General features: G+C 60.6%; 57 protein-coding genes (1 of these 57 only partly in view). 19 read left to right on the top strand and 38 right to left on the bottom strand.

The genetic code is table 11. The features are described from left to right. Positions 1-163 precede the first annotated feature (163 nt). Entirely contained in the window at positions 164-880 is a 717-nt protein-coding gene (locus AC13RM_RS20045; RefSeq protein ID WP_374820555.1) for an EF-hand domain-containing protein, read from the top strand. A 71-nt stretch (positions 881-951) separates the two neighbouring features. Here AC13RM_RS20045 and AC13RM_RS20050 read toward each other — a convergent pair whose 3' ends face one another. Further along, on the bottom strand, positions 952-1,839 hold the full coding sequence (locus AC13RM_RS20050) for an LOG family protein (protein ID WP_374820557.1): 888 nt from the start codon (positions 1,837-1,839) through the stop codon (positions 952-954). A gap of 215 nt (positions 1,840-2,054) precedes the next feature. Here AC13RM_RS20050 and dapD point away from each other — a divergent pair, with 215 nt between their 5' ends. The 3 genes from dapD (at position 2,055) to AC13RM_RS20065 (ending at position 4,851) form a co-directional block, all read left to right on the top strand. Next, complete coding sequence (gene dapD, locus AC13RM_RS20055; RefSeq protein WP_069611177.1) at positions 2,055-2,912, top strand: 2,3,4,5-tetrahydropyridine-2,6-dicarboxylate N-succinyltransferase; 858 nt, start codon at positions 2,055-2,057, stop codon at positions 2,910-2,912. A 159-nt stretch (positions 2,913-3,071) separates the two neighbouring features. After that, positions 3,072-4,265, top strand: coding sequence for a succinyl-diaminopimelate desuccinylase (gene dapE, locus AC13RM_RS20060; RefSeq protein ID WP_374820559.1), 1,194 nt, complete (start codon positions 3,072-3,074; stop codon positions 4,263-4,265). Further along, complete coding sequence (locus tag AC13RM_RS20065) at positions 4,252-4,851, top strand: hypothetical protein (RefSeq protein WP_113231886.1); 600 nt, start codon at positions 4,252-4,254, stop codon at positions 4,849-4,851. The genes dapE and AC13RM_RS20065 overlap by 14 nt, the downstream gene beginning before the upstream one ends. Positions 4,852-4,863: 12 nt before the next feature. Here the strand turns inward: AC13RM_RS20065 and arsC are convergent, their stop codons facing one another. From arsC to def, 6 genes are all read right to left on the bottom strand, one after another. After that, complete coding sequence (gene arsC / locus AC13RM_RS20070; RefSeq protein ID WP_374820562.1) at positions 4,864-5,265, bottom strand: arsenate reductase (glutaredoxin); 402 nt, start codon at positions 5,263-5,265, stop codon at positions 4,864-4,866. Beyond that, on the bottom strand, positions 5,243-6,049 hold the full coding sequence (truA, locus tag AC13RM_RS20075) for a tRNA pseudouridine(38-40) synthase TruA (protein ID WP_374820565.1): 807 nt from the start codon (positions 6,047-6,049) through the stop codon (positions 5,243-5,245). The genes arsC and truA overlap by 23 nt, the downstream gene beginning before the upstream one ends. After that, on the bottom strand, positions 6,049-6,996 hold the full coding sequence (gene fmt, locus AC13RM_RS20080; protein ID WP_374820568.1) for a methionyl-tRNA formyltransferase: 948 nt from the start codon (positions 6,994-6,996) through the stop codon (positions 6,049-6,051). Before fmt ends, truA begins: the two co-directional genes overlap by 1 nt. A 72-nt stretch (positions 6,997-7,068) precedes the next feature. After that, positions 7,069-7,488: a type II toxin-antitoxin system VapC family toxin gene (locus tag AC13RM_RS20085; protein WP_113231883.1), complete on the bottom strand. Its 420-nt coding sequence runs from the start codon at positions 7,486-7,488 to the stop codon at positions 7,069-7,071. A 15-nt stretch (positions 7,489-7,503) separates the two neighbouring features. Continuing rightward, entirely contained in the window at positions 7,504-7,764 is a 261-nt protein-coding gene (locus AC13RM_RS20090; protein ID WP_113231882.1) for a FitA-like ribbon-helix-helix domain-containing protein, read from the bottom strand. A gap of 64 nt (positions 7,765-7,828) precedes the next feature. Further along, positions 7,829-8,344, bottom strand: a complete 516-nt coding sequence (def, locus tag AC13RM_RS20095; protein WP_145322287.1) for a peptide deformylase — start codon at positions 8,342-8,344, stop codon at positions 7,829-7,831. Positions 8,345-8,530: 186 nt separating this feature from the next. Here def and AC13RM_RS20100 point away from each other — a divergent pair, with 186 nt between their 5' ends. From AC13RM_RS20100 to AC13RM_RS20110, 3 genes are all read left to right on the top strand, one after another. Further along, positions 8,531-9,709, top strand: a complete 1,179-nt coding sequence (locus AC13RM_RS20100) for a DNA recombination protein RmuC (protein ID WP_374820573.1) — start codon at positions 8,531-8,533, stop codon at positions 9,707-9,709. 101 nt (positions 9,710-9,810) lie between these two features. Next, positions 9,811-10,710 carry a ribokinase gene (locus AC13RM_RS20105; protein WP_285175547.1) on the top strand — a complete coding sequence of 300 codons (900 nt, stop codon included), beginning with the start codon at positions 9,811-9,813 and terminating at the stop codon, positions 10,708-10,710. A 193-nt stretch (positions 10,711-10,903) separates the two neighbouring features. Next, positions 10,904-13,249, top strand: a complete 2,346-nt coding sequence (locus tag AC13RM_RS20110) for a methyl-accepting chemotaxis protein (RefSeq protein WP_374820576.1) — start codon at positions 10,904-10,906, stop codon at positions 13,247-13,249. Between the two features lie 71 nt (positions 13,250-13,320). Here AC13RM_RS20110 and AC13RM_RS20115 read toward each other — a convergent pair whose 3' ends face one another. Beyond that, positions 13,321-14,265 (bottom strand): nucleoside hydrolase, encoded by a 945-nt coding sequence (locus AC13RM_RS20115; RefSeq protein ID WP_374820579.1) that lies wholly within the window; start codon positions 14,263-14,265, stop codon positions 13,321-13,323. A gap of 231 nt (positions 14,266-14,496) precedes the next feature. On the opposite strand from AC13RM_RS20115, the gene AC13RM_RS20120 reads away from it, so the two are divergent. Next, entirely contained in the window at positions 14,497-14,928 is a 432-nt protein-coding gene (locus tag AC13RM_RS20120; protein WP_113231877.1) for an Hsp20 family protein, read from the top strand. A gap of 158 nt (positions 14,929-15,086) precedes the next feature. Further along, the gene (locus AC13RM_RS20125; protein WP_015338639.1) at positions 15,087-15,344 is read left to right on the top strand and encodes a BQ00720 family protein; all 258 of its coding nucleotides are present in this window, start codon (positions 15,087-15,089) and stop codon (positions 15,342-15,344) included. A gap of 162 nt (positions 15,345-15,506) precedes the next feature. Here AC13RM_RS20125 and trmB read toward each other — a convergent pair whose 3' ends face one another. From trmB to mutS, 20 genes are all read right to left on the bottom strand, one after another. After that, positions 15,507-16,208 (bottom strand): tRNA (guanine(46)-N(7))-methyltransferase TrmB, encoded by a 702-nt coding sequence (trmB, locus tag AC13RM_RS20130; protein ID WP_374820583.1) that lies wholly within the window; start codon positions 16,206-16,208, stop codon positions 15,507-15,509. After that, complete coding sequence (gene metK, locus AC13RM_RS20135) at positions 16,205-17,458, bottom strand: methionine adenosyltransferase (protein WP_113231875.1); 1,254 nt, start codon at positions 17,456-17,458, stop codon at positions 16,205-16,207. The genes trmB and metK overlap by 4 nt, the downstream gene beginning before the upstream one ends. 187 nt (positions 17,459-17,645) lie before the next feature. Then, positions 17,646-18,065: a helix-turn-helix domain-containing protein gene (locus AC13RM_RS20140; protein ID WP_041677790.1), complete on the bottom strand. Its 420-nt coding sequence runs from the start codon at positions 18,063-18,065 to the stop codon at positions 17,646-17,648. A gap of 151 nt (positions 18,066-18,216) precedes the next feature. Beyond that, on the bottom strand, positions 18,217-19,818 hold the full coding sequence (gene lnt / locus AC13RM_RS20145; RefSeq protein WP_113231874.1) for an apolipoprotein N-acyltransferase: 1,602 nt from the start codon (positions 19,816-19,818) through the stop codon (positions 18,217-18,219). A gap of 78 nt (positions 19,819-19,896) precedes the next feature. Then, positions 19,897-21,066: a hemolysin family protein gene (locus tag AC13RM_RS20150; RefSeq protein WP_113231873.1), complete on the bottom strand. Its 1,170-nt coding sequence runs from the start codon at positions 21,064-21,066 to the stop codon at positions 19,897-19,899. Positions 21,067-21,091: 25 nt separating this feature from the next. Further along, a complete protein-coding gene (gene ybeY, locus AC13RM_RS20155; RefSeq protein ID WP_113231872.1) occupies positions 21,092-21,598 on the bottom strand; it encodes an rRNA maturation RNase YbeY in 507 nt (168 codons plus the stop codon). 18 nt (positions 21,599-21,616) lie between these two features. Further along, positions 21,617-22,669, bottom strand: coding sequence for a PhoH family protein (locus AC13RM_RS20160; RefSeq protein ID WP_113231871.1), 1,053 nt, complete (start codon positions 22,667-22,669; stop codon positions 21,617-21,619). A 30-nt stretch (positions 22,670-22,699) separates the two neighbouring features. Continuing rightward, positions 22,700-24,112 carry a tRNA (N6-isopentenyl adenosine(37)-C2)-methylthiotransferase MiaB gene (gene miaB / locus AC13RM_RS20165; protein WP_488555448.1) on the bottom strand — a complete coding sequence of 471 codons (1,413 nt, stop codon included), beginning with the start codon at positions 24,110-24,112 and terminating at the stop codon, positions 22,700-22,702. A gap of 61 nt (positions 24,113-24,173) precedes the next feature. Beyond that, positions 24,174-24,971 (bottom strand): lyso-ornithine lipid O-acyltransferase, encoded by a 798-nt coding sequence (olsA, locus tag AC13RM_RS20170; protein ID WP_488555449.1) that lies wholly within the window; start codon positions 24,969-24,971, stop codon positions 24,174-24,176. A 30-nt stretch (positions 24,972-25,001) separates the two neighbouring features. Beyond that, positions 25,002-25,430, bottom strand: coding sequence for a Fur family transcriptional regulator (locus tag AC13RM_RS20175; RefSeq protein WP_488555450.1), 429 nt, complete (start codon positions 25,428-25,430; stop codon positions 25,002-25,004). 121 nt (positions 25,431-25,551) lie between these two features. Further along, a complete protein-coding gene (locus AC13RM_RS20180) occupies positions 25,552-26,046 on the bottom strand; it encodes a GNAT family N-acetyltransferase (protein ID WP_488555451.1) in 495 nt (164 codons plus the stop codon). A gap of 2 nt (positions 26,047-26,048) precedes the next feature. Continuing rightward, positions 26,049-26,705, bottom strand: coding sequence for a tRNA (adenosine(37)-N6)-threonylcarbamoyltransferase complex dimerization subunit type 1 TsaB (gene tsaB / locus AC13RM_RS20185; protein ID WP_374820602.1), 657 nt, complete (start codon positions 26,703-26,705; stop codon positions 26,049-26,051). 27 nt (positions 26,706-26,732) lie between these two features. Further along, a complete protein-coding gene (locus tag AC13RM_RS20190) occupies positions 26,733-27,299 on the bottom strand; it encodes a NifU family protein (RefSeq protein WP_113231865.1) in 567 nt (188 codons plus the stop codon). A gap of 116 nt (positions 27,300-27,415) precedes the next feature. Beyond that, complete coding sequence (locus AC13RM_RS20195) at positions 27,416-27,907, bottom strand: universal stress protein (protein WP_285175534.1); 492 nt, start codon at positions 27,905-27,907, stop codon at positions 27,416-27,418. Between the two features lie 75 nt (positions 27,908-27,982). Then, complete coding sequence (gene trpS, locus AC13RM_RS20200; protein ID WP_488555452.1) at positions 27,983-29,047, bottom strand: tryptophan--tRNA ligase; 1,065 nt, start codon at positions 29,045-29,047, stop codon at positions 27,983-27,985. 222 nt (positions 29,048-29,269) lie between these two features. Then, on the bottom strand, positions 29,270-29,662 hold the full coding sequence (locus AC13RM_RS20205; RefSeq protein ID WP_488555453.1) for a VOC family protein: 393 nt from the start codon (positions 29,660-29,662) through the stop codon (positions 29,270-29,272). 245 nt (positions 29,663-29,907) lie between these two features. Next, positions 29,908-31,509 carry a murein biosynthesis integral membrane protein MurJ gene (gene murJ, locus AC13RM_RS20210; protein WP_374820609.1) on the bottom strand — a complete coding sequence of 534 codons (1,602 nt, stop codon included), beginning with the start codon at positions 31,507-31,509 and terminating at the stop codon, positions 29,908-29,910. Beyond that, positions 31,506-34,421 (bottom strand): [protein-PII] uridylyltransferase, encoded by a 2,916-nt coding sequence (locus AC13RM_RS20215; protein WP_374820612.1) that lies wholly within the window; start codon positions 34,419-34,421, stop codon positions 31,506-31,508. Before AC13RM_RS20215 ends, murJ begins: the two co-directional genes overlap by 4 nt. A gap of 118 nt (positions 34,422-34,539) precedes the next feature. Continuing rightward, a complete protein-coding gene (locus tag AC13RM_RS20220) occupies positions 34,540-34,833 on the bottom strand; it encodes a hypothetical protein (protein ID WP_113231860.1) in 294 nt (97 codons plus the stop codon). A gap of 28 nt (positions 34,834-34,861) precedes the next feature. Further along, positions 34,862-37,519 (bottom strand): DNA mismatch repair protein MutS, encoded by a 2,658-nt coding sequence (gene mutS / locus AC13RM_RS20225; protein WP_374820891.1) that lies wholly within the window; start codon positions 37,517-37,519, stop codon positions 34,862-34,864. A 197-nt stretch (positions 37,520-37,716) separates the two neighbouring features. Between mutS and AC13RM_RS20230 the strand changes: the two genes are divergently transcribed. Next, positions 37,717-40,005: an NADP-dependent malic enzyme gene (locus tag AC13RM_RS20230; RefSeq protein ID WP_374820616.1), complete on the top strand. Its 2,289-nt coding sequence runs from the start codon at positions 37,717-37,719 to the stop codon at positions 40,003-40,005. 77 nt (positions 40,006-40,082) lie between these two features. Next, complete coding sequence (locus AC13RM_RS20235) at positions 40,083-41,492, top strand: adenylate/guanylate cyclase domain-containing protein (protein WP_113231857.1); 1,410 nt, start codon at positions 40,083-40,085, stop codon at positions 41,490-41,492. A 6-nt stretch (positions 41,493-41,498) separates the two neighbouring features. On the opposite strand, the gene olsB is transcribed toward AC13RM_RS20235, so the two are convergent. The 6 genes from olsB to AC13RM_RS20265 are packed head-to-tail and all read right to left on the bottom strand — an operon-like array spanning position 41,499 to position 47,470. Beyond that, positions 41,499-42,377, bottom strand: coding sequence for a l-ornithine N(alpha)-acyltransferase (olsB, locus tag AC13RM_RS20240; RefSeq protein ID WP_113231856.1), 879 nt, complete (start codon positions 42,375-42,377; stop codon positions 41,499-41,501). Beyond that, positions 42,310-42,588: a hypothetical protein gene (locus AC13RM_RS20245; protein WP_146214373.1), complete on the bottom strand. Its 279-nt coding sequence runs from the start codon at positions 42,586-42,588 to the stop codon at positions 42,310-42,312. Before AC13RM_RS20245 ends, olsB begins: the two co-directional genes overlap by 68 nt. Positions 42,589-42,608: 20 nt before the next feature. Beyond that, the gene (locus AC13RM_RS20250) at positions 42,609-44,897 is read right to left on the bottom strand and encodes a PAS domain-containing hybrid sensor histidine kinase/response regulator (RefSeq protein WP_113231855.1); all 2,289 of its coding nucleotides are present in this window, start codon (positions 44,895-44,897) and stop codon (positions 42,609-42,611) included. 55 nt (positions 44,898-44,952) lie between these two features. After that, complete coding sequence (lspA, locus tag AC13RM_RS20255) at positions 44,953-45,471, bottom strand: signal peptidase II (protein ID WP_113231854.1); 519 nt, start codon at positions 45,469-45,471, stop codon at positions 44,953-44,955. Beyond that, the gene (locus AC13RM_RS20260; protein ID WP_113231853.1) at positions 45,468-46,328 is read right to left on the bottom strand and encodes a TrmH family RNA methyltransferase; all 861 of its coding nucleotides are present in this window, start codon (positions 46,326-46,328) and stop codon (positions 45,468-45,470) included. Before AC13RM_RS20260 ends, lspA begins: the two co-directional genes overlap by 4 nt. Next, on the bottom strand, positions 46,325-47,470 hold the full coding sequence (locus AC13RM_RS20265; protein WP_488555486.1) for a class I SAM-dependent methyltransferase: 1,146 nt from the start codon (positions 47,468-47,470) through the stop codon (positions 46,325-46,327). The genes AC13RM_RS20260 and AC13RM_RS20265 overlap by 4 nt, the downstream gene beginning before the upstream one ends. A gap of 115 nt (positions 47,471-47,585) precedes the next feature. On the opposite strand from AC13RM_RS20265, the gene AC13RM_RS20270 reads away from it, so the two are divergent. Together AC13RM_RS20270 and AC13RM_RS20275 are read left to right on the top strand one after the other, a co-directional pair. Beyond that, on the top strand, positions 47,586-48,038 hold the full coding sequence (locus AC13RM_RS20270) for an SRPBCC family protein (protein ID WP_113231851.1): 453 nt from the start codon (positions 47,586-47,588) through the stop codon (positions 48,036-48,038). 36 nt (positions 48,039-48,074) lie between these two features. Next, the gene (locus tag AC13RM_RS20275; RefSeq protein WP_113231850.1) at positions 48,075-48,533 is read left to right on the top strand and encodes a GNAT family N-acetyltransferase; all 459 of its coding nucleotides are present in this window, start codon (positions 48,075-48,077) and stop codon (positions 48,531-48,533) included. Here AC13RM_RS20275 and AC13RM_RS20280 read toward each other — a convergent pair. From AC13RM_RS20280 to sppA, 3 genes are all read right to left on the bottom strand, one after another. After that, on the bottom strand, positions 48,525-48,857 hold the full coding sequence (locus tag AC13RM_RS20280) for a LapA family protein (protein WP_069611376.1): 333 nt from the start codon (positions 48,855-48,857) through the stop codon (positions 48,525-48,527). The two genes, AC13RM_RS20275 and AC13RM_RS20280, sit on opposite strands and share 9 nt — an antisense overlap. Positions 48,858-49,024: 167 nt before the next feature. Beyond that, on the bottom strand, positions 49,025-49,333 hold the full coding sequence (locus AC13RM_RS20285) for an integration host factor subunit beta (protein ID WP_015338608.1): 309 nt from the start codon (positions 49,331-49,333) through the stop codon (positions 49,025-49,027). Positions 49,334-49,359: 26 nt separating this feature from the next. After that, entirely contained in the window at positions 49,360-50,316 is a 957-nt protein-coding gene (sppA, locus tag AC13RM_RS20290; RefSeq protein ID WP_113231849.1) for a signal peptide peptidase SppA, read from the bottom strand. Between the two features lie 324 nt (positions 50,317-50,640). On the opposite strand from sppA, the gene lptC reads away from it, so the two are divergent. The 6 genes from lptC (at position 50,641) to ptsN (ending at position 55,935) form a co-directional block, all read left to right on the top strand. Next, on the top strand, positions 50,641-51,327 hold the full coding sequence (gene lptC / locus AC13RM_RS20295) for an LPS export ABC transporter periplasmic protein LptC (protein WP_113231848.1): 687 nt from the start codon (positions 50,641-50,643) through the stop codon (positions 51,325-51,327). Further along, positions 51,324-51,977, top strand: a complete 654-nt coding sequence (locus tag AC13RM_RS20300; RefSeq protein WP_113231847.1) for an LptA/OstA family protein — start codon at positions 51,324-51,326, stop codon at positions 51,975-51,977. The genes lptC and AC13RM_RS20300 overlap by 4 nt, the downstream gene beginning before the upstream one ends. 36 nt (positions 51,978-52,013) lie before the next feature. Beyond that, entirely contained in the window at positions 52,014-52,802 is a 789-nt protein-coding gene (gene lptB, locus AC13RM_RS20305; RefSeq protein ID WP_208409503.1) for an LPS export ABC transporter ATP-binding protein, read from the top strand. Positions 52,803-52,996: 194 nt separating this feature from the next. Then, entirely contained in the window at positions 52,997-54,556 is a 1,560-nt protein-coding gene (gene rpoN / locus AC13RM_RS20310; RefSeq protein ID WP_113231846.1) for an RNA polymerase factor sigma-54, read from the top strand. 250 nt (positions 54,557-54,806) lie between these two features. After that, positions 54,807-55,382, top strand: a complete 576-nt coding sequence (gene hpf, locus AC13RM_RS20315; protein WP_075855429.1) for a ribosome hibernation-promoting factor, HPF/YfiA family — start codon at positions 54,807-54,809, stop codon at positions 55,380-55,382. An 88-nt stretch (positions 55,383-55,470) separates the two neighbouring features. Next, positions 55,471-55,935, top strand: a complete 465-nt coding sequence (ptsN, locus tag AC13RM_RS20320) for a PTS IIA-like nitrogen regulatory protein PtsN (RefSeq protein WP_015338601.1) — start codon at positions 55,471-55,473, stop codon at positions 55,933-55,935. Positions 55,936-56,029: 94 nt separating this feature from the next. On the opposite strand, the gene grpE is transcribed toward ptsN, so the two are convergent. After that, positions 56,030-56,493, bottom strand: partial view of a nucleotide exchange factor GrpE gene (gene grpE, locus AC13RM_RS20325; protein WP_374820641.1) — the 3' portion only. Its footprint extends 178 nt past the window's final position; the window shows 464 of its 642 coding nt (coding positions 179-642); its start codon lies beyond the right edge, outside the window — the gene reads right to left on this strand; its stop codon occupies positions 56,030-56,032.

Below are 56,493 nucleotides of genomic sequence, written 5' to 3' on the forward strand. Positions count from 1 at the left end.
AAACGAGACAAAGTCATAAGACAAGCGGTTTTCCGTCCGGAATGCGGAAACGCACGCCCGAGGCGGGGTTACCAAAGTTTCATGCGCCTTACAGAGGTTTAATTGGTCGTTTTTGACCGCCAGCCGTATCGTTTGACCATTCCTCGACACGAAAGGAAAAGCGATGAACGGGAAAAAACTTCTTCTGGCCGGACTTTCCGCAACCCTGCTTCTCGGCGGTGCCGCACAGGTGGCGCTCGCCGCTTCGCATGATGGCGACCGTGGCGGCAGGCACCATCATCATGAAGGCCGGTGGCACAGACCACATTTTTCGCCTGAAGTCCTTTACGTGCGCATGCTGAAGGAATTCGGCAATCCCGGCGATACAAAGCTCACCAAGGATGAGGTCAAGGCTGGCGTCGACAAGATCTTCGACCAGATCGACGTCAACCATGACGGCGAAATCACCCCCGGCGAATATCGCGCCTATCGCCAGGAGCAGTTCAAGCAATGGCGGGCCGAGCATGCCAAGGCTGATGGCGATAAGGCTCAAGATGGCCAGGCTTCGGGCGGCGATCAGACACAAAACAATCAAGCGCAGGGTAATCAAGCGCAAGACAATCAGGCGCAGAGCAATCAGGCTCCGGCCGACCAGTCCAAGGGCGACCAGGCTCAAAACGACAATGACAACGACAAGGGCGGCGAAGGGCATCGCCATCACGGACCGCATGGCCGCTTCATGCATGAAGCGATGATCTTCCGCTTTGCCGATACCGATCAAAGCGGCCAGATCAGCAAGAAGGAAGCCGAAGACGCCATGAACAAGCTCTTCGACCGGTTGGACCGCAACCACGATGGCGTCGTTAACCTGGACGACATGCCGGGCCGCCCGCTGCTGTAAGCCGATCGCTCCGACACTGGTCCCATGATCGAAAGCCCGCCCTCACCCAAGCGACGGCGGGCTTTTCGTTATCAGTGCCCGTTGTCGTGGTGGCCGTTATCGTGCTCGTAGAAATCGGTGACGATCTCCCAGGCTTCGTCGGCGGTATCAACGAAGCTGATGAGGTTCACATCATCTGGTGCGATGGTGCCGAACTCGGCCAGCCCGTCGAAATTGATGATGCTGCGCCAGAACTTTTCGCCAAAGAGAATGAGCGGCAGGCGCTCCATGCGGCCGGTCTGGATGAGCGTCAGGCACTCGAACAATTCGTCGAGCGTGCCGAAGCCGCCTGGGAACACCGCGATCGCCTTGGCGCGCACCATGAAATGCATCTTGCGGATCGCGAAATAATGAAAGTTGAAGCTGAGCTCCGGCGTCACATAGGCGTTCGGCGCCTGCTCGTGCGGCAACACGATGTTCAGGCCGATCGAGGGCGCGCCTTCTTCCGCCGCACCGCGATTGCCAGCTTCCATCACACCCGGGCCGCCGCCGGTGACGACGACATATTCGTGGTAATCGAAACCGGCGGAATAACGGGAGCAGAGTCGAGCGAACTTGCGCGCCTCCTCGTAATAGACCGATGCGGCTTCGAGATTGGCGCGCTGCACGTCGTTGCGGGCAGCCCAGGCATTGGTGCCGGGGGCAGGAATACGTGCGCCGCCGAACATCACGACTGTCGACTTGATGCCGCGCTCGGTGAGCGACATTTCGGTCTTCAGCAATTCCAGCTGCAGGCGGATCGGCCGCAATTCCTCACGGCAGAGGAAATCCTCATCGGCATAGGCAAGCCGGTAGGACGGCGACATCGACTGCGGCGTGCGCGGCACCGACTCGGCCCGCTGCTTGTCTGCCGAGCTCGTCTTCAACGGGTCCCAAACCCCATCCTTGCGCCTCAGCCTGCCGTTCTTCCCCTTGCTCATCTATTCATGCCTTTCGAATCGATCATGACGGGCCTTTCCTGCCGAAAGACAGGAATGCCCAAGCTCTTGCATATGCCCCTACAACGCCTTGAATCCAAGCTCAATCGGCGCGGAAAAGACATTCCATTTTCGGCATGCATGCTATAGGACCAATCGACCGCTTCCGGACCTTTATCCGGAAATCACGATAGGCCCTGACGTTGCAAGGAATTCCCATGAGCGCTACCGATCTCGCCTCCCTCGAAAAGTCCATCGAGGCTGCCTTCGACAATCGCGACAATGTGAACACGTCGACGCGCGGCGAAGTCCGCGATGCCGTCGAAACGGCGCTCAATCTCCTCGACAGCGGCAAGGTTCGCGTAGCCGAACGTGGTGCCGACGGCAACTGGACCGTCAACCAGTGGCTCAAGAAAGCGGTCCTGCTCTCCTTCCGCCTGAACGATATGAAGATCGTCGAAGGCGGCTCCGGCGGCGCCACCTGGTGGGACAAGGTTCCCTCGAAGTTCGAAGGCTGGGGAGAAAACCGCTTCCGTGAAGCCGGCTTCCGCGCCGTGCCGAACGCAGTCGTGCGTCATTCCGCCTATATCGCCCCCAACGCCATCCTGATGCCGTCCTTCGTCAATCTCGGCGCCTATGTCGGCGAAGGCACCATGGTCGACACCTGGGCGACGGTCGGCTCCTGCGCTCAGATCGGCAAGCATGTGCATCTTTCCGGCGGCGTCGGCATCGGCGGCGTGCTGGAGCCGATGCAGGCCGGCCCGACGATCATCGAAGACAATTGCTTCATCGGCGCCCGTTCCGAAGTCGTCGAAGGCTGCATCATCCGCGAAGGGTCCGTGCTCGGCATGGGCGTGTTCATCGGCAAGTCAACCAAGATCGTCGATCGCGCCACCGGCGAGATCACCTATGGCGAAGTTCCGCCATACTCGGTCGTTGTCGCCGGCGCGTTGCCGAGCGGCAACACCATGGCAAACGGCCAGCCGGCCCCGAGCCTCTATTGCGCCGTCATCGTCAAGCGCGTCGACGAAAAGACCCGCTCGAAGACCGGCATCAACGAGCTGCTGCGCGACTAATCTCACAAAATTTCGGAAGCGCGGCTGCCACATCGCGCTTCCCTCATGCTTGCCGGGTGAGCATGCCTGTGCGATTGCTGGAATCGCGGCAAAGATTTTCGAGTCGTCACCGACCCTTTGCCATCGCTTTGCCATTTCCCGCCGGATAAGTTGCCTCCGATGACTGTTACGAATCCCATCACGAACCTGCAGACCCTGATCCGCTGCGCTTCCGTCACGCCTGCCGAGGGCGGCGCGATGACCGCGCTTGCCGATATGCTGGCACCGCTTGGCTTCAAGGTCGAGCGCATGACCGCGACCGAGCCGGGAACGCCCGATATCGAAAACCTCTATGCGCGGCTCGGCACTGACGGACCGCATCTGATGTTTGCCGGCCATACGGATGTCGTGCCGGTCGGCGACGCCGCTTCCTGGAGCCATCCGCCTTTTGCCGCCGAAATCGCCGATGGCGAGCTTTTCGGCCGTGGCGCCGTCGACATGAAAGGCGGCATTGCCTGCTTCGTGGCAGCGGTTGCGCGCCATATCGAGAAGCATGGCAAGCCGGCCGGTTCGATCTCCTTCCTGATTACCGGCGACGAAGAGGGACCGGCGATCAACGGCACGGTCAAGCTGCTGCAATGGGCGGCCGAGCGCGGCGAGACATGGGATGCGTCGCTCGTCGGCGAACCGACCAATCCCGACCGGCTCGGCGACATGATCAAGATCGGTCGCCGCGGCTCGATTTCCGGCACTATTACAGTCCATGGCGTTCAGGGGCATGCCGCCTATCCGCATCTCGCCGACAACCCGGTGCGCAGCATCATCAAGCTGACGGAAGCGCTGCTCGATCCCCCCTTTGACGCGGGTACGGACAATTTCCAGCCGTCGAACCTCGAAGTGACCACGATCGACGTCGGCAATACCGCCACCAACGTCATTCCCGCCAAGGCGACCGCTGCCTTCAACATCCGATTCAACGACACCTGGACCACCGATACGCTGAAGGCGGAAATCCTGGCACGCCTGGATGCAGCCGCCGCCGACCAGACGCTGCGGCCCGGGCGGCCGCCGGCGAAATACGACATCGTCTGGTCGGAGCGTCCGAGCCAGGTCTTCCTGACGCGCAACAATGCGCTGATCGCCTCGCTGTCCTCCGCCATCGAAAACATCACCGGTCAAAGGCCGGCGCTGTCGACCACCGGCGGCACGTCCGATGCACGCTTCATCAAGGACTACTGCCCCGTCGTGGAATTCGGGCTTGTCGGCCAGACCATGCATATGGTCGACGAGCGCGTGGCGCTCTCGGATCTCGAAACGCTGACCGAGATCTACCAGACCTTCATCCAGCGCTGGTTCGAGAATGCCGAGCTTTAAGGAAGTCCAGTATTACCTGTCCGGCCTATGGCTGCTGATCCGGATGGATGCGCGCGGATTCCAGTATCTGGACATTTCGGACCGCGGCATGCTGCGTTCCTTCTGGGCGATTTTTTGGTGCCTGCCGTCGATCGGCATTTCATGGCTGTGGTGGCAGAAGGCCTATCTGACCGCCATGCCGCCGGAGACATCGGCGGGTCTTGCCTTCTTTCTGCGCCTGGCCTTAGTCGAATTTGCGAACTGGCTGATCCCGCTCGTGCTTGCTGGCGTGTTGCTGCTGATTTTTCGCTTCGGCGACAAGTTCACGCCGATCGTCGTCGTCGTGAACTGGCTCGGCGTGCCGACATCCTATCTGAATGCGTTGCTCATCGCCTTGATCGCCTTCGTTCCCGGCTCCAGCGGGTTGGCGGCGTTGCTGTGGCTGGCGCTGATGATGGCGATCATCTTTTCGCTGGCACGCATGCTCAGAATGATCTGCGGCACGCATCCGCTCTTCATCGGCACGCTGACGCTGGTGCTGCTCATTCCGACCATGCTGCTGACGGACTTCCTGCAGCGCTTCCTCGGCGTCTATCCGCCGGGCTGAGGCAGTCGCGTTCTAACGGTTGACGACCTCGCCATCTTCCTTGGTAAACGGGCCGATATCTGGGTTCGGCAAGATATCGAGCACGCGTTCGGACGGGCGGCAGAGACGCACGCCTTTCTCCGTCACTACGATCGGACGGTTGATCAGGATCGGATACTCGATCATCCGCTCAAGCAGCTGATCCTCGATGAGATCGGGATTGCCAAGACCGAGCTCGTCATAGGGCGTTCCCTTTTGGCGGAGAAGATCGCGGGTCGTCAGATCCATGGCGGCAATGAGCTCCACCAGCTGTTCGCGGCTGGGCGGCGTCTTCAGATATTCGATAACGACGGGTTCTTCGCCGGACTGCCGGATCATCGCCAGCGTGTTACGCGACGTGCCGCAGGCCGGATTATGATAGATCGTCACCGTCATCGATAGTCTCTCCTTCGCTGCCGGCCGAACCGGCACCCTCACGATAATCCACCTGCATGAAATAGAGCCCATCCGGCGGAGCGACAGGACCGCAGGCCTTGCGGTCCCGAGCCTCCAGCGCCGCGCGCACATCGTCAGGCGTCCATTTGCCCTCGCCCGCGAGCTTCAGCGTGCCGGCGAAGGAGCGGATCTGATTGTGCAGGAAGCTTTGCGCGGCGGCGCGGATCTCGATCAGCTCGCCGCTGCGCGTCACATCCAGCCGGTCGAGCGTGCGCACCGGGCTGTTTGCCTGGCAATGCGCCGAACGGAAGGTGGTGAAATCATGCCGTCCCACAAGGGTCTGCGCCGCGGCATGCATGACCTCATGATCCATATCCTTCGGCACCCACCATGCACGGCCGGCTTCCAGTGCAAGCGGCGCGCGGCGGGCGATGATGCGATAGAGATAGTGGCGGCGGACGGCCGAGAAGCGTGCATCGAAGCTTTGGTCGACCTCGACGATATCGAGAATGGCGATGCGGTCACCGGCCATCCTCAGATGGGCATTGAGCGCATTGCGCAGGGTGTAGACCTTCCATTCCTTGGAGAGGTCGGCGTGCATAACCTGACCCATGGCATGCACACCGGAATCGGTGCGTCCCGCCCCGCGGATCGAAACAGTTTCGCCGGTCAAGGACAGGATGGCGCTTTCGATCGCGCCCTGCACTGAGGGGCCGTTTTCCTGGCGCTGCCAGCCGACGTAGGGAATGCCGTCATATTCGACGGTCATTTTGTAACGCGGCATCAGGCCTGCTCCGAGGCAAGCACGGTGCCTGGTGCGATCGGCGTGCCGCGCAGGAAATCAGCGGCGGCCAAGGGCTTGCCGCCGGCTTTCTGCAGCTTCGTCAGCCTGACGGCGCCGGAAGCGCAGGCAATGACGAGATCATCCGTCAGGACCTTTCCGGACGCACCATTGCCCTCTGCCAATTCAGAGCTGAGCACCTTGATGCGCTCTGGCCGACCGGCGATTTCGGCCTCAAACCAGGCGCCGGGAAAGGGCGACAGGCCACGGATATGATTATGGACATCGGCTGCAGGCCTGCCGAAGTCGATGCGCGTTTCACCCTTGTCGATCTTTGCGGCATAAAGGACGCCTTCGGACGGCTGGGCGGTCAGCGGTAGTTCATCATGCTCCAGCTTGTTCATCGCCTCGGCCATGGCCTTTGCGCCCACCAGCATCAGCCTGTCATGCAATTCACCCGCAATCATGGCGTCGCCGATCTCCACTTCGCGTGTCAAAGCGATCGGCCCGGTATCCAGCCCCTTGTCCATCTTCATCACCATCATGCCGGTTTTTTTGTCGCCGGCCATGATCGCTCGCTGGATCGGAGCAGCTCCGCGCCAGCGCGGCAACAGGGAGGCATGACCATTATAGCAGCCGAGACGTGTCCCGGTGAGGATCGCTTCCGGCAGCAGCAGGCCATAGGCGACGACGACAGCGACATCGGCGTTCAGATCGCGAAAGCGCTGGCGTTCGTCGGGATCCTTGAAATTGACCGGCGTGAAGACCGGCAGGCCCAGCAATTCGGCCGCCTGATGCACCGGCGACTTCTGCAGGTCGAGCCCTCGCCGCCCGCCGGGACGCGGCGGCTGCGTGTAAACGGCACGAATCTTGTGGCCCGCATCGATCAGGGACCGCAATGTCGGCACGGAGAATTCGGGCGTTCCCATAAAGATGATGTTGAGCGACATGCGATCCATCCGGCTAAGAATATCAGATTTCGAATGACCCAGCGGCCGCGGCGCATGCCATCGGATCAAACGCTAGCCGCCTTCAAACGGGTTTATGAGCCTGAGATCAAGCCCCTCGAAGTCTTTTGTATTGCGCGTCGCCAATGTCGCACCGCTCGCGAGGCAGATGGCGGCGATCATGGCGTCCTTCGTTTCCATCCTTCGCCCAATCTTGTGGCGATGAGCGGAGATTATTCCGTATTGATGGGCTGCGTTGCTCGAAAATCCCAGAACACGGCCCGAAAACTCTGCCTCTATCGCATCCAGCTCCGCGACAAGTGCCGCTTTGCGCTTCCCGTCAGCCAGGAGTTCCAGTCCAAATCTAATCTCGCCGATGGTGATGGTGGTCAGAAAAACGGCCTCGACGGCGAAGCTATCCAGCCAGGACAATATGCGCTCGCTATGCAGCCGCCCTTGCAACTCCGATACAACATTGGTGTCCAGAACGATCATGCGCAGGCCAGAGCACTATTCGAAATGAGGCGGATCGCGATCCGGCGCATTCCGAAAAGCATTGATTGCCTCGATTTCCTCTTCGCTGAGCTTTTCTGCGCCAAGAATTGCTCTCAATCGCTGCCCCGCCGAGTTGCTCCCACCTTGCTGGCGTCCAAGCGATTGACGCAGCAGTTCGATCGCCTCATCCGAGAGGCTGCGGCCATGCCTGCTGGCATTTGCCTGCAACTGCTCCTTCAAGCTGTCGTCGATGCCGCGCAGCAACAGATCACTCATTCGCGCCTCCATTTGATATCAATGATATCATAGGCGTTTCAGCTCGATCTTTCAATGTCTGGGATCAGAGAGCCTTCGATTTGGCGGCCTTCGTAAACTTCTTGATCACCATCTCCCGCTTCAGGCGCGAGATATAGTCGATGAAGAGCACGCCGTTCAGGTGGTCGATCTCGTGCTGTACGCAGGTCGCAAGCAGACCGTCGGCCTCGGTGAGTTGTTCCTTGCCGTCGCGGTCTAGATGCTTGACGGTGACGCGTGCGGGGCGCTCCACCTCGGCGTAGTAATCCGGAATGGAAAGGCAGCCTTCCTCATAGACCGAGCGTTCATCCGAAGACGCGACGATCTCCGGATTGATGAACACCAGCGGCTTCTTCTCTTCGCCTTCGCGCGCAACGTCGATGACCAGCATGCGGCGGGGAACGCCGATCTGGATCGCCGCAAGGCCGATGCCCGGCGCGTCATACATGGTTTCCAGCATGTCGTCGGCGAGGCGCTGAATTTCGGTATCGATCTGCTCGATGGGCTTGGAAGCCTGGCGAAGCAGCGGGTCGGGCAAAATGATGAGTGGCTTGATCGTCATGACGTTTCCCATAACGCATCTTGTTGTGCGATGGAATCGCCAAGATGGCGGTGAGGCGGTGTTTTTTCAACGGCAGCAATCCGAATGGCAGCGGCTGGTCTCGAAATTTTGTTCACGGTTTGATCTGGATATTCACAACAATTTTGCTATGCTTGCGTGAAGAACTTCATCAGCGCGCCAGGTTTCATGTCTTTCATCATCTTCGGTCAAGCCATTTCCACGGTCCAGGTTCTGACCGGCCTCGTTATCCTACTTGCGATCGCAGTGATCGTCCTTTTCGTCCGCAGCAAGGCACAGGCGGAGGACGATGAGCTTGATGCCGAGCATACGATGGCGGCGCTGCTGCGGTCGCAGGCAGAGATGCAGGGGCGGCTTGCCACCATCGCCGAAGTGTTCGGCTCCAGACAGGCCGAGCTCAATCAGGCCATCGGCCAGCGCCTGGACGGCATGTCACAGCGGGTGACGGCGACGATCGGCGAGCAGACGCGCTCGACCCATGAAAACCTGCGTCGCCTGCAGGAAAGGCTTGCCGTCATCGATGCCGCGCAGACCAATATCCAGACGTTGGCGAAGGATGTGGTCGGCCTGCAGGCCATTCTCTCCAACAAGCAGACACGCGGCGCTTTCGGCCAAGCGCGCATGGAAACCATCATTGCCGATGGACTGCCGATGGGCGCCTATGCGTTCCAGACGACGCTATCGAACGGCTCCCGGCCTGACTGTACCGTTCGCATGCCGAACGGTTCGCCACCGCTTGTGATCGACGCGAAATTTCCGCTGGAGGCTTGGAACGCCATTCGCAGCGCCGGCAACCCCGACCATGGCAAGATCGCCGCGCAGCAGTTCCGGAGGGATCTGGAACTGCATATCCGCGATATCTCGGAAAAATATTTGATCCCCGGCGAGACACAGGATACGGCCTTTCTCTTCGTGCCGTCCGAGTCGATCTTCGCGGAGATCCACGAGAATTTCGAGGCGATCGTACAGAAGGCCCAGCGCGCGCGCATCGTCATCGTCTCACCCTCGCTGCTGATGCTGTCGATCCAAGTCATCCAGGCTGTGCTGAAGGACCAACGCATGCGCGAGCAGGCCCATGTCATCCAAAGCGAAGTGGCTCATCTGATGGACGACCTCTCGCGCCTCGATGAACGCGTGCGCAAGCTGCAGGGCCATTTCGCGATGGCGCAGAAGGATGTCGACATGATCGTCACCTCGGCCGACAAGCTGGCGCGGCGCGGCGAGCGGATAGAGGCGCTGGAATTCGAGGCGGCGAAAGAGCCTGCCAAGGCGCGGCCGGAAGAGCGGCCCAAGCCTGTCGACAACCGCACGAGCCAACTCAAGCTCAGGGTAGTTGACGAAGACTGATCGCTTCGGCAGTGTCGCCCCCAATCGATGCATGATCCACAAAGACATAAGGCGCCTTCGGGCAGGATCATGCGAGATCAACACCCAGGGCAGGACACCGCATGATCACTATTTTCGGCTCCATCAACATGGACCTCATCGCCACCACGGATCGTTTGCCGAAGCCGGGCGAAACTGTCGCCGGTAACGGCTTTTCCACCGCGGCCGGAGGCAAGGGCGCCAATCAGGCGCTCGCCGCACGCCGCGCCGGTGCGACGGTGCGCCTCAGCGGGGCGGTCGGCGATGACGCCTTCGCAGAACCCGCACTTGCCTTGCTCGATGCGGCAGGGACCGATCTTTCTACCGTCCGGCGCGTGTCAGAACCGACCGGTACTGCTCTCATCCTGGTGGGCGGTGACGGCGAGAATATGATCGCTGTCGTTCCGGGCGCCAATGGCACCAATGCGGCCGAACACGTTGCCGCCGCCGTCGCCGCTCTGAACGCCGGCGATACGCTGATGCTTCAGCTCGAAATTCCGGTTGCCGCCGTCGAGATGGCGCTGAATACGGCGAAAGCAAAGGGCGTGCGCACCGTGCTCAATCTGGCCCCTCTGATCCCTGAGGCTGCCCGCCTCGGCCGGCTTGCCGATATCGTCATCGCCAACGAGACGGAATTCGAGAGGCTCGCTGGCCAGGACAACATGTCGGCATCCGAGCGTGAGGCTGCCCTCGTCCGCCTGCATGGTGAAACCGGCCAGACGCTGATCGTCACGCTTGGCGGCGACGGCGTAATCGCCATTCGCGACGGCGAGCTCGCGCGCGCCAAGGGCCTCGTCATCGAGCCGGTGGATACCGTCGGCGCCGGCGATACCTTCTGCGGCTATTTTGCCGCGAGCCTCGATCAGGGTCTGGATTTCCATGCCAGCCTGCGCCGCGCCGCCGTCGCCGGTTCGCTGGCTTGCCTGAAGCCGGGCGCGCAGCCGTCCATCCCGGTTGCCAGCGAAGTCGCCGAAAAGCTTTAGGGTTAAATTTCACAACCCTTGCGAAGCGCAATTAATTAAATTTTTGCGCTTCCATATCATTCTCCTCTGGCCTGGCGCGCATAGCCTTTGAGCCGCGGCAGGAATCTTAACGGCGGCTCCATGACAGGGCCATCCTGCGCCGACCTTGCATTCGGATAATGTGTATCCGACGCATCGCTTTTTCGAGGAAATGATGTTCATCTTTCGCATGAAGTCGCTTGCGGCCAAGCTCATCTTGGTCACCGGGCTGGCGATCGCACTCGTTCTGCTGGTTTCCAATTTTCTGCTGATTTCCCAGACTCGCGATCGCGTCGAGACGCTGACGATGGATCAGGCGAATACCGAGGCCAAATCCATTTCCAACGAGATCGCCGCCAATGTCGGCGAAATGGCGAGTGCCGCCCGCTCCATGGCCGCCATCATCGGCCGCGGCCACGAGGGCCATACCTTCGACCGCAAGGGCATGGTCAATATCCTCAAGGCGAATGTCGAGCAGAATGCCTTTGCTTTCGGCAGCTGGTTCTGTGAGCAGCTCGGCGCGCTGGATGGCAAGACGACGGAGCTTGCCAACAACAAGGATCAGGCCGTGAACGACAAGGGCGCCTTCACGCCCTATTGGTCGAAGACCAAGGATGGCGGCATCCAGTTCTCGACCTTCGACAATGATTACAGCGCCGCATGGTGGAAGCTTGCTGCCGACAGCGGCAAAGGCGCGATCACGCCACCCTACCTCGCGCAGGGCACCGATGTTCCGACGACCATGAGCTCGATTGCTTATCCGGTCATGTCGGGCGGAAAGCTGATCGGCGTTGCAGGCGTCGATATCTCCCTCAATTCGCTTTCGACGAAGCTGCAGAAGATGCAGCCTTTCGGCACCGGCCGCGTGCTGCTGGTTTCCCAGGACAACAAATGGCTGGTTGCACCGAGCGCCGACCTGCTGATGAAGGACTATAATGGTTCCGGCGCTGACGTCATCAAGGCAGCGTTGACCTCCTCTTCCGCAAGCATCCTCAAGAATCTTTCCGATGCAGGCAGCGAAGAATTCGACCGCGTCGTCTATCCTTTCGCCGTTCCGGGTCTCAATGCCACCTGGGTCGTTCTCATCGACGTACCGCACAGCGCAATCGCAGCACCCGTACGCGATCAGACCTACATGATGATCGTCGCTGGCATCCTGGTGCTTGCTGCCGTGATGCTCGCTCTTTACGCCGCTGTGCGCAGTTTCGTGCAGACGCCGCTTGCCGGCCTCGTCGCCAGCGTCAATCGCCTCAGCGCCGGCAATTATGCCGAGCCGGTCGCCGGTCAGGCTCGTGCGGACGAAGTGGGGTCAGTCGCCAAGGCACTGGAAGGGTTCCGCTTTGCGCTAGCCGACACCAAGCGCCTGGAAGGTGAAGCGAACGATCAGCGTCTGGCTGCCGAGGGCGAACGCCGCCGCTCGGAGAGCGAACGCAACGAGAGCGTTACCCTGCAGCGCCATATCGTCAGCATTCTCGGCCATAGCCTCGCTGAGCTCTCCAAGGGCAATCTCACTCAGCGGATCACCGACGACTTCCCCGGCGAATATGCCCAGCTCAAGCAGGACTTCAATGCCGCGCTGGCGAGCCTCGAGGAGACGGTTCATACCGTCAATGTCAGCGTCGGCAATATCGGCAGCGGCACCGGCGAAATCAGCAACAGCGCCTCGGACCTCGCCCGCCGCACCGAACAGCAGGCGGCGAGCCTTGAAGAGACTGCGGCGGCCCTCAACGAGCTGACCGCGCAGGTCAATTCCAGCGCTGAAAACGCTCGTACGGCGGCAACCAGCGTCAATGCCGCATCAGAGGATGCAGAGCATTCCGGCGAAATCGTGCAGAAGGCCATTTCCTCCATGCACGGCATCGAGCAATCGTCGCAGGAGGTGTCGCGCATCATCGGCGTCATCGACGAAATCGCGTTCCAGACCAACCTCCTCGCGCTGAACGCCGGTGTCGAAGCAGCCCGCGCAGGCGAAGCCGGCAAGGGCTTTGCCGTTGTCGCGCAGGAAGTGCGCGAGCTGGCCCAGCGCTCGGCCAATGCCGCCAAGGAGATCAAGACCCTGATCAACGCTTCGGCCGGACAGGTCAAGGAAGGCGTCGATCTGGTCGGCCGCACGGGTGATGCCCTGCACAAGATCGCCCAGCAGGTCATGGAGATCAACGGCTTGATTCGCCAGATCTCCGCTTCCGCAAGCGAGCAAGCTATCGGCCTCAAGGAAATCAACTCGGCCATGAACCAGATGGATCAGGTAACCCAGCAGAATGCCGCGATGGTCGAGGAAACCACAGCCTCGAGCGTCGCGCTCGCCGAGGAAGCCCAGTCGCTCAGGGCTCTCGTTGCGCGCTTCCGCACTGCCCGCGCCGTTTCGGACAATGCCAGCGCATTGCGGGCGACCGCCCAGCAGATGCGGGCTCCGGCAGCGCCGCGGCGGGCAGCTCCTACCGCTGCATCACCGGCACGCAAGGCAATTCCACAGACGCAGGGCGCCAACGCACTCGCCCGGGACGACTGGGAAGAGTTCTGAGCCGAGCCTGGATAGGTAAAAAGGTACAAAAGGCCGCCGTAGCGATCCGGCGGCCTTTTGCATGGATCTGATCAGATGCGGGCGAACCGTTCCGTCAGCAGCGCGAAGAAGCCATCGGCATCGACGTCGCGCATGACCTTGGCGTTGCGCTTACGATCGGTGACGTGCCACCAGTCGACGACGGTCATGCCGACGGTCAGTTCCGACGTCACTTCGATCTCGACATTGCATTCGCGGCCCTTGAAGAGCTCGGGCTTCAGAAGGTAGGCGATGACGGTCGGGTCATGGAGCGGACCGCCATCCGAACCGTATTTCTCAATATCGAAACGCTCGAAGAACTGCAGCATTTCGACCATGGCCTTGGCCGGCGGCGTGCCGACGGCGGCGATGCGCTCGACGCGATCCTTTCGCGTCAGCAGCTTATGCGTGACGTCGAGCGGCATCATGACGATGGGAACGCCGGAACGGAACACCACGTCTGCCGCTTCCGGATCGACATAGATGTTGAACTCGGCGGCCGGAGTGATGTTGCCGCCCTCGAAGAAGCCGCCGCCCATCATCACGAGCTCGCGCACGCGGCCGACGATGTCGGGTGCCTTCTGAAAAGCCATTGCGATATTGGTCAGTGGGCCGAGCGTGCAGAGGGTCACGGCGCCTTCCGGTTCCTTGCGCAACGTATCGATGATGAAATCGACGGCGTGGCCGGGCTGCAGTTCCATCGTCGGCTCGGAGAGTTCCGGGCCATCGAGGCCGGTCTTGCCGTGTACATGTTCGGCGGTGACCAGCTTGCGCTTGAGCGGCGCATCAGCGCCGGCAAACACCTTGACGTCGCGCCGATTGCAGAGCTCGCAGACGATGCGGGCATTGCGGCTCGTCAACCGCAGCGGCACGTTGCCAGCGACGGTCGTGACGCCGAGCACCTCGATCTCCTCGCGGCTGCCGAAGGCGAGAAAGATCGCCGCGGCGTCATCCTGGCCGGGGTCGGTATCGATGATGATTTTTCTAGGTTCGGTCATGTCTTCAACTTTCCTCCGGTGCAGATCGACAGGCTTTGTCGCGGGTCCGGTCCGGCTTTGTCAAGCGCTCGCTCGCCATGCCACAAAACCATTTTTCACGATGGATTTCGATCTCGCAAATGCGAAGACCTCATGGCTTGCACTCGCAGGCGCGTACTCCCATATTAGGGACAACCGGGTGCTGAAGATCAGGTCCGGAACGGTCGCTTGACACCCAAGGACTTTGAGACGATGAGCCGGACGACTCCCTTTGCCAGCCCACTGCTTCTGGGCTTTGACACTATGGAAAAGACGCTTGAGCGAATTTCCAAAGTCAGCGACGGCTACCCTCCCTACAATATCGAACGGATGCGTGCGGACCGCCTGTCGGGCGAGCCGGAACGTCTGCGCATCACGCTGGCGGTCGCCGGCTTTTCCGAAGACGAACTTGATGTCACGACGGAAGAAAACCAGCTGCTGATCCGCGGCCGCCAGATGGAACAGGGCGAGCGTGACTATCTCTACCGGGGGATCGCCGCCCGGCAGTTCCAGCGTGTTTTCGTGCTTGCCGATGGCATGCAGGTGCTCGGCGCCACGCTGAAGAACGGGTTGCTCTCCGTCGATCTCATTCGGCCGGAACCCGACCGCATGGTAAAGAAAATTAACATTTCGGTCTCACAGTAGAACAACGGCCTAGAGCCGGATGATTTCGGGCCGATTCGACCTGAAATCCGAATCGGCTCTAGAATCAAAGAACTAGAGCACGACGTCACCCGAAAGCCGCTCACACTTTTGGTCATCATGCTCTGGAGCCGTTGGTCCCTCATACTGGAGGTACGAGCATGTTGTTGAAAGAAGCCACCGCCCGCCTGACCCCATCCGAACTTGCCAATATCGGCACCGGTGAGGTCGCCTACATCAGAAAAATGGATTGGTCCGAAGTATCCCGCTGCTTCCCGGAAGCGCCCGATATCGATCCGGATGTCGATCTGTGGGCGCTTTTCGGCGCCGACGGCACCCCGATCCTCTTGACGGACAATCGCTCCAGCACCTTCTATCGTGCTGCCGAAGACGAATTGAAGACGGTCAGCCTGCACTGACCAGGAGCGTCGTCCGACGGTGAAAGTCACCGTCCGCAAGGACCGCATCGAACCGGCCCACCTGGCGACGCACGCGCATGATCCAGACCGCCCAAAGTGGCGGTCGTCAGACAGGATAATGCGAATATCTCAATCTGAAATTCTCGTCCGTAACCGGAGCGATCAGACCTTCTTGAAGGTCAGATAGGCCGACGAGCGCCCTTCGCGCCTGGCCTTGGCCTCGTAGCGCGTGCTCGGCCAGCCCTCATAGGGCGTCAGCCAGTCGGCGGCATTCTGCGCAGTCCACTCGAAGCCGCCATGCGCCTGGCAGTGCTGCAGCGTCCAATTGACGTAGGTATCGATGTCGGAGGCGAAGCAGAAGAGCGCACCGGGCTTCAGGACGCGATGAAAGCGGTCTAGGTTCACCTGCGAAACGAAGCGGCGCTTCCAATGCTTCTTCTTCGGCCACGGATCGGGATAGAGCAGGTCGATCTGATCCAGACAGGCATCCGGCAGCCAATCCAGCACCTGCGTCGCATCATCATTGTAGACGCGGATATTATGGGCGCCAGCGTCGTCGACGCTGGCGAGCAGCTTCTGCATCGAATTGACAAAGGGCTCGACACCGATGAAGCCGGTCTTCGGCTGCTCCAGCGCCCGGTGGATCAGATGCTCCCCACCGCCAAAGCCGATTTCCAGGCGCAGACGCTCGGTCGGCACCGGGAAGAGATCGTTCAGCGGCTGCGGCGCCGGGGCGGAAAGGTCGATGATGAACTGCGGCAGCAATGCTTCCAGCTTTTCAGCCTGCTGGCCGCGCAAGGCCTTACCCTTGCGCCGGCCGAAGAATGCTTCCGTCGCCCGCGACCGGCGCTCGGTATCGATCATGCGGCTTCCCGGAGCTTCACGGCTTCCTTGAGGGCCTTCACCAGGTCCGTACGCTCCCAGGAGAAGGAGCCGTCACGGCCGGCCTTGCGGCCGAAGTGACCGTAAGCCGAGGTCTTGGCGTAGATCGGCTTATTGAGGTCGAGGTGGCGGCGGATGCCGGTCGGCGAGAGGTCCATGTTCTTGCGGATCGCCGCTTCGACCTGGTCCTCGGTGACGCCCTTGCCGGTGCCGTGCAGGTCGACATAGATCGACAGCGGCTGGGCAACGCCGATGGCGTAGGAGAGCTGGATCGTGCAGCGATCGGAAAGACCGGCGGCAACGACGTTCTTCGCCAGATAACGGGCAGCATAGGCTGCGGAACGGTCGACCTTGGTCGTGTCCTTGCCGGAGAATGCACCGCCGCCATGCGGGGCTGCGCCGCCGTAAGTGTCGACGATGATCTTGCGGCCGGTGAGGCCGGCGTCGCCGTCGGGGCCGCCAATGACGAACTTGCCGGTGGGGTTGATGTACCATTTGCAATCGGAAGCGATCTTCAAGTCGCCGAGCGCCTCGACGATATAGGGCTCGACGACAGCACGAACCTTCTTCGAATCCCAGCTCTCGTCGAGATGCTGGGTGGAAAGCACGATCGAGGTCGCTTCGGACGGCTTGCCGTCGACGTAACGAACCGTCACCTGGCTCTTGGCGTCCGGACCGAGCTTGGCGACTTCGCCGTCGCCTTTCTTGCGGGCGGAAGCGAGCAGCTGCAGGATCTTGTGCGAATAGTAGATCGGCGCCGGCATGAGATCCGGCGTTTCCTTGCAGGCATAGCCGAACATGATGCCCTGGTCGCCGGCACCTTCGTCACCCTGCTGGTCGGCGGCATTGTCGACGCCCTGGGCGATGTCGGCAGACTGCGAGTGCAGGAGCACGTCGATACGGGCCTTCTTCCAGTGGAAGCCGTCCTGTTCGTAGCCGATGTCCTTGATGGCGCGGCGGGCGGCGGCCTTGAACTTCGAAGGATTGATGACGTCGTTGCCATCCTTGTCCTTCTTCATCAGGCTCGGCGGCAAACGCACTTCACCGGCAATGACGACGCGGTTGGTGGTGGCAAGGGTCTCGCATGCAATGCGCACGGTCCATGGGTTTACGCCGGTCTTTGCAGCCTCGCGGTAAACCAGATCGACAATTTCATCGGAAATGCGGTCACAAACTTTATCCGGGTGACCTTCGGCAACAGACTCACTCGTAAACAGATAATTCGCGCGCATGCGGGATTCCCCTCAAAGAACAAATCTCTGCTTTTGATATTCGCCTCCGCCTCGAAAAACAAGCCGCACAAGGACATAAATATATCTTTATATCCCCGCCCAAGTGATAAAATTTTGCCGCAAATAGCGAAAAGGCGGCCAAAATGACCGCCTCTCGACTTTCTCGGTTTAACCCCGCTTCGAAGGGTTACTCGGCATCCGCCTCGGCCGCGAGCGCCTTGACCAGCTCGACAACTTTGCGTCGGACTTTGCCATCGGAAATTTTCACGAAAGCGCGGTTGAGCTGCAATCCTTCGGAAGACGACAGAAAGTCGACGACGTAGTTGGAGCTGGATGCCTCGGCCATGCCGCCCGCGCCGGCCGCGTGTTCGCCCGGTGCATCCTCGAAAAAGAAGGAAACCGGGACATTGAGGATGCTGGAGATATTCTGGAGGCGGCTGGCGCCAACGCGGTTGGTGCCTTTTTCGTATTTCTGGATTTGCTGAAACGTGATTCCGAGGCTTTCGCCGAGCTTCTCCTGGCTCATGCCAAGCATCGTGCGGCGGAGGCGTATGCGGCTACCGACATGAATGTCGATGGGGTTCGGCTTCTTTTTATTCTCAATCATCATTTTACCCTAACATAGGTTGAATTCAGGACCTGCCACCCGGTACCCTTCACCACCCCTATAACGCCACGTTGCAGCCGACGCCCCCAAGGCCTCCAGTCTACGTTCGAAAGGCGGACATCTAGCACTATGCAATTTTAGGGTTTTTTGGTCAATTCACCCTGAAAATAAAACCCATGCGCGAAATGGCGGCAATCATGCCGACTGCTCCGATGATCAACCAAAAGTATGTTTTTCTGGCTTTATCGTCGATGCGCGATACGGTTGCGCCACCTAAAGTGGTATCTATAAAGCCTTGCTGATTATAATCGATACCGGAAAGCACCCGTCCGTGTGCATCAACAAATGCTGAAATGCCGGTATTGGCGCTTCGAATCAACGGCAGTCCCTGCTCCACCGCCCTAACCCTTGCCTGCTGGAAATGCTGGTATGGGCCAGGCGTATCGCCGAACCAGCCGTCGTTCGTGACGTTGAGGATGGCATCGGCCTGCCGGATCTCCGACGTCATCTCATTCGGGAAGATGATCTCGTAGCAGATCAGCGGATAGAATTTGATGCCGTCTGGCATGGTCAGCAATTGCCGCTTGGTCGCCGCGGAGAACCCGCCCGGCAGTTCCACGACATTCTCGATACCGAGATAGCTCAGAATATGCTCGAAGGGCACATATTCGCCGAAGGGGACGAGATGGGTCTTGTCGGACGCACCGATGATCTGCCCGCGGCCGTCGATGACATAGATCGAATTGTAGTAGCGCGGCTCGACGCCCGGACCCATGTCTTCGACACGGACAGCCCCGGTGATCAGGATCTGATCGTCTTCGAGCTGATCGGCAATACGGGCGAGCGCATCGCGATTATCGGTGAGGATGAAGGGCACGGCCGTTTCCGGCCAGACGATGATGTCGGGCCGCTTGCCGCCATTGGCAGGCGGCTGGACCGAGAGCGCCAAATGCTTGTCGAAGATGGCGGCGCGGTCGGCGGCGGTATCCATCTTGGTTTCCTGGTCGATAGACGGCTGAACGATACGTACCACAGGTGCCGTCTTGGCATCGGCCAACGGCGCTTCCGGCTGGCCCTGTGCGTAATAGCCATAACCGAAATGAGCGGCAGCGATGAGGACAGCAAGGCCTATCCCCGGCACCCGTCCCTGGCGCGTGCCGAGCAGCGCAGGTGTCGCAAAAACGAAGACGGCAAGCACGGTCACCCCGAGCACGCCGACGACATGCGCCGACTGCATCATCAGCGGAATGGGCATGGCGCCATAGCCGATGGCATTCCAGGGAAAGCCGGTGAAAAGAAAGCTGCGCAGCCATTCCAGGATACCGAAACTGAAGGCAAGTGCTGCGATACGCCCCATGCCGTCGGACCAGAGAATCCGTGCAAGCACCGTCGCGACGCCGTAGAAAACGGCCAGAAAGGCCGGCAGGCCAAGGATTGCCAGCGGCAGCGCCCAGGCGAACTCATCGGCATCGATCAGCAGCGCATGGCCAAGCCACCAGAGGCCGGCGACAAAATAGCCGAAGCCGAACAGCCAGCCCGTGAAGAAGGCGGGCCAGAGGCGCCCGAGCAGACCGCTATCCGGGCCGGCAGCAACGCCATCCAGCAGCCAGACGAGCAGCGTGAACGAGACGAACATTGCCGCGAAGAAACCGAAGGGCGGCAGCGCCAGCACGCCGATGGCGCCGGCTAAAATGGTAAGCAACGCACGTTTGAAACCCCAGACGAGGATCACCCTGCCCGAAAGCCATTCCATGCGTCAGCTCCGTCCAATCGCGAATCAATTGGGCGCAGTCTTTCAAAAATGCAGCGATTTGTCCCGCTCCCGCGCCATTTATTGGCTGGCGGCGTTACGCTCGGCCGGCGTTTCCTCGGCGATCGTTTCCGGTGCCGGCAAATCGCGATCCGACGCACCCGCCTCGCCTTCCAGCTTGACGGTCGGGCGACGGCGAGCGGCATGGCGCTTACGCGTGATGCGCACCCGCTTGATGCGGCGCGGATCGGCATCGAGAATGTGGAATTCGAAGCCTGGAAGCGCCTGCACCACCTCGCCACGCACCGGAATGCGGCCGAGGGCAGAGAAGATCAGGCCGCCGAGCGTATCCACCTCGTCCACCTGCTCAGCGATATCGAAATCCGGACCGATCGCAGCTGCGATCTCCTCCAACTCGACACGAGCGTCAGCAACGAAGACGTCCTCCGAGACGCGCTTGAACATGACTTCTTCATCATCATGCTCGTCGTCGATGTCGCCCACGACCATTTCCACGATGTCCTCGTGCGAGGCCAGGCCATCCGTGCCACCATATTCGTCGATCACAAGCGCCATCTGCGTGCGGTTGACCTGCATGCGTCGCAGGAGATCGGAGGCAAGCATCGAAGGCGGTACGAACAGGATCTTGCGGATGATGCCGGCTTCCGCCAGCGTCTTCTGCAGATCGACCCGCGAAAGGTCGAAATTCGGCTTGGCCGAGCGTGCGGGCTTTTCGGTTGCGGGCGTGGCTGGTGCCGCAGCCGTCTTCGCACTGCCGTTACGGCGCTTGTTGCGGGCCTGCTTAGCGACATAGGACAGAAGGTCGCGGATATGCACCATGCCGCGCGGATCATCCAGCGTGTCGGCATAGACGGGCATACGCGAACGGCCGCTTTCCTCGAAGAGGATCATCAGCTCGCCGATGGTGATGTTCTGATCCACGGCCTCGATGTCGGCGCGTGGTACCATGACATCCTCGACGCGCACCTCGCGGAAGCGCAGGATATTGTGGAGCATCGCCCGCTCATCCGCGGAGAAGGCATCGTCACCGGCCGCGTTGGTCATCAACGCATCGGCCAGATCCTCGCGCAACCGAGCGGAATCCTGTGCCGGGCGCAGAATGCGCGCAGCACGTGCCCAGAATGAAGAGTGGGATCGCTTGCCGTTGCTACTACTGCCTACCTCGTCGGAGGAGGCTGCTTCGGCTCCGTCTTTGGCCTCGGGGGCCGATCTTGTCGTAAAGTCGCTCATTGTTCCTGGTCAGACAGGGTTCAAATCAAATGGGGTCTTGTCCCGCATAGGGATCAGATAGGCCAAGACTAGCCAAAATGCGAGTCTCCAGCCCCTCCATTCTTTCGGCTTCGCTATTATTCATATGGTCGTAGCCGAAGAGATGCAAGAAACCATGCACCATCAAATGCGTCAGATGGTCGTCAAAACTCTTTTCGAGATCGACCGCCTCACGCTCCACCGTCTCCCTGGCGATGATGATATCGCCCAGCATCGGGCCGGGCTTGCCGCCGGGTTCAAGCGGGAAAGCCGGAAAAGAAAGTACATTCGTCGCCTTGTCCTGTGACCGCCATTCCGCATTGATCTCGCGGATCGAAGCGTCATCGGTAAAGACCAGCGACAATTCGGGCGCCATTTTTGGAAACGGCTGCTTCTCGTATTTCTTGAGATAATTCGCAGCTTCGCCTAGCACGCGCTCGGCAAGCGACTGCAATACCTCTTCGGAGGGCCAATCGCCCTCCTCCACACTGATCTGTATATCGAGTTCGGCCATGAGCTTTCGTGCCGCAGATCAGATCTGCGGATCGCTTTCCTCTGCCTTTGCGGCATAGGTGGAATCGTAGGCCCGGACGATGCGCGCCACCAGCGGATGACGGACAACGTCCGTATCCTTGAAGCGGACGATGGTGATGCCCTCGACGCCGTTCAGCAGCTCGAGCGCCTCCACCAGGCCAGACTTAACGCCGCGCGGCAAGTCGATCTGGCTTGGGTCGCCCGTCACGATCATCCGCGAGTTTTCGCCGAGACGCGTCAGGAACATCTTCATCTGCATGGATGTCGTATTCTGTGCCTCATCGAGGATGACGGCGGCATTGGCAAGCGTGCGGCCGCGCATGAAGGCAAGCGGCGCGATCTCGATGACGCCTGCCGTGATGGCACGTTCGACCTTGTCCCCGGGCATCATGTCGTAAAGCGCGTCATAGAGCGGGCGCAGATAGGGATCGACCTTTTCCTTCATGTCGCCGGGCAGGAAGCCCAGACGCTCGCCGGCTTCGACGGCCGGGCGCGACAGGATGATCTTCTCCACCGCACCGCGCTCCAGGAGCTGGGCGGCGTGGGCGACGGCGAGATAGGTTTTGCCCGTACCGGCCGGGCCGACGCCGAGGACGAGCTCGGAGCGCTCCAGTGCCCGCATATAGGCATCCTGAGTCGGCGTCCGCGCAATGATCGTCTTCTTGCGCGTCGAAATCTGCGCCATCGTCAACTTGGCTTTTCTCTCCATGGTCGGCAGCGTCAATTGGTCGTCGGCGGCAACCGCCATGCGGATTGCCCCTTCCACGTCGGAAGGTTCCACATTGCCGCCTTTTTGCAGCTTATCATAGAGGTAATCGAGCGTGCGGCGCGCCTGATTGGTGGCCAGCACATCGCCTGTGATGACGACGGAGTTGCCGCGAGCGCGGGCGTCGATACCGAGGCGCTCCTCAAGCAGCTTCAAATTCTGGTCGAACTGCCCGAAAAGCTCACTGGCGAACCGATTGTTCTCGAACGTCAGGGTGAAGTGATTGGCGTCGCTCGCGGTGCGGGGCTGGCGCGATGAAGAAGAAACCAATTCCTGTCCGTTCAAGCGGTGCGGCTCCTTTGGTCCGTCCGGAATCTAGAGCAATTCAGCGAAAAGGCTGTTGGTGCTGGTTCCGGTGATTCGTACATTAATAATGTCACCGATTTGCGATGCTTTTGCATCAACATTCACAGACTGCAGCCAAGGGGAGCGTCCAATCAACTGGCCCGGCATCCGGCCCGGCTTTTCCAGAAGGATATCCACTGTTTTGCCCACGCAGGCCTCCGCAAACGCATGCTGCTGCTTCAGCAACAATGCCTGCAAACGCTCCAGCCGTTCGGTCTTGACCTCTTCGGGCACCTGATCCTTCAACTCCGCGCCAGGCGTACCTGGCCGTGTGGAATATTTGAATGAGAAGGCCTGTGCATAATTCACCTCCTCAATCAGTCTGAGTGTATCCTCAAAATCCTGGTCTGTCTCCCCCGGGAAGCCGACGATGAAGTCACCCGAAAGGGCAATATCCGGGCGCGCCGCACGGATTCTCTCGATGAGAGTGAGGTATTCCGCCGCCGTATGCCGTCGGTTCATTGCCTTCAGGATGCGATCCGAGCCGGCCTGAACCGGAAGATGCAGATAGGGCATCAGCGTCCGCAGGTCGCGATGCGCGCCGATCAGGCGGTCGTCCATATCGCGCGGGTGGCTGGTCGTGTAGCGCAGGCGCGCGAGACCAGGGATTTCCGCCAGACGATAGAGGAGATCGCCAAGGCTCCAGGCTTCGCCCTTCGGGCCGGCGCCATGCCAGGCATTGACGTTCTGGCCGAGCAGCGTGATTTCGCGCACGCCGCCATCCACAAGTTTTTCGGCCTCTTCGACGATCTGGGAGACCGGACGGGAGACTTCGGAACCACGGGTATAGGGCACGACGCAGAAGGTGCAGAACTTGTCGCAGCCTTCCTGCACCGTCAAAAAGGCGGTGACGCCGCGGGCGCGGATCTTCGTCTTCTCTGCGATCGGCAGATGCTCGAACTTGTCCTCGATCGCATATTCCGTGTCGACGACGCGCTGGCCTTCCTTGGCGCGGCGAAGCGCTTCCGGCAGGCGATGGTAGGTCTGCGGGCCGATGACGACATCGACGGCGGGCGCACGGCGCAGGATTTCCTCGCCTTCGGCCTGGGCGACGCAGCCGGTAACGCCGATCATCATTTCGCGGCCGTCGGCGGCCTTGCGCTTCTTCATCTCGCGCAGACGACCAAGCGCGGAATAGACCTTTTCGGCCGCTTTCTCGCGGATATGACAGGTGTTCAAAAGGACGAGATCGGCCTCTTCCATGTCCTCGGTCGGCTCGTAGCCGTCGCGGGAGAGCGCATCGCTCATCCGCATGGAATCATAGACGTTCATCTGGCAGCCGTAGGTCTTGATGAAGACCTTGCGGCTGTTGGAGCCGTCGCGGGAACCGAGCTGCAAAGCGTCGGTCGCCGGGGCGTCGAGGGTCAGGCTATCCTTGGTCATGGGCCGCTATGTAGTGGCTTTTGCTTTCGGAGAAAATGAAAAAGTTGGAATCACCCGGAAATCAGGCGATCTCGCGCCCGAGCAGGCGGCTGGCAAGCATATTGCGGATGCGCCTGGCGATAGTGGCGCTGACTTCCTTGCGATTGGTGCCGGCGCGATAATCCACCGCCTCGCCGAAACAGACGTCGACATCGATGGCACCGCACTGGATGATGCCCTTCAGGTGCGGCACAAGCTCAATATCTCCAGGCCATGCCGTCAGCGGGCGATAATAGCGACCCATCGGTGTTCCATGGACGCGGGTATAGGCGACCGCGACCGGCTGAACATGCACGACGGCATCCGGCGCCTTCGGCAAGGCGGCGGCGGCAGCACCGAACAGCGAGGATTTGACTTCGAGCAGCCGATTGCCGTCAGAGGTCGTGCCCTCGGGAAACAGCACCATGATTTCGCCATCCGCCATGCGGTCGGCGATCTCGTTCACCTGCTCGCCGGTCTTGCGCTTTTGCTCCCGCTCGACGAAGACGCTCTTCTGCCACTGTGCGAAAAGCCCGAAGATCGGCCAGTCCCGCACTTCCGACTTGGCGATGAAGGAGACGTCGGCCACCGCCGACAACACGAGAATATCGAGCCAGGATGAGTGGTTGGACGCCAGCATGAGAGGCCGGCTCGTCTCCATCTTGCCGACCACGTGGATGCGCACGCCAAGCCAATAGCAGACGACGCGATGCCAGTAGCGCGGCAGATAGCGCCGGAGCTTCCAGTCGAAACGCAAACAGAGGATCTGCAACGGCAGCATCACGGCGCTGACGACGCCAATGACCACGGCGGCACAGCCGATGCGCAGCCAAGTCATCAAATCGCTCGCTCCTGGATGAAAGCCTTCACGTCAACCTTCGTCCTTCTTCAGCGGGATGCCGTAAAGCTCCAGCCGGTGGTCGACGAGTTTGAAGCCATGTTCGCGGGCGATGCGTTCCTGCAGAGCCTCGATCTCCGGCGAATGGAATTCGATCACCCGGCCGCTTTTCAGATCAATCAGGTGATCATGATGTTCTTCCGGCACGGTTTCGTAGCGGGAGCGGCCGTCGCGAAAATCGTGGCGGGCAAGAAGGCCGGCATCCTCGAAAAGCTTTACCGTGCGATAGACCGTGGAAATCGAGATCTTGGCATCCACCTCGACCGAGCGGCGATAGAGCTCCTCGACATCGGGGTGATCGCCGGAGCTCTCGATGATGCGCGCAATGACCCGGCGCTGCTCCGTCATGCGCATTCCGCGCTCGGCGCAAAGCTCCTCCAGGGATTTTACGGCGTCTTCCATCAATCGCTGTCTTCGGTCTGTTTGGACTGTGGCAACAGTTAGAGCGTCGAATTGCTGCTCTAACTATTTGTTTTGCCGCATTTGTGCGACGCCAGGTGATGCCACTTGGCTGCAAAATGCTCTAGCGAAGAACGCGGCGCATGACAAGCGCCGTCGATTTCGCGCCGTTGTCGCCAACATAATAGGCCTTGCGCTCACCGACCGTCTCGAAGCCGAGCTTGCGATAGAGGCCGAGAGCCGGCTGATTGCTGCCGTCGACCTCCAGGAACATGGTTTCGCCGCCGCGATTGCGGGCTTCCCGCAAAGCTGCCTGCATCAGCCGCCAGCCGAGACCGGAGCGTCCGAGCTTGGCGTTGACGGCGATCGTCAGGATTTCGCCCTCGCCCGCCACATGCCGGGCCAGCACGAAGCCGGGAAGCGCCTTTCTGAGGATGGCATTGGTCTGACGGGCGACGAAGCCGAAGGTAGTCTCCTGTCCGAGGAGGCCTTGAAATTCGCTCTCGTCCCATACCCGCGGGAACCGTTCGCCATGCAGGAGCGCCACTTCGGCGCAATCCTTTAGTTCCATCGGAACGATTTCGTATTCGGCTTTCAAGGTAAGGTAGGATTCGAGCATGTCTATTGCCTGGCAACTGCGTATCCGGCCTGCGGTCTGGCATCGGGTCCGCGAAGATAAAGCGGCTTCGGCTTTTCGCCGGCAGGCTTGCCAGCGCCCAGCCGGGCGACGACGGCAATCGGAAATGCGTCTGGCCGCTCCGCAGGCGGCGCGTCGCTCAACCGGGCGACGGCCGTTCCAGTGACAACCCCGTCGAACGCGCCAGCAATCGCCCGCGCTTCGTCGATCGTCACGGCCCGAGCCTCGTCCAGCGGGTTGCCATCGGCATCGAAGCCCTGGAGATAGATCTCCTCGCGCTTGGCATCGATGGCAGCCAGAACCGACTTGCCCGGATTCTGCGCTCTGGCAGTCGCCGCCATGACCTCGAGGGTCGTGACGCCAACCGCTGGAACATCGAGGGAAAGTGCAAACCCGCGAGCTGCGGCGACGCCGATGCGGATGCCGGTGAAGGAACCGGGGCCGACGGTCACGACGACACGCTCGATCGCCGAAAGCGCCACACCGGCTTTCGCCAGCGCCTCGTCGACAACGTGCATCAAATGCTCGGCATGCCCCCGTCCGATCGTTTCCGTGACCTCCCCCATCACAGAATCACTGCCGCTATCATACACAGCGGCAGCGCAATCCACACCTGCCGTGTCGAGCGCCAGTACGATCATGTCAAATTTTCCGAAAAGCCTGGGATATTAAACGGCTTCGACTTCCTGAACTTCCGGCACGAAATGGCGCAGCAGGTTCTGCACGCCATGCTTCAGCGTCGCCGTCGAAGACGGGCAACCGGCGCAAGAACCCTTCATGTTGAGATAGACCTTGCCGTCGCGGAAGCCGCGGAAGGTGATGTCGCCACCATCCTGGGCAACGGCCGGACGAACGCGGGTTTCAAGCAGCTCCTTGATGGTCAGCACGATCGACTCATCGCCCTCGTCGAAAAATTCGCCGCCGGCATCCTGTACTTCGGAGAGAACCGATGCGGTGCCCATGACCGGCTTGCCGGACATAAAGTGCTCCATGATCGAGCCGAGAATGGCCGGCTTCAGATGCTGCCATTCCTGCTGTTCCTTGGAGACGGAAATAAAGTCGTAGCCGAAATAAACGCCGATCACGCCCGGGATCTCGAAGAGGCGGGCAGCAAGCGGCGACGCTTCGGCTTCTTCGGCGCTGCGGAACTCGGCCGTGCCGCTTTCCATCACCACTTTGCCCGGCAGGAACTTGAGGGTCGCGGGGTTCGGCGTCGCTTCGGTCTGAATGAACATCTTGATCTCCATGCGGCGGGCGAAAACCCGGTCCCGACTTTAGAATATTTCAAAAGAAGATAGGCCTTTTGGCCATTCTATTCAAGAGAGTGTTTCTCAAGAAATGGCACACGCGATCAACTCAGCGCGTCGATTTCCTCATTGCTCAGCGTGTCCGGAAGCACTGTCACCGGGATCGGAAAAGCGGCAGCTCGACCGGCGATCGACGAAACCAGTGGGCCGGGACCTTCCTTGGCCGAACCGGCGGCAAGCACGAGAAGCGCGATATCCCGGTCCTCCTCGATCGCGGCATTGATCTGCTCGGCAGCAGCACCCTCGCGGATGACGATTTCAGCATCGATGCCGATGTTTTCGCGCACGGTCTGCGCAGCCTTTGCGGTTGCCGCCTCGGCCTCCTCGCGTGCTTCCGCCCGCATGATCTCCTCGACCCCGAGCCATTGCTGGAAGTCACCCTCGGGGATCACATAGAGCAGTACGAGACCGCCATTGGAATTCTTGGCGCGCCGGCCGGCATAATGGACGGCGCGCTGGCATTCAGGCGTGCCGTCGATGACCGCCATGAACTTGCGGCGATGACCTTCGAGCCGTGAAAGACGTTTTGAAACCATACGGCGACTCTGACACCCGAAGGCGGCGTTTTGCAAGCCCCCGTTTGGCAACGGGAGCTCTCCATTACGACATCATCAATAGAGAAAGCCGATAATGTCGCGAACCTGCTTCATGGTGACGTCGGCGCGGGCGCGGGCGCGGGCACTGCCATCGCGCAGAATAGCATCGATATGGCCGGGATCTGCCATCAGGCGGCGCATTTCCATTGTGATCGGCGAAAGCACATGCACGGCGAGATCGACCAGTGCCGGCTTGAAGACGGAGAACTGCTGGCCACCGAATTCCGAGAGAACCTCGGCCTTCGATTTATCGGCCAGCGCTGCATAGATGCCAACCAGATTGTCGGCTTCCGGCCGGCCGGCAAGGCCGGCGATTTCGCTCGGCAAACCATCCGGATCGGTCTTGGCCTTGCGGATCTTCTTCGAGATGTTTTCCTCGTCATCGAGCAGGTTGATGCGCGAGAGGTCCGATGCGTCGGATTTCGACATCTTCTTCGTGCCGTCGCGCAGCGACATGACGCGCGGCGCCGGGCCATCGATCAATGGTTCGACCATCGGGAAATAGGCATGCACCGGCTCGTCGCCGACGGTGATATCGATGCCGTAGCCCGTGCGACGGATATGCTCCATATAGTCCAGATTGAACTTCATGGCGATGTCGCGGGTCAGCTCCAGATGCTGCTTCTGGTCGTCGCCGACCGGAACATGGGTGGCGCGATAGAGCAGAATGTCGGCGGCCATCAGGCTCGGATAGGCATAAAGACCGAGCGAGGCCTGCTCGCGGTCCTTGCCGGCCTTGTCCTTGAACTGCGTCATGCGGTTCATCCAGCCGATACGGGCGACGCAGTTGAAGATCCAGGCAAGCTCGGCATGTCCCGGCACGGCCGACTGATTGAAGACGATATGCTTTTCCGGATCGATGCCGGCGGCAAGGAAGGCCGCAGTGATCGAACGCGTCTGGTTCGGCATGTCCTCATGGACGAGCTGCGCCGTCAGCGCATGCATGTCGACGACGCAATAGATGCAGTCGTTGTTGGCCTGCAGGGCCACGAACTTGCGGATCGCGCCGAGATAGTTGCCGAGGTGGAGATTGCCGGTAGGCTGAACGCCGGAGAATACGAGCGGCTTGAATTCGGTCATGTCGTCCTCAAAAGGCTTGTGGAGGGCCTAGAGCATGATGCCGAAAAGTGTACGCGGTTTTCGGACGACATCATGCTCCATATTTTTGATTCCGGAGCCGGATGATTTTCGGTCGTTCTACCGAAAATCATCCGGCTCTGGGCGAGCGGCGCTCGACCCTTGGTTTCGAGCGGCTTATGCACGGCGGATAGGTTGGGATCAAGAGGTTATATGGGGGCAGTCTCAGGAAGAATGCTGGATCAGATCCCAGGTGTTGCCATAGGGATCGGCAAAGACCGCCACGGTGCCATAGACCTCATGGCGCGGCTCCTCCAGAAAGCGCACGCCCTTTGCCTTCATCGCGGCATGATCGTGGGCGAAATCATCGGTCTTGAGGAAGAAGCCGACGCGGCCGCCGGTCTGGTTACCGATCGCCGCACGCTGGCTGTCGCTGGCGGCTTGAGCGAGCAATAGCGCGGCGCCCTCCGTGCCTTTCGGCCTGACGACGACCCAGCGCTTGCCCTCCGGCTGCACCTCATCCGCCAAGCAATCGAAACCGAGGGCATCGCAGTAGAAGGCCTTGGCGCGATCATAGTCATCGACGACGAGGGCGACGAGGAAGAGGGATTGGGACATTGGGGCTCCACTTTTGGCAAAGTCGTCCCCTCGCCCCGCTTGCGGGGAGAGGGCTAGGGTGAGGGGCCATGCACAAACGTTCGGCGTGGGCAGACTATCTTGGCCAGCCGCTAAAGCGGCGATGCCTACATACTTTAACTCTGCGGGAGCCTCAATGAACGCCCCTCATCCGACTTGTCGCGATCTCACTTTGTTCGATGGCGCCAAGCCACCTTCTCCCCGCATTGCGGGGCGAAGGCGCTTTGTTACTCCCCATTCACCGCCTTCGCATCCGACGCTGGCGCGCCCCGCTTGCGCTTCAAATTGCGGCGCACCATGCCCAAATCCACGCCGCCGATCAGGAAGGCGACAATGAAATACACCGCCATCGCAATCAATATGAGCAAGCCCAGGACACCGGTCTTGGTGAGCAGCGTCGAGCCGGACCCCAGAAGCGGCTCCCACCGATGAGACAAATATACGATGACGCCACCCATGACGGCGGAGGAGACGAGCAGCATGATGGTGCGGCGCACCAGCGACCATTCCCAGGCGAGATGACCGCGGCGATAGAGTGTAACGAAGAGCTGTACAGCGTTCAGCCAACCGGCAACCGCCTCAGCGAGCGCAATGCCGCGTTCGGCCAGCACCGGGAAGAGCAAGATGGACAGCGCCGAATTGACGGCGACGGCGACCGCCGTGTAGCGCATCGGCGATTTCGTATCTTCGCGAGCGTAAAAGCCGGGCTGCAAGGCCTTGATCAGCACGAAAGCCGGCAAGCCCAGGCCGAAGATGGCGAGGATGGAGCCGACCAGCGTTGTATTGTTCGCGTTAAAGGCGCCGCGCTCGTAAAGCACGCGGATGATATCGTCGGAGAGTAGCCAAAGGGCGACAGCAGCCGGCAGGGTCAGGAACAGCACGAATTCGATCGAGCGGTTCTGGATATTGGCGGCTTCCTTGATATGGCCTGACTTCAGCGAACGGGCCAGTTCCGGCAGAAGCACGATTCCGACGGCGACGCCGACGACGCCGAGCGGCAACTGGTAGATGCGGTCTGCATATTGCAGGGCGGCGATCGCGCCTTCCTTGCCCGAGGCAATCGCCTGGCCGATCACCAGATTGATCTGAGTGACGCCGCCGGTGATGGCCGCTGGGATGGCAAGAAGCAGGAGCCGCTTGACATTGGGCGTGAAGCGCGGAAAGCGCAGGCCGATACTGATGCCGGCATGACGCACGCCGATATAGACGACCGCCAGCTGCAGCACGCCCGCCACCAGCACCGACCAGGACAAGTACCAGGCGGTGCTCAGCGGATCGGCGCCGAAATAGATCGCGTAGAACAGCGCGCTGATCATCACCAGGTTCAGGAAGATCGGAGCCACAGCCGCGGCGAAGAAATGATGCAGCGAATTCAGCATGCCGCTCATCATCGCCGTCAGCGACATCGACATGAGATAGGGGAACATCACGGCAGCCAGCCGGACCGTCAGGTCGAATTTCTCGGCATCGTCGGCGAAACCTGGCGCTATGACCCAACGCACCAGGAGTGGCATGGCCAGTTCCATGACGATGGTAATCAGCAGCAGGACCGAGAAGAGAACGCCGAACACCTCTTCAGAAAAACGCTTGGCGCCGTCGATGCCGTTGGCCTCGATTTCCTTGGCAAAGAGCGGCACGAAGGCGGCGTTGAAGGCGCCTTCGGCAAACAAGCGGCGGAAGAGGTTCGGAAAACGAAAGGCAGCGTAGAACACGTCGGCCATCGGCCCGGTGCCGAGGGCGGCAGCCATCAGCGTTTCGCGGGCGAAGCCGAAGATGCGGCTGCCGAGCGTCGCGCCACCGACGGTGATGAATTTCTTGACTAGGCTCATGCGGCTGAACCGGCTTTCTTCTCGGTGTCTGACTTTTCGACGGCGACGCCGCGCGTGGCGGCCGGCGCGATGATGCCGGAGGGCATGCGCTCGCGCATTTCATCCTCCTCACCGGCCATGACGGCTTTCAGGCGTGCGGTGATATAGGCTCGCCTGTTCTCGTTGGAAATCTTCTGCCCGACGAGATCGGCGACATAGAAGGTGTCGATGACCTTCTCGCCGAAGGTGGTGATGCGGGCAGACTGGATATCGAGCGACAGATCCGAAAGAACGGCGGTGATTTCCGACAGCAGGCCCGGGCGGTCGAGGCATTCGACCTCGATGACCGTAAACTTGTTGGAGAGGCTGTTGGTGATGATCACCGACGGCGGGATGACGAAAGCCTTGTTCTTGCGGCGGTTCTTCGTCCGTGTCGCGATGACCTCCGGCAGCCGCTTGCGGCCGGCCAGCACATCCTCGATCATCTTGCCGATGGTGGCGGCACGGCGCAGTTCATCGGCATCATCGGGGAATTCGCGGCTGACATGGATGGTGTCTAGCGCGCGGCCGTCCGATGTCGTGAAGATCTGCGCATCGGCGATATTGGCTCCGGCCGCGGCGCAGGCGCCGGCGATCACGGTCAAAAGACGCGGATGGTCGGGCGAGAGCACGGTGATCTCGGTAATGGCGTGGAAGCTGTCGGTGCGTACCATCGTGGCGAGCACCTTGCCCGCCTTGTCGGATTCACGCATGAACTGCGTATGGCGGATTTGATCTTCCAGCGGCACGGACAGCAGATAGGGCTGATAGTGGAGCTTGACGTAGGCCTTGCGCTCCTTCTGGCTCCAATCAGCAAGTGCATGTTCCAGGGCTCCGGCGGCAGCTTCGGCGCGTTCCTTGCGCGAGACTTCGGAGAACCCGCCTGACAGCAGCAGCTCGGTTTCATAATAGAGCGTGCGCAGCAGCTGGCCCTTCCAGCCGTTCCAGACGCCAGGACCGACGGCGCGGATGTCGCAGACGGTCAGGATCAGCAGCATCTTCAGCCGGTCGAGCGACTGCACCCGGTCGGCGAAATCGATAATGGTCTTGCGGTCGGTCAAGTCGCGCGTCTGGGCGACCATCGACATGGTCAGGTGTTCGGCGATCAGCCAGACCACCAGCTCCGTCTGTTTCGGCGAAAGGCCGAAGCGCGGGCAGAGCTTGCGTGCAACTGCGGCACCGGCTTCCGAATGGTCTTCCTCGCGGCCCTTGGCAATATCATGCAGCAGCACGGCGACATAGAGCGCGTCGCGATCCTCGATATTGGGCATCAGCTTGTTGGTGAGCGGATGAATATCCTCGGCCTTGCCCTTGTCGATTTCCGACAGCACCTCGACGGCACGGATGAGATGCTCGTCCACCGTATAGTGGTGATACATGTTGAACTGCATCATCGAGACAATCTTGCCGAATTCCGGAATGAAACGCCCGAGTACGCCGGCCTCGTTCATGCGGCGCAGGATCAGAGCGGGATCGCGCTTCGAGGTGAGGATCGAGAGGAAGAGCCGGTTCGCCTCCTCGTTCTCGCGCAGATCGTTATCGATCAGGCTCAGCGAGCGGGTGACGCGCTTCAATGCATCCGGATGGAATTCAAGCCCGTTGATATCGGCAACGAAGAACAGCCGGATGAGACTGACCGGATCGCGCTTGAAGACATCGGGATTGGCAAGCGCGATCCGGCCGCGGTCCTCGACGAATTCGACGGTACCGGGAATCTTGCGCGAGCGGTTGGCAAAGCGGCTGATGACGCCGGTGAGGCCCGGGGTAGCCTTTGCCTGCTGGTCCTCAAGTGCCGCGCAGAGGATGCGGGTGAGATCGCCGACATCCTTGGCGACAAGGAAATAGTGCTTCATGAAGCGCTCGACGGCCGAAAGGCCCGGGCGGGCGTGATAGTCGAGGGCTGCAGCGATATCGCGCTGGATATCGAAGGAAAGCCGCTCTTCCGCCTTGCCGGTCAGGAAATGCATGTGGCAGCGCACGGCCCAGAGGAAATCCTCGGCCTTTTCAAAGAGGCGGTATTCCTGCTTCGAGAGCACGCCGAGCTTCACCAGTTCGGCGGGATCGCGGACGTGGTAGTAATATTTCGAGATCCAGAACAGCGTGTGCAGGTCGCGCAGGCCGCCCTTGCCTTCCTTGACGTTCGGCTCGACCAGATAGCGGGTGTCGCCGGCCTTGCGATGGCGTTCGTCGCGTTCGGCGAGCTTGGCGGCGATGAATTCCGGGCCGGTATTGGTGACGATTTCCTTGTCGAAGCGCGCCTGCAGCTCGCGCTCCAGCGCGACGTTGCCGCAGATATAACGGGTTTCGAGAATGGCGGTGCGCACCGTCATATCGGACTTGGCCTCGCGGATGCATTCCTCGACTGTGCGCGTGGCATGGCCGACTTTGAAGCCCATGTCCCAAAGCATATAGAGAATGAATTCGACCGCCTTGTGCGTCTCGCTCGCCGGCTTTGGCTGGAAGAGGAAGAGAAGGTCGATATCGGAGCCAGGCGCCAGCGTATCGCGGCCATAACCGCCGACGGCGGTGACGGAGAAGGCGCCAGCCTGTTTCGGATAGACGTGACGGACGGTGAAATCGTAGATGACGGTGATGATCTGGTCCTGCAGCCAGGAAATCCGGTGCGCGCAATTGAGCCCGCTGCCGTCGGCGATCAGCAATCGCCGTGCTTCTTCCCGTCCATCCTGGCTCGCCTTTTTCAACAGCGCCAGCAGCGCGGAGCGCTCTTCATTCTTGTCCAGGCCGCGTTTGGCGAGAGCCTCGCACTCCGCCTTCAGCGCGGATACATCGAGAATGGTCGAAAAATCGATATGATGCGTTTCCATGCTCTGCCGATCGGCTTTCTCTTCGCTGACCGCGGCCCGTTGCCGGCGCGCCTGTCTTTTCGTCTGCATGCGCTATAGCCTCTTTGGCCCACGATTAACACAGGCATTCTGGGCCTGGTCTTTCCATGATTTTTACCGGACCAAAGTTGACGAAGCGTGACGGCAATCGACGCAGAAGCCGGCGGTTTTAGGGCCTTGCCGGCTCGATCGCCCGTCTGAGCTCGTTCAAGCTATATAATATGTTTCGCGACTGGGCGCCGATCTGCGTCACCATTTCGCGCTCGCATTCCCAATAACCGGCCTTGGCGATCTTCGAGCAAATATCGGAAATGCGGCTGCAGGACAGCGTGATATCGAGCAGGCCGCGATCGGATTCACAGTCCGGGGCCTCCCCCTCGCCACAGATCTTGCCGCGCGCGGCGATCGGAGAGAAGCGCTCACCCAGAGTGCGGACTTCGGCGAGAAGAACTTCGAGATACATCATATTGCCCTTGGAATATCGCCTGTGGTCAGCTGCTTTTGGTCAGCGTTTTCTTCAGTTCATAAAGCACATCCAGAGCGGCGCGTGGCGTCAGATCGTCCAGATCCAGCGTTTTCAGCCGTTCCTCGACCTTGGACGGCTCGCGCCGGCCAACGGCCTCCTCTCGGCGGACGGCCACCTGGAAGAGAGGCAGATCATCGATGAGCTGGCTTGCCGGATTCTTGCGGTCAGCATCTTCGAGCCGCGTCAGGACATCGCGGGCGCGCGCCACCACGGACGCAGGAAGGCCGGCGAGACGCGCGACCTGAATGCCGTAGGAGCGATCGGCCGCGCCCGGCCCGACCTCATGCAGGAAGATGACGTCGCCATCCCATTCCTTGACACGCATGGTGGCATTGGAAAGCCGGCCGAGCTTCTCCGATAGCACGGTCAGCTCATGGAAATGCGTGGCGAAGAGACCGCGGCATCGATTGGCCTCGTGCAGATGCTCGACGGCTGCCCAGGCGATGGAAAGGCCGTCGAAGGTGGCAGTGCCGCGCCCAATCTCATCAAGGATGACGAGAGAGCGTTCCGTCGCCTGATTGAGGATCGCCGCCGTCTCAACCATCTCGACCATGAAAGTCGAACGGCCGCGGGCCAGATCGTCGGAAGCGCCGACGCGCGAGAACAGCCGGTCGACGATGCCGATATGAGCCGAAGCGGCCGGCACGAAGGAGCCCATCTGCGCGAGAATGGCGATCAGCGCGTTCTGGCGCAGGAAGGTCGACTTACCGCCCATATTCGGGCCGGTCAGGAGCCAGATGGCGCCATCCTTGCCATCAGCCTTCGGCGAGAGATCGCAATTGTTGGCGACGAAGGGGCCGCCGGCCTGACGGCGGAGCGCCTGCTCCACCACCGGATGGCGGCCGCCCTCGATGGCGAACATGCGGCTGCCATCGACGATGGGCCGGCAATAGGCCTGTTCCTCGGCAAGGAGCGCAAGCCCGGCTGCGACATCGATCACCGACAGCGCGCGAGCGCCGGCCTTGATCGCCTCGGCAGCAGCCACCACGGCTGCGACCATGCGATCAAAGGCCTCGAGCTCGATGGCGAGCGCCTTGTCGGCGGCGTTGGCGATGCGGCTTTCGAGATCGGCAAGTTCCGTCGTGGTGAAGCGCATGGCATTCGCCATGGTCTGGCGATGGATGAAGCGCGCCTTAGCCTCGCTGGTGTCTGTCATGGGGCCGGCGTTGCCGGCGGTGACCTCGATGAAGTAGCCGAGCACATTATTGTGCTTGATCTTCAATGATTTGATGCCGGTTTCCTCGGCATATTGCAGCTGCAGGCCGGCGATGACGCGGCGCGACTGATCGCGGAGTGCCCGCACTTCGTCCAGCTCGGCATTCGCCCCTTCCCTCAAGAAACCGCCGTCGCGTTTCAGCAAGGGCAGCTCGTCGGCAAGGGTCGCGGCAAGCATCGCCTCAAGATCGGCGGGCAAGGCAACGAGCCCGGTCAATGCAGCCTTCAGCTCTTCCGGCAGAAGTGCAGTTCCGAGCATGCGGGCAACGTCGGTTGCGGCTGCCAAGCCCTGGCGGATCGCCCAGAGATCGCGCGGGCCGCCACGATCGAGCGCGAGGCGCGACAGGGCGCGCGGCATGTCAGGCACATGCTTCAATGCCGAACGCAGATCGCTGCACAGCGACGGCTCCTCGGTCAGAAAACCGATCGAATCCAGACGCTCATTGATGCGCTGAGGATCGGTCAGCGGCGACATCAGCCGTTCGGCGAGGAGGCGGGCACCGCCGCCGGTCACGGTGCGATCGATCGCCTTCAGGAGCGAGCCGTTGCGATCACCGGAGAGCGTGCGAACCAGTTCCAGATTGGCGCGGGTGGCGGGATCGATGAAGAGCGTCGAGGCGCCGCTTTCGCGCTCCGGCAACCCCAGCGGCGGCCGCTCGGCGAGCTGGGTCTTTTCGACATAGGCGATGGCGGCGGCAGCGGCGGCCAGTTCGGCCCGGGTGAATGTGCCGAAACCATCGAGCGTCGACACGCCGAAGTAACGGGTGATTCGCCCCTCAGCGCTGGCGCTGTCGAACAGCACGGCCGGCTGCGGGACCGCCGTGCGGCCGAGAATGTCGAAAACCGGCTTCAATTCCGGATCGTGGAACATCGTATCCGGCAGGATCAGCTCTCGCGGATCGATGCGCAGGATATCGGCGAGCAGCCTTGACGCCTCCGTCTCGGCGAGGCGGAAGACGCCTGTGGAAATATCGATCCAGGCGAGCGCCAGCTGCGGCTCGGCACCGCCGCGAATGCGTGTCAGAGCCATCAGATAATTGGATTCCGAGGGCGAAAGCAGCTTCTCTTCGGTGATCGTACCTGGCGTCACCAGGCGCACGACATCGCGCCGCACCACCGACTTGCCGCCGCGCTTCTTGGCTTCCGCCGGATCTTCCACCTGCTCGCAGACGGCGACGCGAAAGCCAAGGGCGATCAGCTTTTGCAGATAATCGTCGGCTGCATGAACTGGCACGCCGCACATGGGGATATCCTGCCCCATGTGCTGACCGCGCTTCGTCAGCGTGATCCCAAGCGCACGCGAGGCATCGACGGCATCTTCGAAGAACAATTCGTAGAAATCGCCCATGCGGTAGAACAGCAGCGAACCGGGATTGTTCGCCTTGATCTCGATATATTGCTCCATCATCGGAGTGGCCGAGGCGCGGCTTTCCTCCGAGGCAAGCTCGGCGGCCGAGAAAGCATCGATGCTGGCGTTAATACGTTCGTTCACGGAGGTGCAGTTTTTCCAAAAAAATGAGGTGCCACCCTATCCGCGCGCCGCTATAGAAGACAACAGCTATCGGGCAAGAGGGACCGGTCGCCCACAGGAGGTTTGGAGGAACTATGGCTGACAGCAAGAGCAAGTCGCGTCCGGGAACGGGGATTACCGATCAGGAAGCATTGGACTTCCACAAGAACGGCCGCCCCGGCAAGCTTGAGATCAACCCCACCAAGCCGATGGCGACACAACGCGATCTTTCCCTTGCCTATTCGCCCGGCGTCGCCGTTCCCGTCAAGGCGATCGCCGCCGATCCAGCTACTGCCTACGATTATACCTCGCGCGGCAACATGGTTGCCGTCATCTCCAACGGCACGGCCATTCTCGGCCTCGGCAATCTCGGCGCACTCGCCTCCAAGCCCGTCATGGAAGGCAAGTCCGTCCTCTTCAAGCGTTTCGCCGACGTCGATTCGATCGATCTTGAGATCGACACCGAGAATGTCGACGAATTCATCAATTGCGTGCGCTATCTCGGCCCTTCCTTCGGCGGCATCAATCTGGAAGATATCAAGGCACCCGACTGCTTCATCATCGAGCAGCGCCTGCGCGAGCTGATGGACATTCCCGTCTTCCATGACGACCAGCACGGAACGGCCATCATCGCCGCTGCCGGGCTGATCAACGCGCTGGAGCTGACGGGCCGCGATCTCAAGACCACCAAGCTCGTGTGCAACGGCGCGGGTGCTGCCGCCATCGCCTGCATCGAGCTGATCAAGTCGATGGGCTTCAATCCGGAGAACGTCACCCTTTGCGATACGAAGGGCGTAATCTACCAGGGCCGCAGCGAAGGCATGAACCAGTGGAAGTCGGCACATGCGGTCAAGACCGAGAAGCGCACGCTGGCAGAAGCGATGAAGGGCGCCGACGTCGTCTTCGGCCTGTCTCAGAAGGATGCCTTCTCCGAGGAGATGATCCGCTCCATGGCCGACCGGCCGATCATCTTCGCCATGGCCAATCCCGATCCGGAAATCACGCCGGAGGAAGTCGCCCGCATCCGCGACGATGCCATCATGGCGACAGGACGCTCGGATTATCCGAACCAGGTCAACAACGTCCTCGGCTTTCCCTATATCTTTCGTGGCGCGCTTGACGTGCGCGCGACGACCATCAATGACGAGATGAAGATCGCCGCCGTCAACGCGCTGGCGAGCCTTGCGCGCGAAGACGTCCCCGACGATGTCGTCGCCGCCTATCAGGGTGCAAGGCCGCGCTTCGGCGCACAATATATCATTCCCGTGCCATTCGACCCGCGGCTCATCTCGGCAATCCCGGTGGCCGTCGCAAAGGCCGCGATCGAGAGCGGCGTGGCGCGCCGCGAAATAAAAGACATGGAAGCCTATGCGCGCGAACTCTCGGCCCGGCGCGATCCGATCGCCTCGACGCTGGCGCAGCTCTACGAGCGCGTCCGCCGGCATCAGAAGCGCATCGTCTTTGCCGAGGCGGAAGAAGAGCAGGTCATGCGCGCCGCTCTCTCCTATGCCAATCAGGGGCTCGGCACCGCCATCCTGCTCGGCCGCGAGGATCTGATCGAGGCAACCGCCGAACGCGCCGGCATCGATCTCAACCGCCCCGGACTTGAGATCGTCAATGCCCGCATCTCGAAGCGGGGCGATGCCTATATCGATTATCTCTATGCCCGGCTGCAGCGCCAGGGCTACCTGCATCGTGACGTGACACGCCTGATCCACAACGACCGCAATCACTTTGCCGCCTGCATGGTGGCGCTGGGAGACGCGGACGGAATGGTGACGGGCGTGACGCGCAACTATTCGACCGCGCTCGGAGACGTGCGTCGCTGCATCGACGCCAAGCCGGGACACCGGGTCATCGGCATATCGATCGTGCTTGCACGCGGCCGAACCGTCTTCGTTGCCGATACCGCCGTGCATGACATGCCGACCTCGGAAGAACTGGCGGATATCGCCGAGGAAGCTGCCGGCTTCGCACGGCGCATGGGCTATGAACCACGCGTCGCCATGCTCGCTTATTCCACCTTTGGCCACCCCCCGGGCGAACGCTCCGAGCGGGTGCGCGAAGCGGTTGATATTCTCGACAAGCGCTATGTCAATTTTGAATTCGACGGCGAAATGGCCGCCGATGTGGCGCTTGACCGCAAGCTTATGGAAAGCCTCTACCCCTTCTCGCGGCTTTCGGGGCCCGCAAATGTGCTCATTATGCCGGCTTTCCACTCCGCGGCGATCTCCACCAAGATGCTGCAGGAACTCGGTGGCTCCACGGTGATCGGCCCACTGCTCGTCGGCCTCGACAAGCCGGTGCAGATCACGTCGATGGGTGCCAAGGATTCCGATATCGTCAACATGGCCGCCATCGCGGCCTATGGCGCAGGTTCGTAATCACTACCCCCTAAAGACTGAGCCGGCGGCCGAACAAAGGTGATGGCTGCCGTATCAATTCGGTGTAAAATAGAGGAATGAGTGAAGCTCAGGTCCTGTTCGGAGTGCTGCGCCATTCAGCGCAGCCTGACATTGTCGATGCTATCGAGCGGCTCGTCCTTGAGGCACCCGACCGCAAGCTCAACCGTGTGAATGCACTCGCCTTCGCGGCTGCCCACGGCTTCAACGAAGAACAGACCATTAATGCCTTCCTGCACGCATCTCGCCTGGGCCTGTTCGAGATGTCGTGGAATGTTCTTTGTCCCGGCTGCGGTGGGGTATTGGATGCCAATACCTCGCTGAAAACCGTGCAAAGCGACACCTATAACTGTACGCTTTGCGCGGCCGGCTACGAACCGACGCTCGATGAGATGGTCGAAGTCACCTTCACTGTCAGTCCGCGCGTGCGCCACATCGAAGCGCATAATCCGCACGACCTGCCTCCGCTTGAATATTTCCGCCAGATCTATTGGGGTTCGGGCATCGACCTTCCCGATGAGGGGTACGAAGAGAAAGTCGATCAATTCGTGCTGGAATCCCTGGAACTGCCGCCCGGCGAGAAAGCCGTCATATCGCTTCAATTGCAGGCGGAATTTACCATCATCTTCGAGCCCGTCACGCATGCAGCGCAATTCCTCGATGTGAAGGGTGAGCCATCGAAAGAGCGCCAAGCTCTTTCGCTCGTTTTCGACCGCATGCACCGCCACAGCGAAGCCATAGAATTGCGGCCCGGACCGTTGCGCATCCAGATGGAGAACCACACGGATCTTCGCGTGCTGCCATCGATCTGCGTGGCCAACGAAGCTCTTCATACGCTGCTCGGACAACGCCGGCCATTTCTGACCGCCAAGCACTTGCTCTCCAATCAGACCTTCCGCGACATCTATCGCACGGACACGATCGACATCGATCAGCGACTGAAGATCACCAGCCTCACCTTTCTGTTCACCGATCTGCGCGGTTCGACGGAACTATACGAAAGGGTCGGCGATCTCGCGGCCTTCGATCTGGTCAAGACCCATTTCGGCATCCTGCACGAAATCGTAGCGGCGGAGGCGGGTGCCGTCGTCAAGACCATCGGCGATGCCGTCATGGCGACCTTCCCGACGCCGGACCGAGCGCTCACTGCGGCGATGCGGATGCGCGAGGCCATGCTGAGCCTCAACAACGAACGCGGCAACGACGATCTTCTTCTGAAAATCGGCATTCATGAGGGGCCGTGCATCGCCGTGAGCCTGAACGAACGGCAGGATTATTTCGGGCAGACAGTCAATATCGCATCCCGCGTCCAGCATCTCGCGACATCACGGGAGATCTTCGCCACCAGCTCGGTGCTCGATCATCCTCGGGCCGCCGAACTGATGACGAGGCGCGGCCTCACGCCGCAATCGCATCATGTCGCGCTGCGCGGCATCACCGATGCGATCGATATTTTTGCGATCCCTTGATAGTCCTCAGCTGGCAAAGCGACCGGCATCCGCTCCGTAGTAGTTCACGTAGCGGTTGGAGATGCTGGCAATCGGCAGCACGATCAGAACGTCCGTCGTGTTGAAGGCTTGATCGACGACGGCGGTCGAGCCGACCATGGCGCCAAGGCGTAGATAGCCCTTGATCAAGGGCGGCATCGCCATCAGCGCTTTTTTCGGATTGATGGCCTCGACCGGCATCAGGTCCATGGTCCGAGCGAGCGACGGCAGCGCGCCGACGGCCCAGTCATCCTTGGCGACAACATTGTGATAGAGAAAGGACAAGGCGAGCGCGTGCTGTTCCGGCAGGACACCAGGAAAGGAGGCGCAACCGATCATCGCGCCCATGCCGTGCTTCAGCGCATAGGCCCAATTGCCCTGCCACAGCAGCTCTACCGTGCGCTTATTGCGGTAATCCGGCAGCACGCAGGAGCGGCCGAGTTCCATGAAACGCTTGTCGGGATGACGGGCAAGCAGCGTGTCGATGTCGAATTCCGACGACGAATAGAAGCCGCCATTGGCCATGGCCACTTCCTGGCGCAGCAGGCGGTAGGTGCCGACGATCTGGTCTTCCGGATCCCCTTCGAGCGAGCGATCCAGCACCAGAAGATGGTCGCAAATGGCGTCCCAGCTATCGACGTCGCGTTGACGACGCATGGCGTCGGCCGGCAATTGCGCGTTCATCTCCTCGACGAAAACGCGGTAGCGTACGGCCTGAGCGGCATCGATTTCGCGCGCTGTGCGGGCAAGGCGCGTTTCGAGATTTCCGATGCGTCCGAGCACATCGCTGGCAACCGGTTCAACCGTTGCCTTTGAAGACTGAACCATTTCGCCCTGAGCTTCGCGATTCAAGATTTCGATGGACATGGCGATTCTCCCCCTGCGGGCCGATATAGCGCCATAAACCAAATTCGTGCGACAGGAAAGTGACACGCAGCTTGGTTAAAAGCAAGAAGCGTGCCCATTGCAATTTTTCGAATGGACGCGCCGTCCCCAATTTAGCGATGACAATTGCCGTAAGTTGAGCCATATCGCCGGCCTCTATCGGGCATTGATGAGCCGGCTTTGCAATTTTCATCCGCAGATCATGGATGATTTCTAGGCGCGTTCGAAGACCGACCTCGACAGGCCGCGTAACGCGGTCGTCAGCTTTTCGGGGTCGACCGGCTTGACGATGACGGCATCAGCCCCGGCCAGCAGTGCTTGGCGACGGATCGAATCGCGGCTGTCCGCGGTCAGCACAATGATTGGAAGCGGCGGCAGGCCATGCCTGCGCTCATGAGCCCGCAATTGGGCAAGCGCAGCCGCGCCCGTACCGCCCGGCATGTTGAAATCCGTCACCAGCACCTCCGGCCGCGCTTCGCCGTCTTCGGTGCGGGCTCGAAGACCGTCGAAATCCTCGACGAGGCGAACCCTGTGACCAGCCTTGGAGAGCATGGCCCGAACCAGCATCGCATTAACCGGGTCATCCTCGCCCAGCAGAATATCGAGCGGGCGGTCTTCCTCCGTCTCGGGCGTCGTAATGCCGATCTCCGAGACGGCCTCGATCAAGGCTTCGCGCCTTTCCATGCCGCGCATGCGGCCTCTGAGCACATCGATCAGCGATTGCTCGCGCAGCGGCCGGATGAGCCAGGCGTCGAAAAGGTCCAGCGGATGAGTGTTGCGCTCCTCGGGATTGACCAGGAAGATCTTGCGCAGTCTCGGCACCGCAAGCGCATTTCCCTCGCTGAAGTACCAGGGCGCCATGCGATGGTCGACGATGAGATCCGTCCAGACCCCGCCCTCGCCCATCGGAAACGAAGGCAGCAAGTCATCCATGTCGCCCGGGCCGATCAGCCGGCAATAACCGCCAAGGGTCTGGATGGTTCGCATGATGGCCGTGCTTGCCGCACCTTCGGGAGCAAGCAGCAGGATACGGGATCCCCTGAGCATGGTATTGCGCCGGTCGTTTCCGTTCTCTCCGGCAACCAGGCCGACTGGGAAGGAGATGACGAACTCGCTGCCCTTACCGCGCTCGCTGGCGACGCTGAGCCCACCGCCGAATTCGCGCAGGATGCGGGCGGAGATTGCAAGGCCAAGGCCGGTGCCGGCGCTTCGTTCCACCGTGGTGCCGGCCTGCTCGAACTCCCCGAAGACGCGGGCTTGTTCTTCCTCGGTCATGCCGGGACCGCTGTCGCGCACCGATATCGTCAAATCCCGGCCGCTGAGGTCGACGCTGACAAGAACACCTCCGGTCTGGGTGAATTTCACCGCGTTGCCGATGACATTGAACAGGATCTGGCGCAACCGAGCGGGATCGAACTCCAAGTTCTCCGGAACATCGGCCGCAACGCTTGCAGCGATCTCTATGCCCTTTTCATGGGCGCGATGGGCGAGCATCTCGATGACGCCTTCCAGCAGCGGCCGTAAAGCCTCCGTACGCGGATGCAACTGAAAGCGACCGACTTCGATCGTGGAGAAATCGAGGAGATCTTCGACCAGCTGCACCAGTGCATGACCCGACTGGCGAATGCCAGTCAGGTAATTTGCCTGCTCCAAAGTCAACGGCGTCTGGGCGAGCAGATGGTTCATGCCGAGAATGCCCGACAGCGGCGTACGGATCTCATGGCTGACGGTGGCGAGCAGCCGCGATTTGGCGGCACTGTTGTATTCGGCCTTCAGCCGCGCATCTTCGCGCAGGCGGGCCGTCTGCCGCTCTTCGGTCACGTCGCGCGCGATGCTCTGTATGCGTAATTGCCCGGTCGCCGCATCGCGGAACATGACATCATGCCAGGCGAAGATGCGCCGGCCCTCGGGTGTCGCAATTTCCGCGTCCTGATGTTTCGCATCGGTGACGGCGCGGAATACGAGGCCAGCCTCCTCCAGCGTCAGGCCCTCGGGGTGCGACCTGCCGGTCAATCTGCTGAAGGTGGCGTTGGCATGCAGAATCCGGCGGTCGATGCTGCGCGTGACCGCGATGTCGCCAAGCGCATCATGGACGGTGGCAAGGAGGCTGGTACTCTCCTTGTGCTCCCATAGGCGGTCGTGATCGCTCTCGCTGAAATCGGCGGCGACAATCTCTGGCTCGCGCGCAGCGCCCCGGGTTTTGCCGATGCCGACGGCTGCGAGCGCAAGGGCGGCGAGGCCAAGAAAGCCTACAAGCAGCAGAGGACCCCCGGCAAAGCCGATCGCAAGAAAAGCGACCCCAGCCACAAGACCGCCGCCATTCAGCCAATGGCTTTGCAGCCACCAGGCTTGCGCAGACAGCGCCGTGTGCTGGCCTGCCTCACGCGGCACGGTCGATTTTGCAAGCGACGATTCGTCGGCGACCGGCCCTTCGATCGGTCCCGTTTGGTCGTGAACTGCCGCCGCAGCAAGCTTTTCCTGCAAATCTGCCAGAGTGCTCATGCAGTCTGGCTAACATGGGCATTCTTCCCGATGCCTTCAGGGATTCGCTAGAATTTTAAGCTTTTGCCTTTTTCGGCATGAGAAGCTCGTCGAGAATGACGCAGCCCGCACCGACGGTGATGAAACTGTCGGCAAGATTGAAAACGGCGAAAGACCAAGTCTGCGTATGGAACAGGATATAGTCGATCACGTGACCGTAGAGAAAGCGATCGAGCAGATTGCCGAGTGCGCCGGCAATGATCAGGGCAAAGCCCGTATGCGCGAGCCAGCGATGATCGGGCGTGCGCCGCCAGAGCCACAGCACGAAGGCGACGATGACGAGACGCATCCCGACGATGAACCAGCCGTCCATGCCCGAGAGCATCGAGAAGGCCACGCCGAGATTATAGGTGCGATAGAGCGCCAGCATCGGAATGACCGGCACCATCTCCTGCAGCGGCAGCCAGTTGTCGACCATGATCTTGATGGCCTGGTCGAGTATGACTGCAACGACGATAAAAATCAGTATCGGCAGGGGCCGTGAAAACAGGGCCGGCTTTGCAGTCCGCTGTTCGTGGGTCTCGCTCTCGGTCATCGGGTCTCGCTCAAGGTCAGGATATGGCGGCGGGCTTCGAACAGCATGACTGCCGTCGCGACCGCCAGATTGAGGCTGTCGGCGCGGCCGGCCTGCGGGATGCGGGCGAGCGCATCGGCCTCTTTCGCCAGGGCATCCGGCAAGCCGGACTGCTCGTTGCCCATCAGGATGACGACGGGCTTCTTTTTGTAATCGATGGTGCGATAGTCCACCGCGCCAGCCAGATGGGTGGCAACAACGGAAACCTCAGCCTTCTTCTTCCAGGCCAGAAACTCCTCCGGCGTCGCTTTGACGACGGGTACGGCAAAGACCGAGCCCATGGTGGCGCGTACGGTTTCCAGCGAAAAGGGATCGGTCGTCTCACCGACGAGGATGACGCCGGAAGCGCCGGCCGCGTCGGCGGTGCGGATGATGGTGCCGAGATTGCCGGGATCGCGCACCCGGTCGAGCGCCACCCATGTTTCGCCCGTCTTCGGCTTGACGTCGCGAAGCTGTCGCCAGCGCTGCTCGAAGACGCCGACCACCATCTGCGGATTGTCGCGGCGGGTGATGGAGCCGATGACCTTTTCGCTGACCTCCAGGACCAGCCCGCCGGCCGCGACCGTCTTGGCGGCCACCTGTTCGACGAGAGGCTTGCCCTTGGCGGCCTTGGCATAAACAAGCGTACGGATCGTCCAGCCGAGTTCGAGCGCGTCGATGACGAGCTTTAGGCCCTCCGCCAGGAAGGCGCCGCTTTCCTCACGGGATTTCTTGACCGTCAGCGCCTTGATGTCCTTGACGATCGGATTGGCAAGCGAGGTGACCTCCTTGACCTGTCCGACCTTGCGTGGGCCATCATTGCGGAAATCCTGGTTCATTTCGGCACCCAGCGGCTGAAGAGAGAGGTGGAAAGCGCCCTGCCCGGCGTGCGGCCATCAAGGCCGGCTTCGCGGATCACGAGTTCGCCGGATTCGACCACGCCGCCGGCGCCGCGCATGGTCTCGCGCATCAGCTCATGGATCGAATAGAAGCTGGCGCGGATCGAATAGGCCGTCAGCACGAGGCCGAGCGCTTTCGGCGACAGGATTTCGCGGCAAATATCGAGCATCAGCGGCAGATGCTCGAACAGGTGCCAGACCTCGCCGTTCGGGCCACGGCCGAATTTCGGCGGGTCGGTGAGGATGATATCGTATTTGTTGCCGCGCCGCTCTTCACGGAGGATGAACTTCATCGCATCCTCGCAGATCCAGCGGATCGGCAGTTTTTCCATGCGGCCCAAAGCCTGATTTTCGCGCGCCCAGCCGATCGCCTTCTTCGAGGCGTCGACATGCGTCACTTCTGCGCCGGCTGCTGCCGCCACCAGCGACGCCACGCCGGTATAACCGAAGAGGTTCAGGACCTTCAACGGTCGTTTCGCCGCCTCGACCTGCTCCTTCATCCAGGCCCAATGCACGATCTGCTCCGGAAAGACCCCGACATGTCGGAAGGCGGTAAAGCGGCCGAGGAAATCGACGCCGAGCAATTGCAGCGGCCAGGTCTCGCCGAGCGCTTCGCGCGGAAAACGCCAGCGGCCCATGCCGTCCTCATCGGTATCGCCGGTGAAGATCGCATCGGCATTGTCCCAGATATGTGCGGCAAGCGACGGCGGCCACAGCGCCTGTGCCTCAGGCCGGACGATGCGGTAGGGACCGTATTGCTCGAGCTTGAGGCCATTGCCGCTGTCGATCAGGTGGAAATCGCCGGCACCGAGCGATTCCAGGATAACTGGCACGCGCTCCGGCGGACGCTCTCCGGTTCGGGCGATCAGCGGGCGTTCGGGTGCGGCGGCGGCAGGTGCTGCAGCACGCGGCTCGGCAACACGCTCGCCATGATCGCGCGGAGGCTTGGCATCACGCAAAGGCTTGGCTGGCCTTGAAGCATGCGCGGGTTTTGCCGACGGCTTGCCGGGCATATCACGCCGGGGTTTTGCCCCGAGACCGCCCGCACTTTTCTGGCCGGGCCGGCTTTCCCTATGTTTCACCATGCTTGTCTCAAAATTGATATGTGCGTGCAAATAGCATCTGGCCGCCACTTGGCAAAGCGCTTTCCGATCTGCGATGATCCATGCACAAAATGTCACATTGGGAGGATTGCGCATGGACATGACCGGCGAGGAGCGGATCGCAGCACCCAGGGACGCCGTATGGGCGGCGCTGAACGATCCGGAGATCCTCAAGCAATGTATTCCGGGCTGCCAAAGCCTGGAAAAGGTCTCACCGACGGAACTGACCGCGACCGTAAAGCTGAAGATCGGCCCGGTTTCGGCCTCCTTCAATGGCGAGGTCAAGCTTTCCAACATCAATGCGCCGGAAAGCTATACGATCTCGGGCGAAGGAAAGGGCGGCATTGCCGGCTTTGCCAAGGGCGGCGCGGACGTCATATTGAAGGAAGACGGCAACGAAACGATCCTGCAATATGAGGCGAAGGCGCAGGTCGGCGGCAAGATTGCACAGCTCGGCTCCCGCCTGGTCGATTCCAGCGCCCAAAAGCTGGCGCAGCAGTTTTTCGCCGATTTCACCGCTGCCATCAACGGCCAGGCAAACGCCTGATTGCCGGGGGAATATTTCCGCCCCATATAGTCGATCATGACATCGAAATTCGAGACCTGGGCCATTCGGCCTGCACGCGAACAGGATATGCAGCAGCTTGCGGAGATCTATCTCCGCGTCCGTTGCGAAACGTTCCTATGGGTCGATCCCGGCCATTTCACCTTCGAGGATTTCGCCATTCATACCAATGGCGAACGCCTGTTCGTCTGCGAGGACGAGCATGGTGCGATTGTCGGCTTTGCCGCGATCTGGGAGCCGGATGACTTCATCCATATGCTTTATGTGCTGCCGGCCTTCCAGGGCCGCGGCGCCGGCAAGGCGCTGCTTACCAGCCTGCCGGATTGGCCTCGGCGCCGCTACCGACTGAAATGCCTGGTCAAAAACATTCGCGCCATGGCCTTCTATAGGGAACTCGGCTTCGAGATCATCGGCGACGGCGCCTCGCCGGAGGGCGATTATAAAGAGATGCGGCTCGCCGACCTCACGTCACTTTGATGGCAGCTGCCCGGCGATTTCTTCGGCGCGCGTGCGATGCTTATCGGCTTCGGCCTGCCAGCGCACCGCTTCCCGCGATTGATTGCGGGCACGTTTGCGATGCTTTCCCTGATTGAACCAAGTGACCGCGGCCCCGACGATCATACCGAGGATCAGCGCCACAAACAGCAAAACGAACAGGGGCGCATTCAGCGACAGCACCTGATCTTCCGGTCGGAACGGATTGAGGGCCAATGTCACCGATTGCCTATTGGCGACGCAAAATATGATGAGAATGATGCCGAGCGGCAGCAATATCAGCAGATTGACAATCTTTTTGGCCATCGCGCAGCTCCTTTGTCCGCGGCCATGAGTGCCACGCACCCAAGCCGCCTTCAGCCGCAGAATAGAAAAGAGGCGGCTGAATTCAAGTGCCACCGCGTCGCGGCACAATCATGTCCGACGACTATTTCCGTCGGCGCATCGGGGGAAACTCGGCCGGAATGGCCCGATCAGTTGTCGTCTTCCTCGTCGTCGCCGGCGCCGGGATTCAGGCGCTCGCGCAATTCCTTGCCCGTCTTGAAGAAGGGAACCCATTTTTCTTCGACGAAGACCGTATCCCCCGTGCGCGGGTTGCGACCAGAGCGCGAAGGCCGGTTCTTGACGGAAAAAGCGCCGAAACCGCGAAGCTCAACCCGGTTTCCCGCAGCGAGTGCATCGGTGATCTCATCCAAGACAGCATTGACGATATTTTCGACATCGCGGTGATAGAGATGCGGGTTGCGGGCGGCAACAATCTGCACCAGTTCCGACTTGATCACAGCTATCCCCTTAAATCATTGATTTATCAATTGGCTGCACCCTGCCAAACAGAAAGCAGGCCGTCAAGAAACAACTTATCGGTCATGATTTTCTGGAGACTCTCTCCTTTAATAAAATCATCATAACCGAGACGATTTAGCAACCAGGAAGCGGCACCCGGCCAAAAGAAGGATGAAGTTTTGTCTTCCGGCTTCCAATCGACGATCGGCAGGTCCTTTTTGACCTTGCGTGTTTCGAGATAGGCAAGGATTTCGTCCTCGCCGCCGAGCGTGTCGATCAGCTTGTTCTGCAGCGCCTGACGGCCGGTGAAGATGCTGCCGTCGGCAAGCTTCAGCACCTCGTCGCGCGAAAGCTTGCGACGCTCCGCCACCAGATCGACGAACCAGCCATAGCTGTCCATGACCATGCTGCGGATCATGTTCTTGGCGTCTTCGCTTGCGGGATGGAACGGCGAGGGTTCGGCCTTCAGTGGCGCCGACTTGATCTCGTCCAGCGAAACGCCGACCTTGTCGAGCAGGTCCTTGACCTGCGGATACTGGAAGATGACGCCGATCGACCCGGTAATGGAGGTATCGCCCGCAACGATATCGTCGCCGGCTGTCGCGATCATGTAGCCGGCCGAGGCAGCGACGGTGCGGATGTCCGATACGACCGGCTTCTTGGCGGCCACGGCGCGGATCGCCTTGAAGATGCGCTCGCCGCCATAGGTCGTTCCGCCCGTCGACGAGATCGAGACGATCAACGCTTTGACCTGGTCATTGTCGCGGATCTTCTTCAGCCGCTCCAGCAGCTCCGTATCGTCCTGGATGAGCCCGGAAATCTTGACGCGGGCGATCTGCGGACCGCGCGCATCCGGTAGATCGGCGGAGACGAAGCGATAAAACGCAAAGCCCAATGCCACAAGGAGCAAAACGGCAACAATGCGCCAGAAACCGAGCTTGCGGCGCAATTGTCGCCGATCCGCGATTGCAGAACTGTCCATCACGCCTTATTTCTCCCTGCAACAAATTGAAAGCGCTACAAACCGGATGTATGACACCTTGAAACGGGCACAATCCTTAGAGAAAAGCGTTTCCCGTTTTCGATGTCGTCGGCGGGACGTCGCTCTGTCGTTCATCAGATAGGACATCGCCCGAGCTGATGAAACCGGCCTATGGCATATTTTTCTGCTAAAATTCGCCCACAGCAGGAAAAAATCCATATTGGCAAGCCAGTGCAATAATGCGAAACGATCCGATAGGCTTTTTGGCACAGCCTCGCATAGCGTGAATGCGGTTCTCCGGATCATAGAAGACGGACCTGTTGCATGCTCAACACGATCGAGTCCCCCGGCGAGGCAATACGCTCGGTGCCGGAACGGAACGCGTATAAAGACGCGATTTTCCACTCTAACCGCGTAAAGCGGCTCAGGGTGCTGCTGCCGCTTGCCGCCGTCATCATTTCGCTCCTCTTCATTGCGGTCTCTGTCATCCGCGCCTATCTGCCGGCAAATATCCAGATCGAGGGCGCCAAGATCGAGGATGGCAAGGTCGTCATGGAACGCCCCGCCATTGCCGGCCGCAACAAGGACGGTATCAACTACTCGCTGCTTGCCGAAAAAGCGCTTCAGGATATCAAGAATCCCAACATGATCACGCTCAAGACCATCAAGGCATCCATGCCGGTCAATACCGACGTGATCGCCCATGTTACGGCCGCGAGCGCGGATTTCGACCGCCAGGCCGATACACTGAAGCTGACCGAACCCTTTACCATCCTGATGGACAATGGGCTGCACGCCGAATTCAAGACCGCCTTCCTGGATGTGAAGAAGGGTGACCTTTCCAGCCAGGACGAGGTTGCCATCACCCGCGGTGGTATGTCGGTTGTTGCGCGTTCGCTCAAGATGACGGATAAGGGAAGCGTAATCGAATTCGACGGGCAGGTTCGGATGAACATCGAACCTGCCGCTCTCCATAATTCAGATAGCCAACAGAAGCCGGGCGGTTCATGATAAAGTATTGGCCTAATTCAATTTTCAATTCCGGCTTGCGCAAGGCCGGCCTTCTCTGCGCTTTTGGCGCAGTCGCCTTCTTTGCAGCCGGGAACGCCGGCGCGCAGTCGACGACCAGCTCGATGCCGGGTCTGGCCCTCTCCAAGGATCAGCCGATCCAGATCGAAAGCGACAAGCTCGAGATCCATGATCAGGAAAGCCAGGCCGTCTTTACCGGCAACGTCAAGGTGGTCCAGGGCACCACGACCATGCAGGCCGGCAAGATGACGGTTTTCTACAAGAAGAAGCAGGCAGGGGATGCCAAGCAGCCCGACAATCCGGTCGCCAAGGCTGCCAAGGAGCAGAACCAGTCGCTCGTGTCGGGCGATGCCAACATCGACCACATTCTGGTCACCGACAAGGTCTACCTCGTTTCCGGGACGCAGACGGCGACGGCGGAGGACGGCTCCTTCGACATGGCCAACCAGCTTGCGATCCTCAAGGGCAAGAAGGTGGTTCTGACCGACGGACCGAATGTTTTTACTGGCTGCCAGCTCACCGTGCATATGGCGACGGGTGAAGCGCAGCTGGATTCCTGTGGCGGTCGCGTCCAGATTCAGCTCGATCCGAAGTCGCAGCAAGTGCAGCAACAACAACAAAAGAAAAACTGATACCGGCCCCTCGTGACGACATCGACCACTTCCACCCTGCCCGGCGTGCCCGGGCCGTCTTCTGCGGCATCCAGCGCACCGGCCGCGGACAAGGCACGCTATAAGGGCACGCTGATCGCCCGTGGCCTCACCAAGACCTACCGGACGCGACGTGTCGTCAACGGTGTTTCGTTGGTGGTGCGTCGCGGCGAGGCAGTCGGACTGCTCGGGCCGAACGGCGCCGGCAAGACGACCTGTTTCTACATGATCACCGGGCTGGTGCCGGTCGATGAAGGCACGATCGAGATCGACGGCAACAACGTCACGTCGATGCCGATGTACCGCCGTGCGCGGCTCGGCGTCGGCTACCTGCCGCAGGAGGCCTCGATCTTCCGCGGCCTGACCGTGGAAGAAAACATCCGCGCCGTGCTCGAAGTCCACGAAAGGGACAAGACGAAGCGGGAGCGCAAGATCGACGAATTGCTGGAGGAGTTCCACATTCGCAATCTGCGCAGCGTGCCGGCGATCGCGCTTTCGGGCGGCGAGCGGCGACGCCTGGAAATCGCCCGCGCGCTGGCGACGGATCCGACCTTCATGCTGCTCGACGAACCTTTTGCCGGTGTCGACCCGATTTCGGTCGCCGACATTCAGAACCTCGTGCATCACCTGACGGCACGCGGGATCGGCGTCTTGATCACGGACCACAATGTCCGCGAGACACTCGGCCTGATCGACCGCGCCTACATCATCCATGCCGGCGAGGTGCTCACTCACGGCAGGGCAAACGATATCGTCAGCAATCCCGAAGTACGCAAGCTGTATCTGGGTGACAATTTCAGCCTGTGATAGGCTGAAATTACACCGCTTGATCTGCTAATATTATCGAAAGCAGCCGCGCGCCGGAAATTTACTTCCGCTCCACAGTTCCACTTGACCAAATCCAATAAAAAAGCAATTTTTGGGCCAGTTGGAATTTCGCGAGAATTTTAGTGATAAAGGCGCGGATTCCCGAGGAGTTCAAGGGGAGTCCCGCGTCCGCTATGGCACTATCGGCCAATCTTTTCCTGCGCCAAAGCCAGAGCCTGGTGATGACACCGCAACTGATGCAATCCATCCAGTTGCTGCAGATGACCCATTTCGAGCTTACGCAATTCATCGCGCAGGAAGTCGAAAAGAATCCGCTGCTGGAATTTGCGTCAAATGACGAGGATATAGGCAGCGGCGGCGATCGCGAGGCCAAGGACGAACGCTTCGAGACCATGGAAGAAGCCCATGGCGAGGATGGTTCCGAACGCAATGCCGGCGATCTGGCGAGCGATTGGTACGAGAGCGATAATACTGGCAACGCCAACCGGCTGAGCGACGAGCTCGACACCAATTTCCGCGACGTCTTTCCCGATGACGGCAACCCGCAGCGCGCCGATGCGCCGGAGCTGCTCAGCCAGTGGAAATCCATGCCTGGCGGCGAGGCCGGTGAAGGCTACGATCTGGACGATTTCGTCGCAGGCCAGGTGTCGCTGCGCGATCACCTCAACGAGCAAATCCCCTTCTCGCTTCCCGCCATGGGCGACCGGCTGATCGCCCAGCATCTCGTCGACCAGCTCGACGACTGTGGTTATCTGCGCGGTGAACTCGGTGAGACGGCCGAACGCCTCGGTGCGACGCTTGCCGACGTCGAGCGCGTGCTGGAGACCCTACAGCAACTCGATCCGCCGGGCGTCTTTGCCCGCTCCCTCAGCGAATGCCTGGCAATCCAGCTCCGACAGAAGGATCGCTTCGATCCTGCTATGGAGCGGCTGATCGAAAATCTCGAGCTGCTTGCCCGGCGCGATTTCGCCACGCTGAAGCGGCTCTGCGGCGTCGATGAGGAAGACCTGCTCGACATGATGGCGGAAATCCGCCAGCTCAACCCCAAGCCCGGCAGCGGCTTCGAGACAGAGATATCGGAGGCGATCATGCCCGATATCGTCGTGCGACCCGCCGCGGACGGGAGCTGGCTAGTAGAACTCAACCCCGATGCGCTGCCGCGGGTATTGGTGAGCCAGTCCTATTTCGCATCCGTTTCCAAGACCAGCCAGGACCATGCCTTCCTGTCGGAATGCCTGCAGAACGCCAATTGGCTGACCCGCAGCCTGGACCAGCGCGCCAAGACGATCATGAAGGTGGCAAGCGAGATCGTGCGGCAACAGGACGCATTCCTGCTGCATGGCGTCGACCATCTGCGGCCGCTCAATCTGAAAACCGTGGCGGACGCCATCAAAATGCATGAATCGACGGTTAGCCGCGTGACCTCGAACAAGTATATGCTGACGCCGCGCGGGCTGTTCGAACTCAAATATTTCTTCACGGTTTCGATTGGCGCCGTCGAGGGCGGAGACAGCCATTCCGCCGAGGCCGTTCGCCATAAGATCCGCCTGCTGATCAACAGCGAGAGCCCGGATGCGGTCCTCTCCGACGACGATATCGTCGATACGCTGAAGAAGGGCGGGATAGAGTTAGCTCGCCGCACGGTTGCAAAGTACCGTGAAGCCATGAACATCCCCTCTTCCGTGCAACGGCGCCGGGAGAAGCGGGCTCTAGCCAAAGTTTCTGGTTTCTGACGGCCGGCGCCCTTCAACCACAGGATGCTAAACTCCTAACGGTCCGTTAAGATGCAGTTGACTTTCGTATGAGGCAGGGCTAGAAGCCCGCCGCAATCGCTGCAGGACAGCACGACCATGAAACTTATCCCCACCATCCAAAAGGCGGTCGATATACGCAATTTGCCTTTGACTGCGTGAAGTGCTTGGATGAGCTTGAGGCTTGGCGTAAACTGATACGCGCAATAACCACTACAAGAAGGGAAACTCCATGAGTGTGCGTGTCTCCGGTAAACATATGGAAATTGGCGACTCCTTCCGTCAGCGGATTGAGGACCAGATCGGTATGGCCGTGACCAAATACTTCGACGGGGGGTATTCAGGTCAGGTAACTGTACACAAGTCCAGCTCGCGCTTCGCGGCCGATTGCAAGCTTCACCTCGATAGCGGTGTCGTGTTGCATGCTGCCGGCGAAGCCATGGACCCGCAGCTTGCTTTCGACGCTGCGTCCGAGCGCATCGAAAAGCGCCTGCGCCGTTACAAACGCAAACTCAAGGACCATCAGGCTGGCAACCATGTGAACGGTCAGGCGGAAGTTGCCTATACCGTCATGGACGGCGTTCCCGATGACGACGAGGAGATTCCTGCCGACTTCGCGCCGGCGATCGTCGCAGAGAGCACGAAACAATTGAAGACCATGTCCGTGGCGACCGCCGTGATGGCGCTCGATATGACCGACGAGCCGCTGCTGCTCTTCCGCAGCCCCGGCAACGAACACTTGAACATCGTCTACCGCCGTCAGGACGGCAACATTGGCTGGATCGACGCAGCCAATATCAAAGGCTGAGAATAGAAGATAAGCGGCGGCTGCGCATCATCGCAGCTGGCCGCCGCTTGCCCGTCATCGGTTCTCGGCGACACGAAGGATAAAGAGAATGGCATTGGCAGATTTGCTACAGCAAGATGCGATCATCCCCGCCTTGAAGGCAAATTCCAAAAAACAACTGCTTCAGGAGCTGGCCGCCAAAGCCTCCAAGCTCACCGGACTGCCCGAGCGCGAAATCTTCGACGTCGTGCTGCAGCGCGAGCGCCTGGGCTCCACCGGCGTCGGAAACGGCATCGCCATTCCGCACGGCAAGCTTGCCAGCATCAAGTCCATCGCCGGCATTTTCGCGCGCCTTGAAGCGCCTGTCGATTTCGAGGCTCTGGACGACCAGCCCGTCGATCTCGTCTTCCTGCTGCTCGCACCCGAAGGTGCCGGTGCAGACCACCTGAAGGCGCTCTCGCGCATCGCCCGCGTCCTGCGGGACCAGGATCTCGTCGCCAAGCTCCGCGCCACCGATTCCGCCTCAGCCATCTACGCCTTCCTCAACGAGGAGCAGGCATCCAACGCTGCCTAACCGCTTGAATTGCACCGGACCAAGGCAAAAATAAGAGCCGGATGATCCGAGATCGTCCGGCTCTCTTCTTTTATTGGCGTTGCCCGAAAGAGGATCAGGCGTCTTTCTCGTCCAGGGGGCTGTTGGCGCCTTGCTCGGCATTTTCCACGATCTTCGGGCCGCCCTTGGCAACGCCGACCATGGCCGGGCGCAGAACGCGGTCGCCGATGGCGAAACCTGCCTGCACGACCTGAACGACCGTGTTGTTCGGCACCTCGGGATTGGGCACTTCGAACATGGCCTGGTGGAAATTGGGGTCGAACTTCTGTCCGATCGGTTCGAGCTGGCGCACGCCGTGACGCTCGAGAGCCGACAGCATCGAACGCTCGGTCATCTCGACACCTTCGATCAGCGTCTGAAGGCCGACATCGGCACCGGCGCGTGCTTCTGCCGGAATGGCATCCAGCGTGCGGCGCAGATTGTCTGCCACCGAGAGCATGTCGCGGGCGAAGCTTGCCACGGAATAGGACTTTGCGTCCTTCACATCGCGCTCGGTGCGGCGACGGAGGTTGTCCATCT

This window comes from Martinezella sp. CNPSo 3732, assembly GCF_057784515.1.

Bases quoted from the DNA above. Each gene is read 5' to 3' on its own strand.
- AC13RM_RS20045 (WP_374820555.1), top strand. From the start codon at position 164: ATGAACGGGAAAAAACTTCTTCTGGCCGGACTTTCCGCAACCCTGCTT.
- AC13RM_RS20050 (WP_374820557.1), bottom strand. From the start codon at position 1,839: ATGAGCAAGGGGAAGAACGGCAGGCTGAGGCGCAAGGATGGGGTTTGG.
- dapD (WP_069611177.1), top strand. From the start codon at position 2,055: ATGAGCGCTACCGATCTCGCCTCCCTCGAAAAGTCCATCGAGGCTGCC.
- dapE (WP_374820559.1), top strand. From the start codon at position 3,072: ATGACTGTTACGAATCCCATCACGAACCTGCAGACCCTGATCCGCTGC.
- AC13RM_RS20065 (WP_113231886.1), top strand. From the start codon at position 4,252: ATGCCGAGCTTTAAGGAAGTCCAGTATTACCTGTCCGGCCTATGGCTG.
- arsC (WP_374820562.1), bottom strand. From the start codon at position 5,265: ATGACGGTGACGATCTATCATAATCCGGCCTGCGGCACGTCGCGTAAC.
- truA (WP_374820565.1), bottom strand. From the start codon at position 6,049: ATGCCGCGTTACAAAATGACCGTCGAATATGACGGCATTCCCTACGTC.
- fmt (WP_374820568.1), bottom strand. From the start codon at position 6,996: ATGTCGCTCAACATCATCTTTATGGGAACGCCCGAATTCTCCGTGCCG.
- AC13RM_RS20085 (WP_113231883.1), bottom strand. From the start codon at position 7,488: ATGATCGTTCTGGACACCAATGTTGTATCGGAGTTGCAAGGGCGGCTG.
- AC13RM_RS20090 (WP_113231882.1), bottom strand. From the start codon at position 7,764: ATGAGTGATCTGTTGCTGCGCGGCATCGACGACAGCTTGAAGGAGCAG.
- def (WP_145322287.1), bottom strand. From the start codon at position 8,344: ATGACGATCAAGCCACTCATCATTTTGCCCGACCCGCTGCTTCGCCAG.
- AC13RM_RS20100 (WP_374820573.1), top strand. From the start codon at position 8,531: ATGTCTTTCATCATCTTCGGTCAAGCCATTTCCACGGTCCAGGTTCTG.
- AC13RM_RS20105 (WP_285175547.1), top strand. From the start codon at position 9,811: ATGATCACTATTTTCGGCTCCATCAACATGGACCTCATCGCCACCACG.
- AC13RM_RS20110 (WP_374820576.1), top strand. From the start codon at position 10,904: ATGTTCATCTTTCGCATGAAGTCGCTTGCGGCCAAGCTCATCTTGGTC.
- AC13RM_RS20115 (WP_374820579.1), bottom strand. From the start codon at position 14,265: ATGACCGAACCTAGAAAAATCATCATCGATACCGACCCCGGCCAGGAT.
- AC13RM_RS20120 (WP_113231877.1), top strand. From the start codon at position 14,497: ATGAGCCGGACGACTCCCTTTGCCAGCCCACTGCTTCTGGGCTTTGAC.
- AC13RM_RS20125 (WP_015338639.1), top strand. From the start codon at position 15,087: ATGTTGTTGAAAGAAGCCACCGCCCGCCTGACCCCATCCGAACTTGCC.
- trmB (WP_374820583.1), bottom strand. From the start codon at position 16,208: ATGATCGATACCGAGCGCCGGTCGCGGGCGACGGAAGCATTCTTCGGC.
- metK (WP_113231875.1), bottom strand. From the start codon at position 17,458: ATGCGCGCGAATTATCTGTTTACGAGTGAGTCTGTTGCCGAAGGTCAC.
- AC13RM_RS20140 (WP_041677790.1), bottom strand. From the start codon at position 18,065: ATGATTGAGAATAAAAAGAAGCCGAACCCCATCGACATTCATGTCGGT.
- lnt (WP_113231874.1), bottom strand. From the start codon at position 19,818: ATGGAATGGCTTTCGGGCAGGGTGATCCTCGTCTGGGGTTTCAAACGT.
- AC13RM_RS20150 (WP_113231873.1), bottom strand. From the start codon at position 21,066: ATGAGCGACTTTACGACAAGATCGGCCCCCGAGGCCAAAGACGGAGCC.
- ybeY (WP_113231872.1), bottom strand. From the start codon at position 21,598: ATGGCCGAACTCGATATACAGATCAGTGTGGAGGAGGGCGATTGGCCC.
- miaB (WP_488555448.1), bottom strand. From the start codon at position 24,112: ATGACCAAGGATAGCCTGACCCTCGACGCCCCGGCGACCGACGCTTTG.
- AC13RM_RS20175 (WP_488555450.1), bottom strand. From the start codon at position 25,430: ATGGAAGACGCCGTAAAATCCCTGGAGGAGCTTTGCGCCGAGCGCGGA.
- AC13RM_RS20180 (WP_488555451.1), bottom strand. From the start codon at position 26,046: ATGCTCGAATCCTACCTTACCTTGAAAGCCGAATACGAAATCGTTCCG.
- tsaB (WP_374820602.1), bottom strand. From the start codon at position 26,705: ATGATCGTACTGGCGCTCGACACGGCAGGTGTGGATTGCGCTGCCGCT.
- AC13RM_RS20190 (WP_113231865.1), bottom strand. From the start codon at position 27,299: ATGTTCATTCAGACCGAAGCGACGCCGAACCCCGCGACCCTCAAGTTC.
- AC13RM_RS20195 (WP_285175534.1), bottom strand. From the start codon at position 27,907: ATGGTTTCAAAACGTCTTTCACGGCTCGAAGGTCATCGCCGCAAGTTC.
- trpS (WP_488555452.1), bottom strand. From the start codon at position 29,047: ATGACCGAATTCAAGCCGCTCGTATTCTCCGGCGTTCAGCCTACCGGC.
- AC13RM_RS20205 (WP_488555453.1), bottom strand. From the start codon at position 29,662: ATGTCCCAATCCCTCTTCCTCGTCGCCCTCGTCGTCGATGACTATGAT.
- murJ (WP_374820609.1), bottom strand. From the start codon at position 31,509: ATGAGCCTAGTCAAGAAATTCATCACCGTCGGTGGCGCGACGCTCGGC.
- AC13RM_RS20215 (WP_374820612.1), bottom strand. From the start codon at position 34,421: ATGCAGACGAAAAGACAGGCGCGCCGGCAACGGGCCGCGGTCAGCGAA.
- AC13RM_RS20220 (WP_113231860.1), bottom strand. From the start codon at position 34,833: ATGTATCTCGAAGTTCTTCTCGCCGAAGTCCGCACTCTGGGTGAGCGC.
- mutS (WP_374820891.1), bottom strand. From the start codon at position 37,519: ATGATGGAGCAATATATCGAGATCAAGGCGAACAATCCCGGTTCGCTG.
- AC13RM_RS20230 (WP_374820616.1), top strand. From the start codon at position 37,717: ATGGCTGACAGCAAGAGCAAGTCGCGTCCGGGAACGGGGATTACCGAT.
- AC13RM_RS20235 (WP_113231857.1), top strand. From the start codon at position 40,083: ATGAGTGAAGCTCAGGTCCTGTTCGGAGTGCTGCGCCATTCAGCGCAG.
- olsB (WP_113231856.1), bottom strand. From the start codon at position 42,377: ATGTCCATCGAAATCTTGAATCGCGAAGCTCAGGGCGAAATGGTTCAG.
- AC13RM_RS20245 (WP_146214373.1), bottom strand. From the start codon at position 42,588: ATGAAAATTGCAAAGCCGGCTCATCAATGCCCGATAGAGGCCGGCGAT.
- AC13RM_RS20250 (WP_113231855.1), bottom strand. From the start codon at position 44,897: ATGAGCACTCTGGCAGATTTGCAGGAAAAGCTTGCTGCGGCGGCAGTT.
- lspA (WP_113231854.1), bottom strand. From the start codon at position 45,471: ATGACCGAGAGCGAGACCCACGAACAGCGGACTGCAAAGCCGGCCCTG.
- AC13RM_RS20260 (WP_113231853.1), bottom strand. From the start codon at position 46,328: ATGAACCAGGATTTCCGCAATGATGGCCCACGCAAGGTCGGACAGGTC.
- AC13RM_RS20270 (WP_113231851.1), top strand. From the start codon at position 47,586: ATGGACATGACCGGCGAGGAGCGGATCGCAGCACCCAGGGACGCCGTA.
- AC13RM_RS20275 (WP_113231850.1), top strand. From the start codon at position 48,075: ATGACATCGAAATTCGAGACCTGGGCCATTCGGCCTGCACGCGAACAG.
- AC13RM_RS20280 (WP_069611376.1), bottom strand. From the start codon at position 48,857: ATGGCCAAAAAGATTGTCAATCTGCTGATATTGCTGCCGCTCGGCATC.
- sppA (WP_113231849.1), bottom strand. From the start codon at position 50,316: ATGGACAGTTCTGCAATCGCGGATCGGCGACAATTGCGCCGCAAGCTC.
- lptC (WP_113231848.1), top strand. From the start codon at position 50,641: ATGCTCAACACGATCGAGTCCCCCGGCGAGGCAATACGCTCGGTGCCG.
- AC13RM_RS20300 (WP_113231847.1), top strand. From the start codon at position 51,324: ATGATAAAGTATTGGCCTAATTCAATTTTCAATTCCGGCTTGCGCAAG.
- rpoN (WP_113231846.1), top strand. From the start codon at position 52,997: ATGGCACTATCGGCCAATCTTTTCCTGCGCCAAAGCCAGAGCCTGGTG.
- hpf (WP_075855429.1), top strand. From the start codon at position 54,807: ATGAGTGTGCGTGTCTCCGGTAAACATATGGAAATTGGCGACTCCTTC.
- ptsN (WP_015338601.1), top strand. From the start codon at position 55,471: ATGGCATTGGCAGATTTGCTACAGCAAGATGCGATCATCCCCGCCTTG.